Here is a 57,671-nt window from a genome sequence, read left to right as displayed (position 1 = left end):
CCAATGGGCATAGTCTGCAATTGTCGCGCTACAAAGTAACCAAAGAAATACTCAGTACTCCGATTGGAGAAATAGAAGCAATCGTACTGACCCGTCAGGAAGATAAAAACTCCAAACTTAAAAGGAAACTATGGCTTGCGCCGAGCAATCACATGTTGCCTGTTCGCATCGTTTCGGTAGAAGAAAATGGCCGGGAAATCGATAAAATAGTTACCGGAATTAATATTAGCTACAAAGCCGGCCGTCATTAATCCGATGCATCAGCGGATCAAACACACATCAGGAAACCCATGCAATTAACCCCTTTTCAGCTGGACGCAGCGGTAGTTGCGTTACGCACGATACTTCCTTTGGAATATCCCGCCGATGCAATTTTGCGGAATTTCTTCCGTGAAAATCCTATGCTCGGCGCACAAGACCGCGCATTTATTGCTGAGACAGTCTTTGGCATATTACGCCACCGTTTTTTTCTCGAAAACCTAACCAAACTCGTAACACCGCGCGCACTGGTTTTAGCGTATCTGGTTAAATTTCACGGCATGAATTTACGGGAATTAGCTGCGCTGATCAGTGAAACGGAAACCAAATGGTTATCGGAAATTAAAGCGATTCATATCGATGCATTACCACTTCCCGTTCAGGCAGAATTTCCTGAATGGCTGGTAGGGAAATTACAGCAGTTTATGCCGGATACAGATATTCTTGATCTAGGATTATCGTTACAAAAATCCGCACCCCTTGATCTCCGGGTGAACACAATCCTCGCCAAACGTTCCGAAGTACTTGATACGCTCAAACAGGAAGGCATCGAAGCACAGGAAACACCTTATTCTCCATGCGGTATTCGCCTTACCGGCAAGCCTGCAATCAACCGTCATACACTCTTCTTGTCTGGAAAAATAGAGGTACAAGACGAAGGCAGTCAAATACTTGGATACCTGTTGGCCCCAAAGCGGGGTGAAATGGTTGTCGATTTCTGCGCCGGCGCAGGCGGAAAATCACTGCTGCTGGGTGCTTTGATGAATTCCAAAGGACGTCTTTATGCGTTTGATATTTCTGAAAAACGATTGAGCAATCTGAAACCGCGCTTTAAGCGTTCAGGCCTATCGAATCTACATGCGCAACGCATCGCAAACGAAAATGATATTAAGATCAAACGATTGGCCGGAAAAATAGATCGAGTACTAGTAGATGCCCCTTGTAGCGGACTTGGAACATTGCGGCGCAATCCGGATTTAAAATGGCGTCAATCCCCGCAAAGCATCGAAGAACTCAAAACAAAACAAGCCGCTATTCTTGCAGCAGCAGCCGGCTTGCTCAAGCCAGGCGGCCGACTGGTGTATGCAACGTGCAGTTTTCTGCCAGAAGAAAACCAAACCATTATTCATGATTTTCTGGTTGCACACCCTCAATTTACCTTGTTAAACTGCACAGAATTATTGTCACAACAGAAAATACCACTGGATACCGGTGAGTTTTTGCAACTATCCCCTAAATTGCATCAAACTGATGGTTTCTTTGCCGCAGCTTTAACGCGCACTGTTGTCACACAACAATCGGAATAAAGAATCAAAACGTTTTCGAGGTAGCGATTATCGGGCAAGAACAGGCGACAAAACGCAGCTCATGCGTGATCAATAAGTATTTGAACCTGTCTTTAATACCGTAGCGGCAATGCAGAAGCTCTTCAACGACTTGTATTAAGCGACATTCGCTTTCTTTTTACTGCTCGACTGTAATAACACCGGCAAAATAATCAACACGCAAACCAGCGTTAGAAATAATCCGACTGTCAACAGCAATCCCATACCGGCGGTACCTTGGTGTGTGGAAAATACCAGACTGCCAAACCCCACCAGCGTTGTTAATGCACTATAGTAAATTGCGCGCGCTGTACTGGTATGCAATAAATTCTCGTACACCGCGCCGGTATTACGACTCCTGTGCACCATATGCAAGCTGCTGTCGATGCCAATACCCAGTAATAATGGTAAGGCGATAATATTGGCAAAATTGAACGGCAGGCCAAGCAAAACGGTGCAAGCGCCAGTGAACAAAGTCGCCAATAAAAGCGGTATTAGTACCAGCGCAGTAGCAGTGATACTTCTGAGCATTATCCATAACGCCAGGATGACACCCAGCAGCGCCAATGAGAAAGCATGTATAAACGCATCCACCACCGCTTCACCGGCTTCCAGACTAATAACCGGCGCACCGGTTGCACTGGGTACTACACTCTGAACCGCATGCACAAATCTACGTAGCGCATCATTGTCATCAATATTTTCCGATGGATAAACCGCGATGCGATAAGCATCATCGTGACTATGCCAGTGCGTACTGATCGTCGTCGGCAATGTTTCTTGCGTAAAGGGCTTTGCCTCGAGTGCTCGTTGCAGACGCTCGATAGACTCAGGCAGCAGACCGATCAGATCTTTGCTGAGAGTGCTTAATAATCGCTCCTCTGCCTGAACATTGTCTAGTGCATCTTTATCCAACCGTGCCAGCAAATCAGACAGTGAAGAACGCAATATGCGAGCAGAAGCTATTGCGGAATGATCTGGTTGCTCGGCTATAAACTGGGTTAATGCATGATTCAATTTTTCCAGTGCCATGCGTTGCTGCGCAACCGTATGGCGATTCGCCTGCTGAAATGCTGCCGGGGAAAAAGAAATCGGCCCAAGTGTGAGCGCCATTTCCTCAATCAAAAGACTCTTTTCTGCTTGTTCCTGTGGCACCAGATCAAGAATACTGATCACTTTATCAACTTCCGGCAAAGCCTTAAGGCGTTGCACTACGGATTCCGTCTCCTGAAATTGATCAACGAGTATATCGATATGCCAAGGTGAATCTTCCGTATTCTTTAACAATTCCTGAAAAGTCAGCACCGACTCCGCGTGCGGGTTATTCATATTCAGCAAATTATAATCAAATCTGATATGCGGTAATGTCACGGCAGAAACCAGAATAGCAATTGTTGTGAGCGCATATACCGATTTACGAAAGTGTCTGGGCAGATCCAAAATGCGGTTAATTGATGTAATGGAAGTGGGTGAACTTCCGATGCGCATTGGAAGAAATCTTTGCAAGGCAGGAATCAGTGTCATTGTAATCAAAAAGCTGATCATCATTCCTGTACCCGATATCAACCCCAGTTCTGCAACACCTCTGTAAGTCGTCGGCATGAATGCATAAAAACCGATTGCGGTCGTGATCGCACAGATCAACAATGATTGCCCCATATCTCCACCAGTTTTATACAAAGCCTCCGCAACGGATTGACTATGTTTCCTTAGTTCTTCATGCCGCAGCAAAAAATGAATGGCATAATCAACTCCGAGACCGATATATAACACAGCAAACGCGATGGAAATCAGATTCAAATATCCCACAGCAACAGTGGCAAATGCTGCTGTCAACAACAAGCCAAGAATCAGACTCAGTATTACTGTTAACATCGCTCCGGCAGATCGCAACGCAATGAACAACACACCGGCCACCATGACTAGCGCCAATAACCCGGCATCCTGCGCACCATGCATCGCACTATTCAGTTCGTCGTGAGCCAGCGCTACTTCACCGGTTATACGCAATTTCTCCGCGGCATCGGCGGTCAAACCCATATCTTGAGCGGCTGCACGAATTAACTTGATCGGTTCTTCAGCAGCAAATATTTGGGAATAATCAAGCTCCGGTTTGACTACAATGAATTCCTGGTAGCTTGCTTTTTGCGCTTCACCGCTCAATAGTACCTGCCATGATAATGCACGGGATTTACCAGCTAATTGCGCATCTATCGTTGCACTGACACCATTCATTACCGGTTCCAGCTCTAACGTGCGGCCAGCCCTTAATTCATCAATGGCTTCAGTGAGTATTGAAGAGAAAGTATATAGCGTAGGATTTTCCGCGATACGCGCAACCAAGGGCTGTGCCGTTGCCAAGTGATCGGTAATACGACCTAATTCCGGTATGCTCTTGAAAAAGAGACCATTCTGTTCAAAGAAAGGATCTCCACTCAAATAATAAGTATTCGGAAACTGAGTGTTATTTTGTTGCAGATAGGTAGCGATACGTTTTGCTGCGGCATGCGCCTGCTCCGGCGTGGGCGCATCCAATACCAGCAATAATGTGTCTTCGTATTGGGAAAATGATTGTTTATAGCGGATATGATTCGCACGAAAAGGAACATCCTCAGAGAGCATGTCTGTCGTGTCGGTGTGCACTCCAAGATTATTGACCGTATACACTGTACTCAATACAGTCAATACCAATACGAACAGAATGACTCCAATGGCATTCTGATAGCAAAATTCGGCCCACCGTGCAAAAATCCGATAGCTACGGCTATGTGCGCTGATTACGCTCAAAGAAATCCTTTAGGAGAAGATGCAGTCATCCTGCTGTCAATTCTGCCGGGCCAGGCTAATCTTTTCTTTCAGCAATTCAATCAACGCCTGGAAACCATCTCGCTGCATAATTGCGCGATACTCTCCGCGTTTGATGGCGAGATCGCTCACGCCATCAAATAAGATATTGACAATACGCCAGCGTCCCTCGGTTTGCTGTAGAACATAGTCAAAATTTACTGTACCGCCATCCGATTTAGTTAATTGGCTTCGCACCAGTGTTTGTTCGTGCGGTAAAGTCCGTTGCTCAATCACTTCGAACTGCTCTCCTTCATATTGATTGAATCGCCCCGCGTAGGTAGCGATACTCAATTGGCGAAATGTATCAATAACCAGGTTTTTTTGGTCTTTATCCAATTGCGACCAGTAAGTTGCGCCCAGTATCGTTTTAATGATCAACTCAAGGTCATGCGATTGCTCAATGACAGGCTCCAAGAATTTAAATCGCCCTTCATAACCCAGTTGCTCACTTTCACGCATTACCTGAAGTAAGGCAGACTGTAAGTTTTGTATCACCTGTTCCGGATTCTCAGATACTGAATCGGATTCGCTGAATACCGTAGAACTAGCTGACAACAGCCACATCCCTATTAGGCACCACGCCATTAATTTAATTGTTAATTTTACTTTCATATCGACGATCTTTCCAACAAGCACGCTCTCCACGCCAGTATCGTAGTGCGGATGTCCAAGTCATAGCAAGGTACAGTGTACCGATGATAGGCAATGCGAATCCCCAAAGTGGAGAACGTTGATAATAAATTAAAGTTGGCATATAGGTAATCAACATCGCCACCCATGCCAGTAAACTCACCATATAAATTTCTTCTTGCACAGATTGTAGCAAAAAGGCCAACGGTGCCGCCCAGAACATCGATATCATGATCAATGTACAGAGAGCAAGTAAAATGAACGAATACCTTAACTGCGTATAAGCCGTACGGGCCACCATTTCCCAGATAGGCTTTAATGCGTGGTAGCTGCGGTGGCTATGTGCCGCATGACTTAATCCTATCCAAGTGTGATAACCTGCGCGCTTGGTATGTGCCGCTAACGTGCAATCATCGATCAATGCATCATGCAAATTGGCAAAAGCACCCACTGTGCGCAATGCTTGTGTTTCCACCAAAATACATCCCCCCGCAGCTGCGGCAACTCGTGAAGTTGGCCTATTTGCTGGTCCAAAAGGATATAGCAACTTGAAGAAAAAAATAAACGCCGGCATGAGTAAGCGCTCTATGAAATTCTTCATGGAAGGTTCAGCCATCAATGAAATAAACGCGATATTTTCATTCTGCGCTTTTCGCCGCAACTCAGAAACAATCCCAGGTGCTAACTCAATATCAGCATCCAGTAACAGTGTATAAGGCGTCCTAACTGCCTTGAGTCCTTGCTCAAGCGCCCATAGCTTTCCACTCCATCCCGCAGGGGGTGCGCTACCGGATATGACCTGCACACCACACTGCTTAGCCTGCTGCGCCGTATTATCATCAGACTGGTCATCTATTACGATGATGCACGCGCCTTCCCCCTGCGCTTTCACACCATTCAGTGTATGTTGAATATAGGGGCCTTCATTGCGCGCGGGAATCAGTATTGTAATATCACTTAGCAAGGTATCAGAATTTTCAGAAATTCCAACTTCTACCTTTTCACGGGTACTCCAAGGGCGCCACGGAAGCAGTATTAATGACCACCAACATAAGACACCGAAAATAGACAGATATAATACGAATTCCATCATCATTCTACTTGCAGCAAATGCTATCAACCAGTACCGATACTCTGTATCTGCTTATTTGTTAACCAGTGTTACCGGTATATCAGATAGTTTCTTCGGCGTTTTGTTTTCTCCCACTGCCCATTTGGGAGTAGGCTCAGCCACCATCGGGCCTGTCGTTCTCGGTCCTTTTAGCGATGCAATCAGTGCTTTCCATGGATGTTGGAGTGTATCTTCAACTGCAGTTGCTTCATATCCACAATGCGCCATACATTGCGCACATTTCGGATTATTTGCCGTACCATACTTTTCCCACGGCGTATCATCAAGAAGTTCTTTGAAGGTTTTTGCATAACCCTCATCCGATAACAGGTAGCAAGGCTTTTGCCAGCCAAACACATTGCGTGTCGGATTACCCCATGGTGTACATTCATAATCCTGGTTTCCCGCCAGATAATCCAAATAAAGCGCTGAGTGGTTCAACCTCCATTTTCGCTTTAGTCGCTTACCTAATTCAAAAATGCCACGAAACAATACTTTTGTATCTTGGCTTTTGATAAAAACATCTTGCTGAGGTGCCTTTTCATAGCTAAACCCAGGAGCAATCGTTGCTGCCTCAACACCCAACTCCATCGCATAATCCAGAAACTCGGCAACATCCTTCGGTGTTTCGCCTTGAAACAACGTACAATTCACAGTAACTCTAAAACCTTTATCCAGAGCCAGCTTTATCGCTTCAACCGCACGATCAAAAACACCATCCTGACAAACCGATGCATCATGACGCTCTTTCATGCCATCCAAATGGATTGAGAACGTTAAATACGGTGATGGGGTATAATCATCAATCCTTTTCTTTAACAATAATGCGTTGGTACACAGGTAAACATATTTTTTGCGCTGAATGATGCCCGCAACAATCTGCGGCATCTCTTTATGCAGCAGTGGCTCACCGCCCGGAATTGATACCATCGGAGCACCGCACTCATCGACTGCCTGCATACACTCTTCATAAGAAAGGCGTTGATCAAGAACGTCTTCCGGATGTGCAATTTTTCCACACCCCGCACATGCGAGATTACAGCGAAACAAAGGCTCCAGCATGAGCACTAAGGGATATTTTTTTACTCCCTTTAGTTTTTGTTTGATTAGATAACTGCCAACTGCGATCTGTTGACGTAAAGGAACTCCCATGAGAAAACCTCCAAAAGTACTTCAAAAGCAAGTAATGACCTACACTACCAAGAATTATATAAATAGAACCTGTGATGTTGAAACCAACTAAAAGCTCATATAGATAGATAAATAAAAATCCAAATAAATTCAAATACCAAGAAAATAAAAGTTCACAATAAACAATATCCAAGACTGCCAACCTTTGTACATTTCCATAATTACCTGAATAAACTCTGAAACCGATTCTTATTTGTGCACTCAACTATAGAACATGCCTTCTTCTATAGCAAATTTTTTTAAATCACCTTAATACCTATAACCATCCGACAAATCGGATACATCATGTCCTTATAAGAGATTCTTATGTACAAGCAAATACACCAAGAACTGTAAGCTCCTGGCGTATTTAGAATACTGACAGACTATCTTTTATTATTAAAAATCAACATTTAGCGCACGCAACGTTCTTTTATTCAACTTACCTACTGGGATGTTACTCTGCTTTTGGAAGCTCTCAATAGCAGAAACTGTTTTAGCGCCACTGACACCATCCACAGGACCAGGATTAAGCCCTGCATTCACAAGCGCCTGCTGTACTTTACGCATAATTACAGGTGTGATTTTTACAACATCATCTCCATCATCAGCCATCTGTACTTGAGCGTCTTTGCTGGTTGCATCAGGCGTCTCAACAGCAAATTCTAAACTCTGTATAGTTTCAACTTCTTCAATTTTGGTAGCTGGTTCAATGGGAGTGGGCGCACTTGCTGCTGGTGCTGGTGCTGGTGCTGGTGCTGGTGCCGGTTCCGATGCCACTTCTTTGCTTCCTTCCTTATCAGGCAGCGGCTTTTTGTCGAAAATCGGCTTACATGCGAATAACAGCCCTGTTACTAATAAAAGAATAGTATAAGCCGCTAATGTACTGATCTTACTAGATTTCATTATTCCCCTCCATGAGTAAATAAATTTAAAAATCATTAATCGTGAAAAACACGTCGCAATGATAAAATGAAATACTTTCAATATCTTACCTAATTAGCCCTAGAAGCCATAGAAATACATTTGATTTTATTTGTAGTAGCATGGACTAACTAATGATGTTGCGATATGAACTATCACACTTTTCTGAAAATAACGCAATCTGAATAAGTTAATGATCACTCCAGCATCTCATAAAAAATACTTATTTCTAATTGGTTGCGGTCACAGCCACATTTCCATTATCAAGAAACTGGGCATATGTCCTCTTCCTGACACCAAAGTCACACTCATCAGCACTGATTCGCTCATACCTTATTCTGGAATGCTGCCAGGGTTAATTGCTGGCCACTATACTTTTGAAGACTGTCATATCGATTTACAGAAACTTTGTCAGCGGGCCGGTGTTCAGTTTGTTCACAGTGAAGTTCAACACATTGATCCGCTGACCAAGAGAATCTATTGCTATCAACATCCATCGCTGCAGTACGATTTGTTGTCGATTAATATCGGTTCTCAGCCAGCATTGAATGATATTAAAGGTGCCAATAAACATGGTTGCCCCATTAAACCATTTCAGCAATTTCTTGATTATTGGCAGCACTGGCTTAAAATAGCTCAGAGTATGAATACCAATGTATTACAGCGAATTGTAATGACTGGGGGCGGAGCTGCCAGTATTGAGGTATTGTTGGCAATGCATTACAAACTTCGCCATACCACATCTATTCATGCAAGCTTTACTTTAGTTTGCGCCAATCAAAACATCCTAAGTTCATTTAATGAACGCGTACAGGTGTTTTTCAAGCGCCACCTAAAAACTCTCGACATCACCATCATCAGCGGGAGACATGTCGCTGCCATCAATCAACATCAACTAACGCTGGATGATGGCACGATCCTGGATTATGATTTTTCTGCCTGGGCCACTCATGCCGGTGCGCAATTCTGGCCGGCAGAAAGTGGATTAAAGTGCGATAACAAAGGGTTTATTCAGATTGACCAATATCTCCGCAGCGTCTCACATCCAGACATATTTGCTGTGGGCGATATCGCTGCTTTCATGACACCCTTACCTAAAGCCGGTGTTTATGCAATTCGTCAAGGACCAGTACTGGCAAGCAATCTAGCTGCCACGCTTAAACAGCACCCGCTACTAGCTTTTAAACCGCAGAAACGTTTTCTGAGCTTATTAACGACAGGCGATCGTCATGCCATCGCCTCATGGGGCCCACTATTTGGACATGGAAAGTGGGTCTGGTGGTGGAAAAATTATATTGATCGCGCATTTGTGGTACGTTTTAATCAGAACCGAAGATAAGCAATGATCGTCAATATCAATTAGAAGCTACGTAATGCGACAATGGCAAAAAACCAATGCTTTAACTAATTGTTAGGATTAGAGACACTACTATTCCAGACGATACTCAATACTGGATGTTGGTGTCAGTATCAGAGGTTTGCTTTGCGAAACTCCGTTATCTGATGGCAGCACTGTTTCCAGAAATGGAATGGAAATTGTCGATCCGGTTTCTGTATGGGTAAATCCTGTGTTGCGTATCACCTTACTTAGGCTGAATGACGACGCTTGAGGATTGAATGCAAAGATTAAGGTATTTGTAATCGCTAATATCTTACTGGTACTGAAGGACGAAAACGCCCCTCTTCTGGCACTCAAGTCAGTAAACATCGAACTGACCACAATTATCAGCTCTTGCCCGCTAAAATAAGCTATTGCATCAATCGCCTCTAACAATTCAGGCAACGGAAATCCAGAATATCCAATAGCTGTCACGTTATCAATACACACGTTACGATCATTATTGACAATGCGAGGAATGCCGCCGGTTAGCCTCAATCGAAATATCCCACCACCAACATCTTCTATCACCTCAAATCTACTTTCGATTGGAATGCCGCTCGATGTAATGTCATTAATATCGATTGTATTCAGGCATATAAATCCGCTGTATGCAATAGAGGTTCCAAAGACATTGCCCTGAAACAGGAGAGAGAATATTGTGAACACCAATATCCGTAGCATTTTCATCGATTCACCATTTGTCATCCACATACCAAACTGTGCAGTTTTGCAAAGGTATCACCAACATATTGAATTTGTTCTTTTGTGTGAGCAGCGTTTACACTACACCGTACAAGTGATCTACCTTCTGGAGCAGCTGGAGGCAATATCAAATTGACATAAATATTATGTTCAAGCAAATTTTGCCAAAGCAAGAGTGCTTGTTGCGGTGTATCAAGCATGGCAGCAATGACCGGCCCAGGGTCCGGGCCGAGCGTATAACCGGCTTCTTTAAGCTGCGCATAGAGTTGCGTACAGTTACGCCACAGTTGCTTACGTAAATGGCTTCCTTTACGTAATAATTCCAATGCTGCACGAGTGGAAGCAATCGTTGCTGGCGATGGTGATGCGGTAAAAATATAAGGGTGGCTCACATAGCGCAACTGTTCAAGTTGCGGGTGATTACTGACACAATATCCACCGATACTACATAGGCTCTTGCTAAACGTGCCCGTAATAAAATCGACTTCTTGCAGTAATCCGGTTTTTTCTACCAGACCTTGTCCAGTTTCACCGAGTACCCCTAATGAATGAGCCTCATCAATAAGCAAAGTACCGCCATAGGTATTTTTTAATTTGACGATTTCAGCTAGCGGCGCTTGGTCGCCGAGCATACTGTATATGCCTTCAGCAATAATCAGCGTCGTTTCAACACGATCACCTAAGCGGCGCAAGCGTTTCTCCATATCAACCATATCATTGTGCTTGAAGCGAATGATATCCGCACCACTTAAAATACAACCGTCATAGATACTTGCATGAGAATCACCATCAATCAATACGGTATCGCCAGGACCTACCAGGCCTGAAATAGTGCCTAAGTTGGCTTGATAACCCGTAGTAAAGACAATACCGGAGCTACATTGATAAAAGTCAGCGAATTCTCTTTCCAATGCGCGATGGCCAAAATAACTGCCATTTGCCATCCGGGATCCCGTAGTACCGGTGCCTTCTTTATCAATTGCCTCATGTGCTGCACGAATACATTCAGGCGCGAAGGTCAATCCCAAATAATTGTTAGTGCCGAGCAGCAGTACACGACGATCACCAATCCGAGCTTCTGTAGCCGAATAAACTTCTTCTATCGGGATACCAAAAGCACCCACACCATCGGGCAAAAGTGCTTTTCTTGCAGCCGCGGCTGCGTCTAGTTTTTCAAGTAAATTCATTATGATGCTGATTTAATTTTGTGTACTAAGTCGGCCAGCTCGCGAACAGTTTGAATGTCTGTTAATGCATTAATAGGAATTGAGACATCGAAAGTATCTTCAATCTCCATAATTAGATTGAGTAGCTTAATGGAATCGATCGATAATTGACTAATCAGGTTTGTTTCGGAAGTAATCTGAACATTAGAATTCGTTAAACTACTTAGGCGATCACAGAGTAACATCATGATCTCATCGTAATTACTTTCAGTCATAGGTTTAATTCATCGCGGTTAAATTTTAGATTTAGATTACTTCAGATAATACATCTTGTAAACGGATACTCGGTCGCCACGCGGGAAGCGCATGGATTAGGGGAGTATTATCACATACCCAGTCGTTATGTTGTAACTCATTAACTTTTCCTGGGGTCAGCATGGGAGAATAATGAAATAGGCGGGCAATCCAAAGATTTGATGAAGCAATACCTCGGATAAGCAGATCCGGTATGACAACACAATGAACGGGGCTCTTCCATACTTGCTGCGCTATGGTAACTAGGCTTTGATAACTGTACCCTCCTGGTATACCGTCATCAAGCTCAAAAACCCCGTTGATAACTTTGTCGGACTCAAGCCAAGCCTGAATAGCTGCAACCAGATCATACACATGTATTAACCCGAATCGATTATGAATTTTTCCAACGACCGGCAATATTCCACGGCGCATCGCTTGAAAAAGTGGCTTTAACTCCTTATCGCCCGGACCATAAACAGCCGTAGGTCGAAATATTGTCCACTGCAACTGCCCTGAATATTCAATGAGTGCTTGCTCAGCCAAATATTTACTTTGAGCATACCATGATAATTCTGGCTGCCGTGCTGCCAAGGATGAAATTAACAAGAAGCGTGAGAATTGTGTTTGCTTAGCCTGAGTAAGCGCGCATAAAATATTTTTAGTACCTTCAATATTTGTATGCTCGAATTCTTGAAAGGAACTCCCTCTTACCGTTGCTGCACAGTGTATAACGAACGCTACACCATCAACTAAATGATGCAGCGCCGCTAAGTTATTGAGATCGCCTTGAATCCATTGAACAGATTCATCTGTTGAATAACGGCCAGTTCGCGTAAGTGCACGAACCGACCATCCATTCTGAATCAATTTCTGTATCAGCACATTGCCAATGAAGCCAGTAGCACCTGTTACGGCTACTAATTTTGGCATGCGCTTTATCTGTCACCTGATTCTACAAAAGACAATTGGCCTGTTGCCAAGCTTGTTCTTTGAATATAACCTTGTCGCGCTGCAAAGCGTGATAGCTTCCCAGATGAAGTCCGTGGCAAGGTATGCGGTGGAACCAATTCAACAACGCAATTGACTCCAAATGCCATATATACAAGTTGTTGCAATCTAACTGTCAGTGATTGCCGTTCCGTCACAGCTGTCAATCGGCACTCGATGACGAGTACGATAGTCGTTGTTCCATCTTCATCATTGACGCCGAATGCAGAAGCTTCTCGTGATCTGACTTCAGGTTGCTGCTCAGCCAGTTCTTCTATATCTTGTGCACGAATATTGCGACCATTAACAATAATGACATCGGTACGACGCCCGGTAATAAATAGATCCCCCTCAAGCAGGAATCCAATATCGCCGGTATCTAACCAGTTGCCGGATTTAAGCGCTTTGTTAGTTTCTTCGAGATTGTTATAGTATCCCGTCATCACGCTATCGCCATGCACCAGAACACTACCGACCATCATTTCTGACAATTGTTGGCCATCCTCATCGACTATCTTAACGATATGTCCAGGCAATGGACGCCCACAATTTACAAATTCGTTTTGCTTACGTCCCTCAGTCTGCAATCGGGCGGCCATTCTCTTATCGATCAGTGTCTTGCTATCTACTTGTATGCTTTTGCATCCTTCACCAATTTTTGAAAAAGTAACTGCCAGCGTTGATTCTGCAAGACCATAGCAAGGCAAGAAAGCATTTTCATCGAAACCAGCCGATGCAAATTTTTCTGCGAAGTTCCTCAAAGTTTCCGGCCGAATCATTTCGGCTCCAATACCAGCAGCCCGCCAGCAACTAAGATCCAATTCTTTCAGATCAGATTCTCTGACACGTAAAGTACAAAGCTTAAGACCAAACGGTTGACTAAATGCCACGGTACAACGATTGCGGCTAATCAAGCGCAGCCACTGCAAAGGCCGAATTGCAAAATCCCGTGTTGCCAAATAATCAACGGAGATTTGTGTAACCATCGGCGCCAAAACTAAACCAACCAATCCCATATCATGATAAAAAGGCAACCATGATGCAGAACGATCGCCAGGCCTTATTTCCAATCCATTCCTTACAATACCTTGCAAATTACACATCAAGGCTCGCTCGGTAATAACCACCCCTCTCGGAGTACGTGTACTACCCGATGTAAACTGCAAATAAGCAGTCTCGTCAGGATGATTAGGCTGTAATTCTATATCTCTAGCAGATAGCTCATTTAATTTCCCCGGTGTTCCCACCCACTGTATACCGGGTACCCCTTCCACAGCTTCTTCCAGGAAATTAATATAATCAATATTCGCCAGCGCAATACTCGCTTGACTGCTTTCAAGCATACCTCTTAATTGCTGAACATATATTGCATGACTGCCAAGATTGACCGGAATCGGCATCGCAAAAGGCACTAAACCAACATAGCGACATGCAAAAAACAACTCGACAAATTCTGGGGAAGTATCAGCAATGATTGCTACTCGACTTCCACGGGGCAAATCAAAACCAGATAAACGCTGAGCTAATGTACGAGCGTTCTGCCTAAGCATACTATAAGGCAGAATCGAACGTAGGTTACCTCTCGCGTCATAAAAATTATACCCTGTCGTACCCTCCGCCGCATATTCTAAAGCGCTCGTTAGGGTATCAAAACCCGCTAACCGCTGATCCAGTGTATTGAGCGTCGGTGTCGGTGTTAATTGTAATTCGCTTGAAGGTTGAGAATCAAACGCTTGCGTTAGCGGAGCGTTCAACTTGGTTATTGTCGAACTCAAGATCTTCCCCTCGAAGTAATAGTACTTGTCATCTTACTCTGCTGAGCAAGTAATTCTGGTTGAGCGTGCCAACTCTGATTATTAATCCGTAATAACGCACTTTTTGTTGGCTGGAAAATTTTCATTCAAACGCTTACCGCTGACATTGCTTAATAAATATAAGTGTGTCATATTTGACCACACCGCAGCTTATATAAGGTACTTTTTCCTGTCAAGGCAATATTAAATTGATGTTGCACAAAAACAACAGTCATTTTATTGAGCTATTCCCGGCTTATTCAAGCAAAAACCAAATTGTACTCGATAGCCTATCTAAAAAACACTTTTACACCGATTTCGTATTCCAAGAAATCCAATACGTCATGTTAAATATCCAATCTCTGATCTTTCTACAGGGCGGAACCCCATTACTTGAAAACAGCAATCTGCAGGTTTTTGCCAATCAGCGCGTTGGCCTGGTTGGTAAAAATGGTTGCGGCAAGTCCACCTTATTTCGTTTGATCCGTGGCGTAATTAAACCGGATAGCGGAGAAGTCAGCTTACAACCCGGAAAAACCATTGCTTTTGTTGAACAAGAGATTATTAATTCAGACCAACTTGCCATTGAGTTTGTGCTGGATGGCGATGTTGAGTTACGGCAGCTGGAGAAGATCTTGACGCAGGCCGAACATGATACCGCCTGGTTCGAAGCACAACAACGTTATGAAACCATCAATGGTTATATAGCTCGAGCACGGGCAGCGCAATTATTGAATGGACTGGGTTTTGCCAATCATGCATTGGAGCAACCTGTCAGCCATTTTTCTGGTGGCTGGCGCATGCGCTTAAGTTTGGCTCGCGCTCTGATGCATCGTGCTGATTTGTTGTTGCTGGACGAACCGACCAATCACCTGGATCTGGAAGCCATTCTCTGGCTGGAGCAATATCTGGCACGCTATCCGGGTAGCCTAATGGTAGTTTCACACGACAGAGAATTTCTCAATGCCTGCATTAATCGCATCGCGCATATCAATAATCGGCAAATTGATGACTATAGTGGCAATTATGATGATTTCGAGCGTGCGCGCGCTGAACGTCTCATGCAACACGCCCAGGCTTTTCAGCAACAACAGAGAAAGATCGCGCACATGGAGGACTTTGTACGTCGTTTTCGCGCCAAGGCGACCAAAGCCAAGCAAGCACAAAGTCGCATCAAGGCCTTGGAGCGCTTGACGCGTCTTGCACCGATGCATATCGAAGACGGGCATTTTGAATTGCAGATTGAAGCACCTGAACGCAGCCCTGATGTTTTATTGCGCGCGAAAGATATGAGCTTTGGCTATGATAACTGCCTGTTATTTCAACATGTGCACCTCATTTTGCAAGCAGGTGCTCGAATTGCCTTGCTAGGTCCGAATGGCGCAGGAAAATCCACATTGATAAAACTTCTGGTCGGAGAAGTCGAGCCCACCTCAGGCACATTGGAATGGACACCGAATATACGTATAGGCTACTTCGCACAGCATCAACTGGAAAATCTGGACGGCCATGCAACGCCTTTGCAACATATGGTGCAACTGGCACCTGCACAAACAGAACTGGATTTGCGAAAATTCCTGGGGCGATTCGGTCTGGGTGGTGATAGCGAAGATCGTCCGGTGGCCAGTTTTTCTGGAGGCGAGAAAAGCCGTCTGGCACTTGCCTTGTTGGCATGGAAAAAGCCACATTTGTTGTTATTGGATGAGCCGACCAACCATTTGGATTTGGATATGCGCGATGCCTTGACTTTGGCATTGGAAGCTTATAGTGGAGCGGTGGTACTGGTATCACATGATCGCAGCCTGATACGTGCCGTAGCCGATGAATTGTGGCTGGTAGCTGATGGCAAAGCACAATTGCTGGATGGCGATCTGGAAGATTATAAAGATTGGATAGAAACCCGTCGCTCTAATGAAGTTGCTGGATCACGGCCATCCTCACAAAAAGCGCAATCTAACACATCTGCCAAACCGAACAAAAAAATACTACTTTCCAAGCAAGCAAAACTTGAAGCTGCCTTAACGATTGTACAGAGGGAATTAACGGAAGCGAATCGCCGGCTAGCCGATCCGGCTACTTACGCCAACTGTTCCCGCGATGAAATTGATCAGCTGAGTACAATTCACGCAACACTCGAGAAAAAAGTAGCTGACCTGGAAGAAGACTGGCTGAAGCTGGAAGTAGCGCTGGAGGAATAAAAAATATAAGTTGGATCAATTGACTTGATCGAGTTTTGGCTAGTACCGCTCAATAGTCTTCTTAAACTTGCATGTTCATAATTTCTTGATAGGCTGTTACCAATTTATTTCGAACCTGTATCATTGATTGAAATGATACATTGGCTTTTTGCAGTGAAATCATTACTTCATGCAAATCGACATTGGACTCACCGCCGACAAATTGCATGCTTAGCTTATCCGCTGTTTGCTGTACATTATTGACCTGATCTACTGCGGATTTAAGTTTTTCGCTGAAATCCACACTCGCAATTTCATCAGCGCCCGATTGTTTTTTGACACCGGAAGCAAGCGCCGAAGTTGCTTGCAGTTGCTGCAGAATATTGTCAATTCCGGATTTATCCATCATCTACCCCCACATAATTAATTTTCAAGTATCACTCAGAAGCTCGGAAACTTAAAATAACTTTTATAAATCAGATTCATAAAAACATGACACACATTCACTAACTCATCATACGATATTGCTGCAACTTATAACGCAAAGTTCGTTCAGAGATTCCTAGCTTTTTTACGGCCAGTTTTCGGGAACCATTAACGGCTGCAAGCGTTTCCAGAATATGTTTACGTTCGAGCGTTTTCATATCGGTTGTAGGTGACTCCAGATCTCTCTCATCAACCTCTTGATCAAAAACCGCTTCCGGCAAGCTGATATGCTCAGCTTCGATTGTGTTATCCGTTGCCAGGATCATGGCACGCTGCATCACATTCTCCAACTCTCTGACATTGCCCGGCCAAGTATACTGAGTCAACTTATCGATCGCGGCCCGGGTCATCTTACAAAGTGGTTGCCCTGATCCGGCGACTGCCGTTTCAAGCACACGCTGCGCCAGGGGTTCAATATCCAAGGATCGTTCGCGCAGTGCCGGAATTTCTATTGGAAACACATTGAGCCGGTAATACAGATCCTCACGAAATTGATTACGCTTAACCATTGCCATCATGTCGCGATTCGAAGTCGCTAGAACTCGAATATCCAGTTTGATGGTCTTGTGTCCACCAACTCTTTCAACCTCCCTTTCCTGCAATACTCGCAATAATTTTGCTTGTAATTCCAAAGGCATTTCCGAAATTTCGTCCAGTAACAATGTACCGCCTTCCGCTTGCTCAAACTTCCCCGGCTGGGCTTGAGTCGCGCCGGTAAAAGCACCCTTCTCGTAACCAAACAGGGTGGCTTCCAGTAAATTCTCGGGAATAGCGGCACAATTAATGGCAACAAATGGCTTAGAAGAACGCAATGAATGGCGATGAATATAGCGTGCGATCACTTCCTTACCGCATCCGCTTTCACCCGTCAGCATCACCGTTGCGGGCGATCTCGCAACCCGTTTGGCAAGCGACAATAATGCGCGTGTCCGCGGATCCTTAGCAATTACTCGATCATCCTGCTCAGACTCAGACACTGAGTATTGTCTGATATGTGCCAGCAAGCTATCCGGGTCAAATGGCTTCAGTAAATAATCGCAAGCTCCAATGCGCATTGCAGTCACCGCTTTGTCGATTTCTCGATAAGCTGTCATCAATAACACTGGCAATTCCAGATCAAAAGCTTTAATTTTTTTTAACAGCGCCAATCCATCCATGGGTTTCATCTGTACATCGCTCACTACGATACCTACTTGATAGTCTTGCAATATCGTCATGGCGTCATGACCATTTGCTGCTGCAAGCACCTGATAACCAGCCAACTTCAAAGTAGCGCAAATCGCTTCCAATAAATCCTGATCATCCTCCACTACCAGAACAGGTAACGGTCTCATCGCATCAATCTCCTTTGTTCCTGGGCAAACACACCACAAATTCACTCCCTGTATCAGGCAATGAGTTAATCTGCACGGTACCGCCCATTGACTGAATCACCCCCCGCACAATGGCCAGACCTAAGCCAGTACCTTCTACACGTGTGGTAAAGAATGGCTCAAATAATCTCTCTTGCAATGCTGCATCAATACCGGGTCCATCATCATGCACACTTAAAACGATGTTTTCTCCTTCCACACACCCCGTTAAAATGATCCGGTCATTGGGTGCAGACACCTGCATTGCGTTCTCAAGTAAATTAATCATCGCTCCACACAGCGCTTGATGATTCGTCATCAGACATTCTGCCTGGCTATGGTCACGCACAATTAACTGCAAATTAAGCGGAATCAACTGAGGCTCAATGACTTGTTGCAATTCCGTTAACAAATCACTGACTAAAACTCTTTCGAGCTGCGTCGTCTCGCCTTTGACAAAACGCAACATATCTTTTGTTAAATGCTCCAAATGATGCAAACGTTCAACGGTTTTGGTGGCAAATTTTTGACGATCATCGGGAGTCAGTGCATCGCTGCCGAGGTGATTCGCATAGAGCAATGCAGTTGCAAGCGGTGTGCGCAACTGATGCGCAAGATTCGCTGCCATTTCACCCATAGCAGTCAAACGCTGATTCCGCCTTATCTTTTCCTGAACGACATAAGCTTCAGTAATATCATTTACCAACAAAATCCGCCTACCGGTTGAATCCAGCGCACTACTTTCGATACGGATGCGACGCTGCTCTGCTGTTTTCTGCTGTGTCACATACCACTCGTTAATAACCGCAGTTGGTGATAAGCGTTCTTGAACAACCTGATGCCATGTCAGCTCAAGTAATGGCTCTCCAAGCATAGTAAGCGCGGCCGGATTCACTTGCTCTATACATTCGTTTCCATTAAGCGCCAAAACGCCACCAGGCAACGCATTTAACAAGAAGCTTAATTGCCTGGATAAATCCTCTTTTGCAATCAGCTGTCTGTGCAATTCACCATTAGCAAGTGCAAGTTCTCGGGTTAACTGTGTTACCTGGTGTTGTAATTCCTGATACACACCTGAGAGCTGCTCAGATGCCTCATTAAACGCGGCAAACGCAAGCTGAAGCTGTTCCTGCTCTGCCAGAATTGTTCTGATTTCGCTGATTTTATTTGCTTGCACTGGTTTAAATGACAATTATTAAGAATTGCCGGTAGCTTACATTTATACCAGTCCTCTTCATGATCTGAATAAAGCGGACAAAGCTATTCTATTTAAGCATTCATATTGCGTAAATTTATCGATAATCATCGCATCAATAAAATTTTGTCCATGTAAAGCGGGTACATCCCAAACATTGATGCATTTAATTCGTGAGACCTCAGCAGGAGAATAGTACGTGGCAACAGTACCAAGTGAATCCAATACGACACCACCAGCTAAAACATTTAAACTGGAACAACTCAGCCAACTATCCAATCAAAAGAAATTGGGGTTGATCCTAGCTGCTGCAGCCGTCGTCGCCTTACTGGCAGGTGCTTTGATGTGGAGTCAGACGCCGGATTATCGTGTTCTCTATAGTAACGTATCGAATCAGGACGGTGCCGCCATCATCAGCTCCTTGCAGCAAATGAATGTCCCGTACAAATTTTCCGACAGCAGCGGCGCCATCTTAATTCCCGAAAAACAGATCCATGAAGTACGTCTACGCTTAGCGGGTCAAGGGTTGCCCAAAGGCGATCTACCAGGATTTGAATTAATGGAGAATCAGAAGTTTGGCTCCAGCCAATTTCTCGAACAGGTCAATTATCAACGCGCGTTAGAAGGTGAATTAGCACGCTCAGTTCAATCATTGTCAGCGGTGCAAAATGCACGCGTACACTTGGCAATTGCCAAACCCTCCGTATTCTCAAGAGAAAAACAACAACCCAGCGTTTCTGTACTACTCAATTTGTATCCAGGCAGGGTATTGAGCGTCGAACAAGTCAGTGCAATCGTACACTTGATGTCGAGCAGCGTACCCAATCTACCGACAAAAAATGTAACCGTGGTTGATCAAAATGGCAACCTACTCAGCACGCAGCATGAAAACAAACAGGATAAAGGATTTGACGCCAAGCAATTACAATACATCCAGGAGCTTGAAGAAAACTATATTCGTCGTATCGAAACCATACTGTCACCCATTACAGGTGCCTCCAATGTGCGCGCTCAGGTCACTGCAGATCTGGATTTCTCCCGTATCGAGCGTGCTGAAGAAATCTATCGACCAAACAATACTGAAGCGGATGCTGCCGCTATTCGCAGCCAACAAACTCTTGAAGCGACTTCCACAGGTTCAAAAATTGATGGAGGCATTCCCGGAGCACTGACGAACCGCCCTCCTGAGCCTGCTGCTGCGCCTATAGAAGCCGGTGGCGAAAACACAGAAGCGGGCGATAAAGCACCACCACCGTTACCGACTGATAAGAAAAAAGAATCTACGATCAATTATGAAGTGGACAAGACAGTACAACACACACAGCAATCCACTGGTGGTATCAAACGCCTCACTGCAGCAGTTGTCGTGAATTATCGCAAGAAAATCAATGAAAATGGTGAGATTGCCCATGAACCACTGACTGCCGAAGAAATCAAGGAAATCAATAGCCTTGTTAGAGAAGCCATGGGTTACAGCGAGAAACGCGGAGACTCGCTGACTGTAACCAATAGCTTGTTCACCGCTGAAAGTGAAACGATATTGGATGCTGCATTCTGGAAAGACCCCGATGTCATAATGCTGGCAAAAGACATTGGCAAGCAGCTGCTAATTGCAGCCATTGTTATGTTTTTCCTATTAAAAATCCTACGGCCATTCTTAAAAAGCTTAACTCAGCCTCCTCCTGCACTGCCAGAGAAAGTGGCTGGCGAAGCAACGTTAGATCAGTTGCCAGGACAGGTAGATGGAACCGCCGTTCAGGCAATCCAGCAATCCCTATTTGAGGAAAATCTTAAAAAAGCCAAACAACTGGCTATAGATGAGCCGGCCATTGTCGCCAACGTTGTTAAAGATTGGGTATCTAAAAATGGATGACGAAGGAATCAAAAAGAGCGCCATCTTGCTGATGACGTTGGGCGAACAAGAAGCGGCATCAGTCATTAAACTATTAGGTCCCAAGGAAGTGCAGAAACTGGGCGAAACAATGTCCAATTTGCAGAATATCTCACGCGCCGAAATTGAAGACATACTTAAAGAATTCTGCGATGAAGCGGAAGGAAGGACCACGCTAGGTCAGGATTCGGCCGATTATATTCGCAAGGTTCTAACCAATGCATTGGGTGATGAAAAAGCTGCCAATCTCATTGATCGCATCTTACATGGCGGCGACACCAGTGGTATTGAAGGATTGAAGTGGATGGATGGGCCATCGGTAGCCGAACTCATTAAGGATGAACACCCACAAATTATCGCAACCATCTTAGTTCACTTAGATCGCGATCAAGCCAGCGAGATATTAAGCTTATTCACCGAGCGATTGCGCAACGATACCTTATTACGTATTGCCACATTGGACAGTATTCAGCCGGATGCACTGCGCGAACTCAATGATGTGCTGACAAAGTTACTATCGGGCAGCAATAATATTCGCAAAACGGCTATGGGCGGAATACGTGCTGCGGCGGAAATTCTCAATTTCGTCCCAACCGCTCAAGAAACCAGCGTCATTGATAACATCAAGCAGTACGATGAAGAGCTGGCACAGAAAATCATGGATGAGATGTTCGTGTTCGATAATCTGATTGATATTGACGATCATGGTATCCAGTTGCTCCTCAGAGAAGTCCAGTCGGAATCTCTGATTATCGCTTTAAAAGGTGCGCAAGAAGAACTACGCAAGAAAATTTTCAAAAACATGTCGCAACGTGCTGCTGAAGCGCTGAGAGAAGATCTTGAAAGCAAAGGCCCGGTACGTGTATCTGAAGTCGAAGCCGAGCAAAAAGAAATTCTTAAGGTGCTCCGTCAACTGGCTGACGATGGGAAAGTCGTACTCGGCGGAAAAGGTGAAGACAATTTTGTTTAACAAATATAGCCCCTATTAAACTCATTCAATCAGCTTGAGTAGCTAAGTATTTTACCTAGTGACTATTGCAATAAAGGTTTACAAATGGCGACAAGCAGTTTCATTCCAAAAGCAGAACTCAATGCCTATCAACGATGGGAAATGAATTCTTTGGATGTACCCGATCCAATCCGGAAAGAACAAGATCAACAGCTCAAGACTAAAGACAATACCCTGGCAAACGAGCAGGATAAGGCCACCTTGCCAACTGAAGAAGAAATTGCAGCAATTCTTCAGCATGCAAAAAAAGAAGGCTATGCAGCAGGCTATCAAGAGGGAAACACAGCGGGGTACACAGAAGGTAGAAAAGCAGCCGAAATAGAGATCACAGCCGAAGTAGCCCGCCTCCAAGCGCTGCTATCCAATCTCGATCACGATCTGCATACAATGGATCAGCACGTTGCGGATGATTTATTGGATCTCGCCATAGCGCTTACCAAGAAAATGATTACCCAGGCATTACAGCTGAAGCCCGAACTCATCGTACCCATCGTACAGGAGGCGATTCGAAATCTGCCCAGTGCGATGCAACATCCGCGGCTTTATTTGCATCCCGACGATGCCAAAATAGTCCATATGCACTTGGACAGTCAGTTAGCGCAAGATAGCTGGTCTATCCGTGAAGATGAACAATTATCCAAAGGCGGCTGCCGCATCGAAGCCAATGGCAGCGAAATCGACGCAAGCCTGGAGATACGCTGGCACAGGGTATTATCAGCCATCGGTCAGAACGACAGCTGGTTGGAGAAAAATGACTAATATGAACCGCCATGAACAATGGGGCAGTTTCTTGAAAAATTGCACCCAGCTGATTACCCCCGCCAATCCACTGCTATCAAGCGGCACGATTACACGCGTTGCCGGGCTAGTGATGGAAGCGGTAGGACTTCGGCTGGCTGTTGGCAGTAGTTGCACTATACTCCTATCGAATGGCCATAGCGTTTCGGCAGAAGTCGTTGGATTTTCCGGAGATCGCCTATTTTTAATGCCATCCAACGATGTGTATGGATTATCTCCAGGCGCCAAAGTAGTCCCTACGGAATGTGCTGTTGATCCCATCAAGATCGGTAATTTTCAGCATCCCCGCAGGCGCGCAGCGGATCGCGCCAAACATATCAGCGTTGGCCCAGAACTACTGGGACGCGTGATAAACGGACTGGGTGAACCGCTGGATCGCCTTGGCCCCACGCGCGCGGAACACAGCGTACCGTTATACAGCCGCCCTTATAATCCATTGGAAAGAATTCCCGTCACTCAACCGCTTGACGTTGGAGTGCGTGCAATCAACACGCTGCTGACTGTTGGGCGGGGACAACGCATGGGATTGTTTGCCGGCAGCGGTGTGGGCAAAAGCGTATTGCTTGGCATGATGGCACGTTATACCAGTGCCGATGTAATCGTTGTGGGACTCATCGGTGAACGGGGACGTGAAGTTAAAGAATTTATAGAGCATATTCTCGGCGCAGAAGGACTTGCACGCTCGGTAGTTGTCGCAGCACCCGCAGACACTTCACCATTATTACGTTTGCAAGGTGCAGCGTATGCAACAGCCATCGCCGAATATTTTCGCGATAGCGGCAAACATGTTTTACTGATTATGGATTCACTGACTCGCTATGCCATGGCGCAACGGGAAATAGCTCTGGCTATCGGCGAGCCTCCGGCGACCAAAGGCTATCCACCTTCCGTATTTGCCAAACTACCACAACTGGTGGAACGCGCCGGTAACGGCAACCAAGAAAATGGATCGATTACAGCCTTTTATACGGTATTGACTGAAGGGGATGATCAGAACGATCCCATCGCCGATAGCGCTCGCGCCATTCTCGATGGACATATCGTACTATCGCGCCGATTAGCCGAAGCCGGCCATTACCCGGCAATTGATATCGAGGCTTCGATCAGCCGCATCATGACCAGTGTGGTACCACAAAAACAAATTGACATGGCCAGACAATTCAAGAGTCTATATTCGCGCTATCAACGCAGCCATGACTTGATCAGTGTGGGTGCGTATGTCGCCGGCACAGATCCGGAACTGGATCGGGCCATTAAGCTGTATCCCGCATTCGAAAAATTTTTAAATCAGAACATGTCGCAACAGGAGAATTTCGCCAATAGTCTTGAGAAACTGACCCAGTTATTTGATAGCAACGCAACCCGATAATCAGAAACAAACGCTCTTATGTCCACATCGTCATCGCTAAAACTACTTCTGGAGTTAGCGCAGCAGCAAACGGATGCGTCATCCAAAAAACTGGGGAAATTGAATTTTCAGCAACAGGAAGCAGAAAAGAAATTAAATTTGCTGTTGCAATATCGCCATAGTTACCAGGCGCACCTGCAGAATTCTATCGAAACAGGAATTGATCACATGGAATGGCTTAATTTCACTGCATTCATGAATAAGCTCGATGCCGCCATCACTGAACAGCGCCAAGCAGTTTTGCATGCCCAGAATAAACGGATTGCCGGAAGCAATGAATTTTTATTCCATCAGCGCAAACTCAAATCCTACGACACGCTGTCACAACGCCAGCAAACCGCAGAAAATCTGCGGCAATCAAAGTATGAACAAAAATTACAAGATGAATTTGCTTCGAATGCTTTCAACCGTCACTCATTTCCTAAGAACGACAACTAGGAATCTCTCACAATAGCCGAAACTGGCATAGAGATTGCATATACTAACTGGCAACAGCATCACACTTACTTGAGACCAAAAATTTATGCTAAATATGTCTGCCGCACTTCAAATCAAATCGTCCACTGGCAATCCAATACTGACTAGTAGTCCTGAGCCTAGCAATACACGAGAACCCGCGACAGAAAAATTTTCTAAAGTATTGAAACGCGAAGTGTCCGGAACAGACAGTAAACGAGAAACCAGCACCCCTGCCACGGCAACAGACAGCAAACGAAAAACAAGTACCCCTGCCACAGCATCAGACAGCAAGCGAGAAACAAGCACCTCTGCCACAACATCAGGCAGCAAACTAGAAACAAGCGCCTCTGCCACAACATCGGAGTCCTCAGAAAAAATAACCTTACCGACAGATGACGACACCGCTTCGGTTGCAGCAACGGACACATCCTGCGCACACAATCTGATCAGCAAGCTATTTTTTGAGGCTACAAATAGTACATATGCAGCAGATCAATTGTTACCCCCATTTGATCCAACAAACCCGGACATATTGACGGCAACACCGATCATACCGATGGCGTTATCCACATCACCTCAAAATTCATTCATTCCGCAAGATAGCAAACTGGCGACAAGCCCGGCACTGCTCGCTGGTCAAATGCTGCAACAAAAAATGGCGCAAGCTACTGCAGCTGAAAGTAATCTTACTTATGCACTGGATGACTTTTGGCAATCAGTGGGAGCGGCAGATTCTGCCATTGACGGCAAACTTTTACCATTCTCTTCAGAAATGAGCGATGCTATCCAGGCCACTACAGGAGAAACTATATTTTCAGTATCCAATGAGTCTGTTTCTACACAGCTACTGGGCTTAAGCAACACTGCAACTACCACTCCCCTCAATACAACACCGCAGAATGTTCAAGTCGATCTTCCAGTAGGCCAACCCAAATGGGGTAACGAGTTTGCACAAAAAATTATCTGGTTAACTTCACAACAAAACCAGGTAGCTGAAATCCATTTAAACCCAGCTCACCTAGGTCCTGTTGAAGTGATGCTCAGCATTACGCAAGATCAAGCCACTGCACAATTCTTATCTCCGCATTTAGCAGTACGTGAAGCCATTGAAGCAGCCTTGCCAAGATTAAGAGAAATGATGGCTGAAAATGGCATTCAATTGGGTAATGTCATGGTAGGCGCCGAATCATTCCAACAAGAAAATAAACAACAGCAAGCGTATAGCCCAACAGAGAATACCTCTCATTCTGCCAGCACAAGAACGGAGGCTATTGGTCAAATTGAAACAGCCGTTTCGTCTAGCAGACACAATGGTATGGTCAACACTTATGCGTGATCATTTAAATGAACAACAGTGCTAGATTCTTAATTTACTCTCGTACTTGAAAATAGCGACCTAATTTCATTGCTATTTGTCACATCAGTTTACTGTTCCGTCTAAGATAATTGAGCTCATCCAATAAGGAGTTGAGCAAAATGTCAAAAACTATTGAAGCACCCTCTGGAACAGATGGAAAAAAGAACAAGAAAAGCCTGATAATCATAATCTTGATAGCAATTATCGCTATCGGCGCGGGTGCCGGCGGCACATGGTATGCGATGAAGATGTTAGGTGACGGAGAATCAGAACCTGAGAAACCCAAGGAAAAGCCGACTACATTTGTAGATCTTGATACTTTTACGGTTAATCTTCAGCCGGAAGAAAACGTTCAATATTTGCAGGTTGGGCTCACAGCAAAAACCAGAGAAACTCCTGTCGTCGCTGAGATCAAGAAACAAATGCCAGAAATCCGCAATCGCATCTTAATGCTGCTTTCCAGTAAAAAAGCTGCAGATGTTGCTGGTATTGAAGGAAAGCAACAACTCAGCCAGCAGATTGTGGATGAAATCAAACGATCCTTAGGTCCAGTAGAACTGCAAGAAGATGTACTGGAAGTATTATTTACATCATTCGTGATTCAGTAAATCTCAAATGGCTGAAGACTTTCTCTCACAAGACGAGGTTGACGCACTTCTCAAAGGCGCCACTGGCGAAAGCGATGAAGCGCAGAATGAAGAAGAAAAAGGGGGCGTTCGAGCCTATAACATTGCTACGCAAGAACGCATTGTTCGTGGACGGATGCCTACGTATGAAATTATCAATGAACGGTTTGCACGCTCATTGCGTATCGGTTTATTCAACTTCATGCGTCGCTCAGTGGATATTTCAGTGAGTCCCGTTAAGGTCATCAAGTTCAGTGAGTTCGTACGCAATCTGGTGGTGCCAACCAATCTGAACATGGTTCATATGAAACCACTTCGAGGTACCGCGTTATTCGTTCTTGATCCCAATCTGATTTTTCTGATTGTAGATAATTTGTTTGGCGGCGATGGCCGGTATCACACCCGCGTTGAAGGCAGAGACTTTACTCAAACCGAACAACGCATTATTCAGCGCTTGCTCAATGTGGTATTTGAAGATTACGAAAAATCATGGAAATCGGTTTATCCCGTTAAATTCGAGTATATCCGCTCCGAGATGAATCCGCAGTTTGCGACGATCGCCACTCCCAATGAAGTAGTCGTTACGGTTACTTTCGATATTGATATGGGCAACAAAGGCGGCGCATTACATGTCTGCATTCCATACTCCATGATCGAACCCATCCGGGATACTCTATACAGCTCCTTGCAGGGTGACCATCTGGAGATTGATAAACGCTGGATCAAGTTGCTGTCACAACAGGTACAAGGCGCAGAAGTAGAGTTGATTGCCAACTTTGGGCATACGAAAGTCACCTTTGATCAAATTCTCAGCATGCAAGCAGGAGATATCATCCCGCTAGACATTCCTAAAACTGTTACCGCACATGTCGACGGCATACCCGTTATGGATTGTCACTATGGCACCATAAATGGGCAGTATGCCCTTAGGGTCAATGCAATGATCTCCTCGTCAGAAACCGAATAATCCATTGGAGACTAATATGTCAGAATCCACAGCAAGTAATCAGACCGACACCGACGATTGGGCCGCCGCGATGGCTGAACAAGCAGCATCCACTCAAAACGACTCGACCGAAAAAGAAACAGAAGTTGATGATTGGGCCGCCGCGATGGCCGAGCAAACAGCATCGACTGATACAGTAAAAAGCAGCAATACGATGCCTGGTGCACAAACGGCTTCAGTATTCGAAGAATTCTCAAAAGATAACACGATGCGCAATACCCGTCATGATATCGACATGATTCTCGATATCCCCGTGCAACTGACGGTTGAGTTAGGTCGCACTAAGATTGCCATCAAGAATTTACTGCAATTGGCACAAGGCTCGGTTGTTGAACTGGATGGTATGGCTGGCGAACCGATGGACGTACTGGTCAACGGCTGCTTGATTGCCCAAGGTGAAGTGGTGGTCGTCAATGATAAGTTCGGCATCCGCTTGACGGATATCATCACCCCCAGCGAACGCATTCGTAAACTTAATCGCTAGAGTCGTCTATGTTAAATCGTTATTGGATACTTTTAGGTTGGATGCTCCCACTTCATGCCCTTGCTGAAACGGCAAAACCTAGCTATGTACCTCCTCCTTCCGTGGTATCCACTGAAAGTACACTGCAAATGATGGGTGGATTAATACTGGTGTTGGCAGTCATAGCGGGGATTACATGGCTTCTCAAACGCTTTGCACTCATTCCTACTACCGCCACAGGCACACTTAAAGTGGTTGCGGCAACCGGAGTAGGCCAAAGAGAACGGGTGGTGGTCGTTGAAATTGACAATACTTGGTTAGTCCTTGGTGTGGCACCGGGTCGCGTCAACAAGCTGCATACAATGGACAAGCCCGCACTTGGTACTACCGATAAAGCGCAAAATAGCCCGCACACTGAGGCTTTTGCTGTGCAACTTAACGAGAGTATTCAGAAAAACAATGCCTAACAATCGCACACCCGCCATTCGGAACACTAGATTGAGCGCGCTCAAGATACTATTTTTTCTGGCCAGCTGCATCGCGCTACCGGCATTTGCACAAAAATCCGGTTTTCCAGCATTCACCAGTTCACCCGGCGCGGGTGGCAGTACAACGTATGCGTTGAACTTACAGACATTACTGTTGCTGACTTCACTGACATTTTTACCTGCAATAGTACTCATGATGTCAAGTTTCACACGTATCATTATCGTCTTGTCATTGCTTAGACTGGCGTTAGGCACGCAATCCTCCCCACCTAATCAGGTATTACTCGGATTGGCGTTATTTCTGACCTTTTTTATCATGTCACCGGTTATTGATCGGGTTTACAAAGAAGCTTATATACCTTTTTCTGAAGACAAAATAAGCATCATGGAAGCGGCGGATAAAGCCAGTGTGCCGTTAAAATCATTTATGCTGCACCAAACCCGGGAAACAGATTTAGCGCTATTCGTGCAAATCTCAGGCAGCGAGGAAATCGAAAGCCGCGACAATGTACCGTTGAAGATACTGGTTCCCGCGTATATCACCAGTGAACTAAAAACTGCATTCCAGATTGGTTTTGTGATATTTATCCCATTCTTAATCATTGACTTGGTTGTATCCAGTGTATTGATGGCCATGGGTATGATGATGCTGTCACCGATGATCATTTCACTGCCCTTTAAATTAATGCTTTTTGTTTTGGTCGATGGCTGGCATCTCATCATCGGCTCACTGACACAAAGCTTCTACACCTGAAAGGAAGCTCATTATGACTCCAGAAAGTGCAATGACAATCGGTCGGCAAGCGCTTGAAATCACATTCATGGTTTCCGCTCCTCTGTTGCTCTCAGCTTTGGCAACCGGTTTATTAGTCAGTATTTTCCAAGCCGCGACGCAGATCAATGAAATGACCTTGTCATTCATACCCAAATTATTAGTCATGTTTCTGGTCATGGTACTGGCCGGACCTTGGATGATCAATCTGATGACGGATTATATGCAGCGCCTGTTTACCAGCATCCCTTGGCTGGCAATTGGTTAATATTGTCATTCATAACAATAGCTTATCCGTTGATGTTGCGATCAATTCGAAACGCGCCAAATAACTGAATACTCAGCATCATGATCAGTATCACTACCGCAGAGCTCAATACATTGCTGGCAACCTTCATCTGGCCACTCAGCAGAATTCTGGCATTGATAGCATCAGCCCCTATCTTGGGCAACCCAAGTATCCCGATCAGGGTGAAACTGGGATTGGCATTGATGATCACCATTCTGGTCGCACCTACCGTTGAGAAATCATTACCACAAATTGATCCGTCCACAGGTATAGGCTTAATCATCCTGCTGCAGCAAATACTGATTGGTGTTGCGATTGGATTTGTCATGCGTATTGTTTTTGTTGCAGTAGAAATGGCCGGCGAGCTCATTGGCTTACAAATGGGGCTTGGTTTTGCAATTTTCTTTGATCCGCAAAACTCCGGTCAGATAGACATTATTGGTCGCTTCCTGGGCATCATTGCCAGTTTGGCATTTTTGGCAATTGACGGTCATCTAATGATGATCGCCCTGATTTCGCAAAGTTTTAGCACATTACCGGTTAGCCCTGACGGCGTCACAGAGGCCACATTCACCACACTTGCAAATTGGGGAAGTGAGATTTTCAAATCCGGTCTGCAATTATCGTTGCCCGTTTTAACCGCACTGCTTATCACCAATCTTGCTTTGGGCATTCTGACACGCGCCGCGCCGCAATTAAATATCTTTGCAGTAGGTTTTCCGTTGACACTTTCCATCGGTCTTCTCGTGCTGGCACTCAGTATGCCTTTTTACGCACCGATTCTGGAGCATCTCGTGCATGACAGTTTACGTTTGATGATGGGAATTCTTAATGTCAGCAAAATCAATATGCCATGACTCTGTTTTTAAAACTACTATGGCCATTAATAGGTAAACAGATGCGATTTCCCCCGCTTTTTCAACATAAGCCTTTTATCCAAAAGTTGTTACAGTATCCACTCAGTTACCAAGCTATTTTTAGCATAATCAGTTCAAGTACTCGTTAGTTTGATTAATAACTATGACCTTTAAGTCGCGCTTACTCAGTTCACTACGCAAAATTTCATCGTCGGAATCTCACGATGATAAGGAAATAGTCGCGTTGAATAGTGAACCACAATCCAGCGATGCATTTGACGCTGACCAGCAATCTTCGCTCATCCATGATCTCAAGCAGCAACTTGAAAATGCTTATCGCGACCGTCTGAGTGCAGAAGATCAGGCTATTAAGGAAGCGCAGAAACGCATTGAAGCAGAAAGCATTGCACGCGTAGCAGCTGAAGCAAGAGCAAGAGCTGAAGCCAATGCGAGAATTGCAGCCGAAACTAGAATTCAGGCTGAAACAGCTGCAACCGAGCAAGCTCGGGCTCGAGCAAAAGCGGAAACACTTGCAATTCAAGAAGCCCATGCTCGCTATGAACTGGAAATCAAAACCAAGCAACTCGCAGACGAAAAATACAAAGCGGAAAAAGCTTTAAGTGCACTATTGGAAGCCCAACTTAAAGCCGAGGCTTCTATCGTCGAGAAAACGCAAAAACGTGTTGAACAAGAAGCTGCTGCTCTAGACCAGGCTCATGCCACTGCATTGAAAGAACATGAAGCAGCTGAAGCGGCCATACGCAGCGCCAAACTAGCCGAAGAAGCTCGACTGATTGCATTGGCCGCAATTACAGTCGAAACCAATGCACTGATGCTCACGCAGGCAAAAATTCAAGAATCGCAAAGAATCATTGCCTTGGCTAAAGCACGTGAAGAGACTGAGAAACAAGTGCTGGAAGAAACACAAACCCGCTCCCAATTAGAAGCACAAGCCTTGACACAAGCTACCCGGCGCCTGGATATCGAAATACAAGCAAAAGCGGCGGAAGACGATAGAATGCAGGTTGAAATCGCTGCTGTACAAGCCGCAATGGAAAAAGCCGAAGCTGAAACGATAGCTGCCGAACAAGCAAGAAAAAGAGCGGAATTGGATGCTCAGGCAACTATCGCGGCACGAGACAGAGCAGACGCTGAACAGGTCGCCATGAAAGTCGCAGAATCCATCATTGCCAAAGAAAATGCAGCTGCCGATGCCATCAAAACCCGTCTTATCGCGGAATCCGAATTGCTTGAAGAAGTAAATCAACGCATGCAAATCGAGGCCGAGGCATCAATTGCTGCTGAAGCAGCTTTATGCGCCGAAAAAGAAGCTACACTTATCGCTAACGACAGGAAAAAAACTGAAAGTACTGCGACAAAAGAATATCAAAAACGCGCCAAAGCAGAAGAAAAAGCCATTAAGGAAGCGGAAACACGAACAGAGGCTGAAGTAGCCGCCAAGAATGCTGCCAAAAATAGAGCGGATGCAGAAATACGATTAAAAACTACAGCAGAAGCAAAAGCGCAGATGGATACGCTCACCGCACAAGAAACAAACGCTAAAGCCGAATTGGAAAAACGTTTATTAGAAGATGCGGAAATTCGCGCCAAGGCAATGATTGATGCAAAGCAAGCTGTGGCCGAGCGTCTTGAAATCGAGCAAAAAATTACCGGCTTGGCAATAACCAGAGCACAAGCTAAAATAATTGCCACCAACAAGGCTAAAGCCCAGCTTGAAGCAGAAAAAGCAGCGACCAAAATCGCTTTAGAAAAAGCCAGAACTGAATCAGCGGCGCTCGTCGCCATGCAGGAACGTTTGGCACTGGAATCTAAAGCACTAGAAGCTGCTACAGAGCGCGAAGCCGTTGAAGTCATGGCAAAAGAAGCGCTATTTGCGCGTTCTCAGGCTGACAAGGAAGCAACCGCCGCGGCCGCTGCAAGAATACGCGCTGAAATTGCCGCCGCAACACACTCCCGTAATAGAGCTGTCGCAGGTACTAAGTATTAGTTCTTAAAAAACAAGATTGAATGCTTAACTTCTCACCCCTGATTTCAATAAAGATTGTTTGTAATTTGTTATATTCATGCACACATTCTCTACAGTCCATTCAATATTTTTCCTTGACACTTTAAACAATCCACAGTTTAGATAAGATGTAAATGTTGTTTTGAATATATTTGCACAACTTCCATCAAAAAACACAACTTATTGATAAACAACATCTAAATTAGGTGTCAAATAATTAATCAACCTAAGAAAAATCCTTAGAAATATACAAGTTAGCGGCTCAAACACAAACGTTATTCACAAAGTTATCCACAGAAATTGTGGATAATGATAAAAATCTTATGACAAATAAGATGATACGTCGATCTCCTGTAATCCAGTTTATGAGTTGTGTGATGTGATTTCTAAGAAATACAGTTAAAATGACCCTCCACCGAATAACACCTTGTGCCCATGACCCTCGTATATTTCGACCACAACGCCACCACCCGTACTGATGATGCGGTGCTGGCAGCCATGCTGCCGTTTTTTCAGCAGGAATTCGGCAATGCATCCAGCCGCCATACTTATGGTATAACCGCCCGACGGGCAATTGATAAAGCGCGCAAACAAGTCGCTGATGCGGTGGGCGTGCAGCCGGTGCAGGTAATTTTCACCAGCGGCGGCTCGGAAGCCAATAACCTGTTTATTCGCGGTGCAGCGGATAGTTTGAAGCCGACGAATATTTTTATCAGCGCCATTGAGCACCCTTGCGTTCTGAAACCGGCACAAGCATTGACACGTCGCAGTTGTGATCAATGGGCAATGCAACAATTAGCCGTCAATCCATCAGGGCAAATTGATTTGAATGCTGCCGGCAATGCCATGCGCGAACATAAACCGGGTTTGGTTTCCGTCATGCTCGCCAATAATGAAACCGGTGTCATTCAGGATGTCGCCGGTATTGCTGACATGGCGCGATCGCACGGCGCTTATGTGCATACCGACGCCATCCAAGGGCTGGGGAAAATTCCGGTGGACTTTACGTCGCTTAAGGTACATGCCATGACGTTATCCGCGCACAAGATCTATGGCCCGAAAGGCGCGGCAGCTTTAATCGTGGACAAACGGTTGTTATTAAAACCGCTGATTTACGGTGGCGGACATGAAAACGGACTACGTTCCGGTACCGAGAATGTACCTGCGATTGTCGGCTTTGGCGCGGCCTGTGAGTTAGCGCAAACACGCATGACGGAAACAGCACGGCATGTCGCGCAATTGCGCGATCATCTGGAAAAGGAATTGGTTGCAATGGGCGCGGTAATTTTTGGCGCGAGTGCCGCGCGCATACCGAACACCTGTTATTTTGCGTTGCCGGACATTGAAGGCGATACCTTGGTGGTTAAACTGGACAAAGCCGGCTTTGCCGTCGCTGCGGGTGCCGCCTGTTCCAGCGTGAATCCGGGGCAAAGCCATGTGCTGGCTGCCATGCAAGTTGATCCGATGCTAGCGCGTGGTGCCGTGCGCGTCAGCCTGGGCGGCAACAACACCTTGGCGCAAGTCGAGGATTTCTTACGCGTAACGCAACACATTGTCACAGCATTGAAGCAAATCAGCAGTCTTTCCAGCTAAAACCAATCCACTCATGACGAAAAACACCAACACCACACCGCTCAAAGCCATCATTCTCAGTGCCGGACAAGGACGGCGGCTGCTACCATTGACCGAAAGTACACCCAAATGCTTGTTGCCGGTTTCTGATAAACCCGTACTGGCATGGCAAATTGATGCGCTGCTTGCAGCTGGTATCGAAGAAATTACGATTGTTGCAGGTTTCCAGGTAAATCTTATCGAAACGCTGTTACAACAGCAATACGCCAATCATCCCGCAATCAAAATACTGTTCAACCCTTTTTATGAAGTAGCGGATAATCTTGCCAGCTGCTGGATCGCACGCACTATGATGGACGGTGATTTTCTGCTGCTAAACGGCGATACCGTGATCGAATCCGCGCTGCTGAATAAGGTCTTGAATTCGGAATCCGCGCCCATTACACTCAGCGTGGATTATAAAAACGTTTATGATGCCGACGATATGAAAGTGCAACTGGACACGGATGGATGGGTACAGCAGGTCAGTAAAATCGTGCCGCCGCATCAGGTTGACGCGGAATCGATCGGCCTGATTTACTTTCGTGAACAAGGCCCGCAAATTTTCAGGAAAGCCGTGGAATCGGCACTGCGCCATCCGGCGGAATTAAAATCGTGGTATCTGTCGATTATTGATACACTGGCAAAGCAACACCTGGTCAATTCCTGTTCAGTCAAAGACTATCGCTGGTGTGAAATTGATTTTATTGAAGACTTGGCAAAAGCCGGCATGATTTTTAGTGACTCATCCCATCATGAATAAACCTGCGGCATCCCCGGAACCTCACAGCTTGAATGCCACCATGCGCAAATTTGGTGCGCCACAGACGATTATCCGGCAGTACCAATATTGGTCTGTGATGCTGCGCCCGGCGCAAGTGACGCTTGGTGCGCTGGTCTTGGCCGCCCACGAACCCGCCCAAGCCTTCTCAGAACTGAGTCTGGCAAGTTTTATCGAACTGCACGACATTACCCGGCATATTGAAGCGACGTTAGCGAAGGCCTTTCAAAACGACAAAATCAACTATTTGATGTTGATGATGGTTGATCCGGATGTGCATTTCCACGTGCTGCCGCGTTATGCGCAACCCAAGCAGTTTGCCGGTTTGGAATTCGTCGATGCGGGCTGGCCGGCCATGCCTAATTTGAGTCAAATCAATAAAACTGATGCGGCGATTAATGAGCACATTATGAATCACATTCAATCTTGCTGGTCTTAAGTAAAACAATGCGAGACAATACGTGACCGAAGAAAAACCACCTTACGTCAAAGAATTCCCGTTGCGGGAAGCTCATCATCTGGTACGCGACCTGATGACACCGAATCCGTGGATCTATTGGACTGATTTTTTGTTTCACATCACGCTGGGCTGGGCGGCCTTTTTCACGGCATTGTTCTCCCCGCCGTTTTCCCTGTGGCAGCTGGCGGGATTTATAGTCGCGGTACTGGCTCTGTATCGTTCGGCTATTTTTGTGCATGAATTAGCGCACTTAAAAAAAGGCACATTCAAAAACTTCCGACTGGCATGGAACGCCCTGTGCGGTATTCCGTTCATGATTCCGTCGTTTACTTATGATGGTGTGCATAATGACCATCACAAGCCGGATGTCTACGGCACCAATGCGGACGGCGAATATCTTCCCTTTGCAACACGCAGGCCTGCAGAAATGGTGGTTTATGTACTATTGTCTTTCCTCATACCCATTTTTCTGTTCATGCGATTCGTCGTGCTGACACCACTATCTTATTTGATTCCGCCGCTGCGCAAGATTGTCTGGGAACGCGCCTCGTCACTGACGATAGATCCTACTTACCGGCGCGCTGAAAATGCTATCCGCAACGATCTCAACTGGCACCAACAGGAAATCGCCGCCTGCCTGTTTGGCACAAGCATCATCGCTTTGGTCGTGCTGGGCGTGTTTCCTTATTCACTATTGGTGCTCTGGTACCTGATTGCAGTGACCGTTTTCATCCTCAACTCACTTCGCACGCTGGCTGCCCACGCCTATCGCAATCCCGGCGAGCACAAAATGACGCTGGCGGAACAATATCTGGATTCCATCAACATACCGGGCAATTTCCTCATCACACCGCTCTGGGCGCCGGTTGGGTTGCGTTACCACGCCACACATCATCTGTTCATGAGCATGCCCTATCATAATTTGGGTAAAGCGCAGCGTCGTCTGGTGAATGGCTTGACGGACAATACCCAATATCTGAAAACGCTACGCAACGGATTATGGGATGCGCTGACACACATCTGGCGCGAATCCTCTAAAGCTGCCAGCACTTCTGAACAGCACAACAACTAATGCTGAAAGCCATCCCATCGGCAGAACATCCCCAGCATAGCATCACAAAGCTTGTTTTATTGCGGCATGGACAAAGCATCTGGAATCGCGACAAGAAATTCACCGGCTGGAGCGATGTCCCGTTGAGCCCCAAAGGTGAGAAGGAAGCGGAACAAGCCGCGTATTTACTGAAGCAGGCAGGTTTCACGTTCGATCTATGCTTTTGCTCCACATTGCAGCGCGCCAGAACCACGGCACAGATCGTATTGTCCGCCATGCCTTTGAATATACCGGTAGTTGAGAGCTGGCGTTTGAATGAGCGTCATTATGGCGCACTGGAAGGCATGGAACGCTGGCCGGCCATCAAAAAATTCGGTATCTGGCCTATCCTGGGTTGTCAGATCAAGTTTGACGCAACCCCTCCCCATCTGACGACTGAAGATCCGCGTTTTCCCGGCAATCAATCCGGTTATGCCGGTATTGATAAAAATGAACTGCCGACCGGAGAGAGCATACAGAAAACCCTCGCGCGCGTCAGACCCTATTGGCAGGAAACCATACAGCCGGAAATACAACAAGGAAAGCACGTGCTCATCATTTCCCACCGAAACACCCTGCGCGTCCTGATGATGCTGTTGGATCAGCTCGCCCCCACACAAGTCATGCAATTAAAACTCGCTACCGGCCGGCCATTGGTATACGAATTGGATCAGCAACTCAGCTCCGTCCGGCATTATTACGTAGATGATCTGAAATAGCCTGCTCTGATTCAGCATGACAATCCTTTATAGTTTTGCGCCCGTTGCAGGCAATCATGCAAAAATTCTGATTCTCGGCAGCATGCCAGGCGCAGCCTCGCTGACCGTCAACCAGTATTACGCGCATTCCCGCAATGCCTTCTGGCCGATCATCGCACAACTGCTGCAAATCCACTCGGATGCACCCTACGAGGAAAAAATAGCAACACTGAAAGCGTCGTCCATCGCGCTTTGGGATGTGCTCAAATCCTGCAAACGCTCAGGCAGTCTGGACTCCAGCATCGAAACAGATACCCAGATCAGCAACGATTTTGAATCTTTTTTCGCCGCGCATAACAAAATTACGCATGTATTCTTTAACGGTGGAAAAGCGGAAGCCTGCTTTAAACGCTATGTGTTACCGAAAAATGACTTGCACTGGTTGAAACTTGTGCGGTTACCTTCAACCAGCCCGGCCAACGCGCGACTGTCATTGGATGACAAATGCAGAATCTGGCATGAGGCGATTCGCTTGGCGTTAAAATAACCGAATTGTTATATAGCGAATTATTTAGAGCTTCCCTAGTGATCTAAATCAATGGATTTATTCGGCAGCACATTTCATACTAAAAGTTAATTTGTATACGAGTACCAATAGCATTGGCATACTCTTTACCGCGAGAAGGTGTCGCAGATTGATCTGATTCCACTCGGATATAGTTCGTTATGACGCGCACATTTTCGCTCAAGTGCCAGTTTAACCCAATGGTTATATTACTTTTATCGTAATCCAATACACTTACACCTTTTGTGACATTGTTTTCGGCATAACGTACCGCGATTTCCCAAGCGCCAATATTATATCCTCCGCTAGATTTTCTTATGGGATTAATAGAACCAAAGATACCGTTCATTGAAATGTAGTTGCGTACTTCTCCGGTTAAAATCCAAACGCCTTGCACATACCAAGAATCATATTCAACTTTCGGAATTCCTTGTTCTGCATTCTTAAAGTTTCGCAAATATTCAAATTGCGCTGTAAAAGATCCTTTTCTTAGCGCAACTTCGGTTCCTACAAGCTGATTATAAAAACTTAAATTCTCAGAAGAACTGAAACGTGCTGCTTCCGCATTGGAAGTTCCGGCACCAGCTACTTCTGCTGGCGAAACTATTCCGAGCTGATCCCGATAAGCACTGGAAATTCCTAAATGAAGAATGGTGTCATCATTACGTATGGGAGTGTATGTGAATCGAGAACTCGCTCCCCAGTTATTGTGGAAATGAAAACCCTCAGTTATTCTACCGCCAAAAACACCCAGTCCGTAGGACCATGAATCACCGTGAGTATTTGCTAAAATCCCTAAGTGCATTGGCGGTAGAAGAGATGTCATTATAGAGCGTTCTAAGAATGGTATTTCTTGAGAGCTTGTATTCCATTCAAGACCAACTTTTTCCTGTTGGTTCCCCAATGTCAGACGTGTCTTGGGAATGCCTAGATAGCCTATATAAAAATACTGAAAACCACCAAGATTCAATGGACGAACCGCAACATCATACATGGCCATAATTTGCCAATTCTTGAGAAAAAGCATGTCTAATATCAATCGAGAACGACGAACACCTGATTCTTCATCAAGGATTGCTTTATTCGTATTCAAAGAAATACCATCAAATTGAAGTAACGCTCCAAATTTAGCTTGAAAATTCTTATCTGGTGTGGAGAAAAAAATGCCAGAGTCAAATCTGGAATCTAGGATATATTTTTTCGATTCCAACTCCTTTCCCGGTTTCTCCTCAAAATCCGGTTTCGCCGCATAAGGCGGTTTTTCCGCAAAAATATATTGCGCATATCCGAGAAAAAAAATTGAACCAACAAATACAACCAGAAAATACTTCATAACTATGCTATCTAGTTAGTTCGTATGCAGTGATGAAATAAAACCAAGCGATACTTGATCAATTTTCAACTCGCTTTGTTCTGCCTGACACACTGATTTTATGGAATCTGAGGTTTCGTAAAATAAAGAGACTAATCGTCCCGGGTTTTCTGGAAATAAGATGATTTGAGAAGAGGAGATGAGTCGGTACAGTTTCATGTTATTGGTGCCGGGAGGGGGAATCGAACCCCCATGAAGTCGCCTTCGCGGGATTTTGAGTCCCGTGCGTCTACCAATTCCGCCATCCCGGCTAGATTATCTGTTGATATTTGTTCCGCAGAAGGCGCAATTATCACTGAAAACCGCTAGCACAGCAAGCTGCATGGGCGGAAACATGTTGCGACGGTATAATAGTCGGCATGAAAACTCAGGATTTTGATTTTTACCTGCCCGCCGAACTGATCGCGCAACTCCCCGCCGAGCAGCGTACCGGTAGTCGTTTGCTTTATCTGGATAGTGTCAATGATTGCTGGCAGGATACGCTGTTTTCCGATCTGCCAAGTTATTTGCGTGCCGGAGATGTCATGGTGTTTAACGACACGCACGTGATCAAGGCTCGCTTGTTTGGCAAAAAAGACAGTGGGGGCAAAGTGGAAGTCATGGTAGAGCGAGTGCTGGATGACCACCATGTGTTAGCGGCTATTCGTGCGAGTCATGCACCTAAACCGGAGGCAAAGTTGCTGTTGGCTGGCGCAATTCCAGTGACTGTGGTCGCGCGCGAGCAGGAATTTTATACGCTACATTTTGAGCATGAAAAGACCGTCACGGAATTACTGGCGTGTTATGGTCAATTACCACTGCCTCCCTATATTACCCGACCGGCTACTGTTGCTGACGAAGCGCGTTATCAAACGGTCTACGCCAAGAATTCAGGGGCTGTTGCGGCGCCGACTGCCGGATTGCACTTCGATGTCGGCATGATGGAGCGGTTACGTGCCATGGGCATTATCATTGCTTACGTCACTTTACATGTCGGCGCAGGCACATTTCAGCCGGTACGGACTGAGAATATCACCGATCACGCCATGCATAGCGAAACCTACCACATACCGCAGGCCACTGTTGATGCAATCCGCCAGGCTAAAATGGCGGGCGGGCGCATTCTCGCCGTAGGCACAACATCATTGCGTGCGCTGGAAGCTTGTGTAGCGCTGCATCAGGGACAATTAGTTGCGGGTTTTGGAGATACGCGGATTTTTATTACGCCGGGCTATCGCTTCCAGGTTGTCGAGCGCTTATTAACCAACTTTCATTTACCTTGCTCGACATTGCTGATGCTGGTTTCAGCGTTTGCCGGTATGGAAAATATTCAGCGCGCTTATCACCACGCCGTGGCAGAACGCTATCGTTTTTTTAGTTATGGGGATGCCATGCTTATTGAGAGGAAGTCATGAAGTTTCAATTACATTCCACCGATAGTGCCGCTCGCCGCGGCACGTTGACTTTGGCTCACGGCACGGTCGAAACGCCGGTTTTCATGCCGGTGGGTACTTATGGCGCGGTTAAAAGCATGTCCCCAGCCGCACTGCAAGCAACGAACGCACAAATCATTTTGGGCAATACCTTTCACCTGTGGTTGCGGCCCGGGCTGGAAGTCATCCAGGCGCATGGCGGATTGCACAATTTCATGGGTTGGCGCGGACCGATATTAACCGACTCAGGCGGATTTCAGGTATATAGTTTGGGAGCGTTACGCAAAATCACCGAACAAGGTGTGCAATTCAAGTCGCCGGTGAATGGCGATAACTGTTTTTTGTCGCCGGAAGAATCAATGCACATTCAACGTACGCTCAATTCCGATATCGTGATGATATTTGATGAATGCACGCCCTATCCGGCGGATGAAACCGTTACCCGCACTTCCATGGAACTCAGCCTCCGATGGGCAGAACGATCCAAACTGGCGCACGGCGATAATGCCAATGCGTTGTTCGGTATTGTGCAGGGCGGTATGTATGAACATCTACGCAACCAATCGTTTGCCGGTTTAGCCCAAATCGGTTTTGACGGCTATGCCATCGGCGGACTCTCCGTCGGAGAACCCAAGGCTGACATGCAGCGTATCCTCAAACATACCGCGCCACTGTTGCCTGCGGATAAGCCGCGTTACTTGATGGGAGTGGGCACACCGGCAGATATTGTCAACGCAGTAGCGCAGGGGATTGACATGTTTGATTGTGTACTGCCGACACGCAATGCCCGCAACGGATGGCTGTATACACGCCATGGCATTATCAAATTGCGCAATAGTCAGTACCGCCTGGATACATCGCCACCCGATGAACAATGCGGCTGCTATACTTGCCGACATTTCAGCCGCGCTTATTTGCATCACTTGCAGCGCATCAACGAAATGCTCGGTGCGCAATTGAACACTGTGCATAATCTGTTCTATTACCAGCAACTGATGGCGGAAATTCGCATCGCCATAGAAAACCAGCAATTTGAAGAATATGCACAAGAATTTCAGGCATAAGCGGTCATCATGCTAATATGTGCTTTTTTTGATCAACGTTTCCGGAGAATTCTATGCTGATTAGTGACGCATTTGCTCAAGCTGCTGCGCCGGCGCAAGCTGGCCAAGAATGGTTGAGTCTATTACCGATGGTCGGAATACTCGTTATTTTTTATTTTCTGCTGATCCGCCCACAATCAAAACGCGCCAAAGAACATAAACAAATGGTGGAAGCACTGCAACGCGGTGACGAAGTGATCACTAACGGCGGCATATTGGGCTTGGTCGTTAATGTCAGTGAAGGTTATGTTATTGTTGAAATTGCATCGGGTGTAGAAATCACGTTACAAAGATCCTCAGTGCAGACCTTATTGCCTAAAGGAACACTGAAGAGCATTGAACCCAAAGGTGGAAAAACACCTAAAACCAAAATAGCAAAAACAACTGCTGCAGAAGGCAATTCAGCCGAAAGTGTCAGCGAAGCTTCAGAAAACAAAGATGCTGAAACCGAGAAAGCTGTCGAAAAGAAATAACCGTTCATGACACAAAGAAAAATTGCTATCGCCAGCATCTATCTTGCATGCTTTCTCACCCCCTATTATCTAATACCTAACTGATCTCATGAATCGCTACGCACTTTGGCAATACCTGATTATTGTGGTTTCGCTTGTTCTTGGACTGCTGTATACCCTACCCAATTTTTATGGCGAATCACCCGCAGTGCAGATCTCTCCATTGCGCACTTCCATGAATGCTGACAGCGCCTTGCTGCAGCGCGTCGAAGATGCATTGAAACAGGCCGATATCGCAACGAATGGCATCCTGTTGGAAGGAAACAGCATCAAAGCACGCTTTGCTGATACTGATGTACAAATCAAAGCGAAAGACCTGCTTGAATCAACTTTGGGTAATGATTATGTCGTTGCACTGAATCTATTGCCCAATTCTCCTGCATGGTTGAGCAATCTTGGCGCGTTGCCGATGTACCTGGGGCTTGATTTACGTGGCGGCGTGCATTTCATGCTGGAAGTGGATATGGATGGTGCGCTTGAGAAGTCACTGGATCGCTACAGCGCTGATATTCGCAATACGTTACGTGAACAAAAAATTTCCTATGCGGGACTTGAGAAACAAGGCAAAAAACTGATCCTGAAGTTTCGCGATAGTGAATCGCGCACAAAAGCACAAGCTGAGTTGAAATCAAATTACCCTGATCTCGGTTTCAGTGAAGAACAAGTCGATAACCGGTTTCACCTTGTGACTGTGATCAAGCCTGAAGCCCAAACACGCATGCAGGATTCAGCCGTGATGCAAAATATCACGACATTGCGCAATCGTGTAAACGAATTAGGTGTAGCTGAACCGATCATTCAGAAAGCCGGGGGGGATCGTGTCATTGTGCAATTGCCCGGTGTACAGGATACCGCCAAGGCCAAAGACATACTGGGACGAACCGCCACACTGGAAATACGCATGGTCGATGATGAGCGCGATCTTGATGCCGCGATGCGCGGCAAAGTGCCATTTGGTACCGAGCTTTATACGGAGCGTGGTGGTAGTCCGCTATTGGTTAAAAAACAGGTATTACTGACCGGTGAACGGATTACCGATGCCCAACCGGGTTTCGATAAAGATAATCAGCCGGCAGTGCATATCAATCTGGATGGCAGCGGCTCACGTATTTTCAAGCAATTGACGCGCGATAATGTCGGTAAACGAATGGCGATTCTTTTGATTGAAAAAAATAAAGCTGAAGTCGTTACTGCGCCGGTTATTCGTGAAGAAATAGGCGGCGGACGCGTGCAGATCAGCGGCCGCATGACCAATATAGAAGCGCGCGATGTGGCATTATTACTGCGTGCCGGCGCACTGGCTGCTCCCATGGGCATCATTGAAGAGCGCACAGTCGGTCCGAGCTTGGGTGCTGAGAATATTGCCCGAGGCTTTAATTCTACACTTTATGGATTTTTGGCTGTGGCCATCTTCGTCATGGTTTATTACACGGCGTTTGGTGCTATCTCAGTCATTGCCCTCGCTCTCAACGTATTACTGTTGGTGGGTCTATTATCTATTATACAAGCCACACTGACATTGCCTGGAATGGCTGCACTGGCACTGACTGTGGGCATGGCTATTGACGCGAATGTCCTGATTAATGAACGTATCCGAGATGAGTTGCGTGGGGGAGCTTCTCCGCAACTCGCTATTCACACTGGTTTTGAGCGCGCCTTTGGTACCATTGTGGATTCCAACATTACCACCTTAATTGCTGGCATTGCTCTGTTTGCTTTTGGCTCAGGCCCAGTTAAAGGATTTGCGGTAGTACTTTGCCTGGGTATTCTGACTTCAGTATTCACCGCAACTTTTGTAGCCAGAGGCATGGTAAACCTGGTATATGGTAGCCGTCGCAAGCTGGATCGCGTTCCTATTGGACAAGTATGGACACCCAAGCAAAGTCCGGTTATCGATAAAATCGTATCCGACAATGATGATATTAAGGCCGAGACTATAAAAAAAACTAAAGGGCCGATAAAAGAAGAAAATAGTGAGTCAGAGACTGTTGATTCAGTCAAAGCCGAAATCGACACAAGCCATCAGGCTGATAGCAACGCTCCGGTTAAACCCGATGAGAAGATTGTTGGTAAAGCAAAAAGTAAGCGCAAGTCATCGAGTGTTAAACAATCCAAGTAGTCAATAATCGGTTAATAAGGGCCTAACTATGGAATTTTTTAGATTTAATCGTGATATTCCTTTCATGAGCTGGAGACGGTCAGGAGCCGTCATTTCAATCGCAACATTTATTCTTTCTATTTTCTTTATTGCCACCAAAGGACTAAATTTTAATGTGGACTTCACAGGTGGAACTGTTCTGGAAGTCAGTTATAGTCAAACAGCTGATCTCGAGAAAGTAAGAAGTGTGCTGGCTAATCTCGAGATGTCTGATGCCAGCGTGCAAAACTTTGGTACTTCCCGGGATGTGTTGATACGGTTACCCATCAAACCGGAGACTTCCAGTGCACAGCTGTCTGAAGTCGTTCTGGACGCGCTTAGGCAAGCTGATCCTTCAGTAGAAATGAAACGTGTGGAATTTGTCGGCCCGCAGGTTGGTGAGGAATTACTTGAAAATGGCGCGCTAGCCTTGTTATTCGTTTCACTGGGCATAGTCGCTTACTTGGCCATACGGTTCGAGTGGAAATTTGGCGTAGCGGGCATCATCGCGAATTTGCACGATGTCGTTATCATCGTCGGTTGTTTTGCATTTTTTCAATGGGAATTCTCATTGACCGTATTAGCCGCTATATTGGCCATATTGGGTTATTCTGTTAATGAATCCGTAATTATTTTTGACCGTATTCGAGAAAATTTCCGCAAAATGCGGGGAGCATCGGTGACACGGGTAATCGATAATGCCATCACGCGGACTATGTCGCGTACAGTCATTACCCATGGCTGTACTCAAATGGTTGTGATCGCGATGCTGCTATTTGGTGGTGAGGTGCTGCACTATTTTGCATTGGCACTAACGATCGGGATTTTGTTTGGCATTTACTCTTCCATTATGGTTGGCAGCTCGATTATTATGCTATTGGGTGTGAAACGAGAGGATCTTGTTAGACTAGAGAAGAAACCGCTCGAGAATGACGGCGCTGTCGTGTAACCAAGTATCGCCAATTACCGAATACCTTTTCAGATTAGAAACCCAAACAAGATGTGCGGGTTTCGGTCTATCGTTTTATTTCACATGAAGTTTTTTCGTTATCCACAAATCCTGTGGATAAGTTTGTGAATAACCGTTTGGTATATGCAACTAATCTATGTATTTCTAAGGGCTTACTTAGGTTGCTTAAAAAGCTGACACTTTAATTATGTGTCACTTATCAGTCAGTTATATCCTACTCGCGGTTCGTTGGATGATTGATTGAGATAATTTTCACAATCTTCCTAGATTGTGGATTATTTGCAATGTCAAGTGAAAAATATAGGAATAATGTTCACTTCTGAGTGATTAAAGTAATTCCTGATTTTTTATAAATGCGAACGATGTGAGCTGTCTATAAATTGAAGGACCATCGGATGGGTAATCGAATTAAGCATTACGAAAACGCGAGTGTTTAACGATCAGAATCGTAATGAGCGGCAATACAAAACCAATGATGGTGACGGTAATCAATAAGTGTCCCAGCTCACTGTAATCCGCCGGTATTGTCACCTCACCGACAGCATCCTTTACTTCACGCTTCACTTCATACACTTGATTCAGATACTTGGTTCCCAATTGCGAAGCCGATAAAGCCAAATTGGTAAAAGACGCCATGACCGCAAAAAAGGTGGCTTTGAGTTTTTCTGGGGCGGAATTCGCAATCCAAGCCAACATCGGAATCATGGCAATCTGGCCCAACGGTGATTCCAACGCGGTGTCGATCAACACGATGAAACGCGCATCGACCACACCACCCGTCATTGCGGCGGTCCATTCATGCAGGCCGAAGTACATGCCGATGATGGGAAACGACAAGAAGGTGCCCACAATGGTCAGAAAACCGATGATATACGCAATGGAACGCTCCGCCATGAAGCGACGAAAAATGAACATGCCGAATAGCGTCAATATCGCACCCACTAAGGACAATATCGCGAGAAATTGTTGATCAAAGCCCAATGTGTCGATCATCCACCAAGTAGAACCGGCGCCAGGCCCGGGAATCGCACGAAAAACGAATATCAGCACGGCCGTACCGACCAGCACGTTGCGCGCGTCAGGCTCAAGTTCATCGGTCAGTCGCCACATCAGAAATACGACAATAGCCATGGAGATCCCGAAAACAATCTCTTCTCCACCCGATATACGGCTTACGCCGACACCCAATGATATGACCGTAAAAACCAATCCGCCACCCAGAATCCACCAGTTAATCGCAGGTGATTCTGCGTGCATGCCGAGCAATGTATCGACTTCTTGTCGGCTGTACCCCTGTGCCAAAAAACGCTTGCGTTCACGCCGCTGCAACCAGGCGGCAAAGACCACACCAAAAATCGATATGAGCGGAATAATCAAAGCCAGCTCATAGACCAGCAAATACACCGCTTCTTTCTCAGCTTCCGGCAATGTTCCCGCGTCACGCAATAAAAAAACATTGGCCACGGACACCAGCACCCCGCCGCCGATGATGGCAACACGTCCCAAAGTTTGCATGGTGACATGCATGAGTTTGCGTTTTTCCGTATCCAGCTTCTGGCCATCCTCGTCGACACGCGGTACTGCTTCAACGGTCATCGCATCCGCCACCACATCTTGCAACACATAACCGATCGGCGCGAGCAGGGCTGATAGCACATACCAAGTTTCAATCGATGCCATAGCTGCCATCGCTTCGGTATGTCCAAGCAATCCGATCATGATGAGTAAGCTCAACATGATCAAACTGGCACCCAAATACACCATCAGACCTTTCCAGCGCCATACCAGATCAACCAGATGACCCAATGGCATTTTTAGCGCCCACGGCAACATCATCCAGAATCCCAGCATTGCCAGAAATTCGGCGGAAAGCCCCAGCTTTTCTTTGACGTAGAACGTGCCCACAATGCCCGTCAGACCAGAAATACCTGCGGCGACATAAACCATAAGTGGTGGCAGATAAGACAGTCGCATTTCCCGCCCTAATGCAAGAATATTGGCGCTAAACCACTGAGCAATCACGGATAGAAATCCGTTGGATAGTAGTAGATTCTTCATCATTAATTCACGCCATCTCCAACAAAACGCTCGCAATTATTCAAATTATCAATTAGTTGATTCAAAGTTGGATTGCTCACTTCTGCCTGGGACGCACGCCCACTTTAATCGGAATGAATTTTTCCTGCTTACTGCGAATCACGGTCACTGTTACTGTGTCTCCGGGCGGTAATGCCGCCACCAAATTCAACAGCTCCGATGAGCTTTTAACCGGCTTGCCTTCCACAGCAATCAAGATATCGCCAGGTTTGATACCTGCTTGATCTGCCGGGCCATCTTTAAGCACACCGGCGATCAGAGACCCCGTTAAATTGTCCATACCGAATGACTCGGCCAGATCCTGCGTCATATCCTGCATACTGACACCCAGCCAACCGCGGATCACGCTGCCGGACTGAATGATTTGCTCCATAATCTGTTTGGCCACATGGGTGGGAATGGCAAAACCAATGCCCAGTGAACCGCCGGTACGAGAATAAATTGCCGTATTGATGCCAATCAAGTTGCCTGATGTATCCGTCAATGCACCACCGGAATTACCCGGATTAACCGCTGCATCGGTTTGAATGAAATTTTCAAAGGTATTGATTCCCACCCGGCTTCTACTCAGCGCACTCACTATTCCCATAGTAACACTTTGCCCGACGCCAAACGGATTGCCGACTGCCAGCACAACGTCGCCGACTTTAACTTGTTGTGATTGACCAAACGTAATCGCCGGCAGATCATCTAACTTAACTTTCAACACCGCCAAGTCGGACTCAGGATCCGAGCCGATCATGGTGGCTTTGGCTTTCCTGCCATCGACCAATGCCACCTCCACTTCATCTGCCGCTTCTATCACATGATGATTCGTCAATATATAACCATTCGGACTGACAATGACACCGGAACCCAAACTTGATGTGCGTCGCGGCCGCATTTCAGGCTGCTCGCCAAAGAATTTGCGCAATGCGGGATCGTTCAACAGCGGATTCGAAGGTTCGCTGATTTCCTTGCTGGTAAATATATTAACCACCGAGGGCATGGCGACTTCAGCCGCCTTGGCATAACTGTCGGGCCTTTCGGTGTCGACCGCCGGCGCAACTTCCTTAACCGTCACGATTTCCCCGCGCGGCTTCCAGGGCAATAATTCCGGCCGCAATGTGGAAATTACAAAAAAAATAGCCAGCAATACTGTCGCAGTTTGTGCAAAAATCAACCAAAGTCTGTACATGAAAACGTTTTACTCCCCAATTAGAATGGCTGCGGTAATATCACTTATTGAATAGCCTAGAATCAAAGGAAAGATCTATGCATCGAGATGAACTTGAGAACCATCTAAATCAATTACTGGAAATATCCCGCTTTCATGATTATTGCCCAAATGGCTTACAAGTGGAAGGGCATCATACCATTCACACCCTCGTCAGTGGTGTCACCGCCTCACTTGATCTGCTGCAAGCGGCAATAACGGCCAAGGCGGATGCCATTCTGGTTCATCATGGTTATTTCTGGCGCGGCGAAGATATGCGCATCACCGGTATAAAAAGCCGTCGTATTGCGTTGCTAATGACCCATGCCATCAATTTATTTGCCTATCACCTGCCGCTCGATGTGCATCCGCAGTTTGGTAATAATGCGTTGCTAGGAAAAAAATTGGGACTGGTTGAAACAGGCCGTTTTGGCGACCAGGATATTGTCGTTCAGGGAGAATTCACCCAAGCAACCACACTGGGCGCATTGGGTGAAAAAATATCACGGACTTTGTTACGCAAACCCATGATGATCGGTGATCGAAACAAAAGCATTTGCCGCATTGCGTGGTGTACCGGTGCTGCGCAAAGCTATTTTGAAGCAGCGATCCGACAAGGGGTTGACGCATTTATTACCGGTGAAATCTCAGAACAATCGGTACACGCTGCGCGTGAATCCGGTGTTGCATTCATCGCTGCGGGGCATCACGCCACCGAACGCTACGGCGTACAAGCACTGGGAGATCACATTGCACAAAAATTCGGCATCCGGCACCAGTTTATCGATATCGACAACCCAGTGTGATGTCATGGTTCAACATTGACGCTACACGATATAATGACAGGCAGATGCTATTTTAGTCTTTGTCCTCATCATCCTTCTTTTTCTTACCCGCGAACATGGTCCACCAGATAATAAAAAACAATAAAACCAATACCACTGCCGCTTCAACTGCAAGTAACCACATAATTTAAGATTGCCGTAAAATTAAAAAATTAAGCTGCCACTTTAACCAATATTCAATGAAAAACCAATTAAGTTTTATTCTGATCATTCTGATTTCGCTGCTAACCGCATGTTCTACCGGCACAATCAGCCCCACGCCGGCACCCGATCAACCCGCTGAAACCGTCACGCCGCCACCGCCTGAAAAATCGACCAAGAAATCAATCCATAAACGTGCACAATGGTCTGCTCTGACCGATTGGGCAAATGATGATCTGTTACCCGCGTGGCAGGCTTTCTTGAAAAGCTGCACGGTTTTGAGCAAGCAAACGCTGTGGCAGAAAACCTGCGGAGCCGCCGCATCGTTGCAAAAACCCACCAACGCAGCATTGAGAAATTTCTTTGAAACCTACCTCATTCCTTACCAGGTCATCAATATCGATAACTCTGAAGAAGGATTGATTACAGGGTATTACGAACCCTTGCTCAAAGGCAGCCGTAAACCTTCAAAACGCTATCGTCACCCGATTTATGCCGCCCCCAATGAACTTCTGACCATCGATCTGAGCGCAGCCTATCCGGAACTGAAAGATCTGCGTTTACGGGGCCGCTTGAATGGACGCAAGATTGTCCCCTATTATACTCGTGCAGAAATCATGAATAACCCGAGCATACTGAATGGTTATGAATTCTTGTGGGTAGAAGACGAAGTGGAATTGTTTTTCCTGCATGTTCAAGGATCAGGGCGAATCGTTTTCGATAATGGCGAAGTGATGAAAATCGGTTTCGCCGATCAAAATGGCCACCCATACAACTCGATTGGCAAAGTATTGGTGCAGCGCGGTGAATTGGCCCTGGAACAAGCATCGATGCAGGGAATCAAGCAATGGGGCCAGAAAAACCCAACCAAGCTGCCCGAATTACTGCAACAAAACGCGCGCTACGTATTTTTCCGTGAATTACCCGCCGACTTGTCGGGACCCATCGGTGCCATGGGTGTGCCGCTGACGGCTGGCAGAAGTATCGCCATCGACCCACTGTCAATCCCGCAAGGCGCGCCGGTATTCCTGGCAACCACCTGGCCCAACACTCACAAACCGCTCAATCGTCTGATGGTGGCACAGGATGTCGGCAGTGCCATCAAAGGCGGAGTACGCGCCGATTTCTTTTGGGGATTCGGTCAGGAAGCCGGCAGCCAGGCAGGCAAAATGAAGCAATCCGGAAAAATGTGGATACTGATGCCGCACGACTATGCGGCGCCTGATTGATGCGACAATAAAATGGCCTGTTGCAAGAATGCAGCAGGCCATTTAAAACTAGACAGGAAAGCTTATATGAAAGCGCAATCCAGAAACATCTGCAGTCATCAAGAATCAAGTCACTGATCCGCTTTTCACGTCAAAAAAACTTCAGAATATCTAGACGTTTCTCAAGAGACTTTGTCTGCTTGGTGTTGTGTGGGGTTACAACACTCCATTTATAAAAGTTGGCCACTTAGTTAAATATCGGAAAAACTCGCTAGATGCTTTTCTTGATCAGCGTACTCATGGCGCAGAGATGCGACCAATGCCAACGAAAGAAAACACCCTGCGTTCGATAGCCTAAGCTTATATCTTTTCTACTATCACTGATGTTAAGCATTTTGTTTTCTGCGATATATCATAAGCCTGATCAAACCTAAACCAGCCAGCAGCATCATGTAGGTTTCGGGTTCGGGGATGGGAGGAGGAGGAGGAGGAGGGGGAGGAGGGGGCGGCGGTATAATAACTGGCGGCGGAATAAATATAGGACTAGGGGTAAATACAGTATCGAGGGTATACGACAGCAAGAATGGTTCAAAAATACCATGACTATTTACCCCGGTTCCGGCGATCTGCCCATTGTTGTTAATGTCTGCGACAGAAATACTAGTCCATCCCGCATTGACGACTACATCCAATAGTGAAAGATCGGTGATACCACCATGGCTATAGAGAAAGGCATGCCAGTCACCATCAGCTGTCTCAGCCGTCCCCACTGCCTCTCCAGAATTATTGATGCCCTGGGCGCTGCTTTCTGATCCACCTAAAGTGCCTAGCTCGATCATATCGGTGCCATCGGGACCCGTAATGAATGCACGGAAATCTCCACTGGTAGAGTTCACAAACGCTCCTCCCACTTGTCCGTTGTCATTGATATCAGAAGCAAAGGCTTGTGATCCATCCAAGGTAGCTAAATAGGTCATTCCTATCCCGTCAGGACCTGTGATAAAAGCGCGAAAAGCGTAGTCATTTATTCCCACCACCTGCCCAGAATTATTAATAGCAAGAGCTTGACTGTAATCCGCCCCTTCCAGAGTACCCAAATCGGTTATACCAACACCGTTAGAGCCCGTGATGAAGGCGTGTTCTCCCACGTCATTCAGGGTATCAGAGCTTCCTACCACTTGCCCGGAATTGTTGATACCATAGGGTAGGGTTTGAGATCCACCAAAGGTACCCAATTCGGTTATGCCGATGCCATTACTGCCTGTTATGAAAGCATGACCTTCAGCCCATCCCACTACCTGCCCGGAATTGTTGATATCAGAAGCAATGCTATAGTTTGTTCCTCCGCTCACCAACGTGTGCAGATCAGTCATACCTACCCCGTTAGGTCCCGTCATAAAAGCATGTTGTTCATCATTGAGGATTCCGGAACTTCCCACCACCTGTCCGGAATCGTTGAGACCCGCGACTTCACTGTATGACCCACCAAAATTGCCCAAACCCATAATTGACCAATTAGCATTTGCCGCCACAGGCATTGACAGCGCCACTGCAATCAAAACCCTTTTTAATAATTTATTCATATTTTCCTCAGATATTTGTTTAATCTCTAAGAAAATGTGCCCAGCTCAAAAGAAATGACCTCGCTTGCTTGGACAATTTTTCGGATATTTTAAGTAGAAATCTTGTGTTAATGCTCGCCCTGTTTTTTGCATTGCAAGCAGGTTATCGAAGTAGAGCTCATTTGGTTTTTTTCGTCAAGTACTTATCACCCTTGATCGCAGCCATTGCCCTTTGACCTTGAATCCCGCTGCATGATTCCTTCTCGTCCTTCTCATACTCTCGCTCCTCTTCTGCCATCTATTACATGACCTGGGTTGAGCAAGATTACCACTTATCCGACTGTTCTAATTTTGCGAGGATTACTTCTATAAAAAAGCCTGCTGAGTTTATTCAGCAGGCTTTTTCGAACTGGCGCAGTGTAGAATTTTATTTCTTAGCTTTCCCCTTTGTATCCGAGTCACTTGCACTGCTTAGCTTTTCTTCGATGACAGCAGCGGGAATCATGCCGCCGACCACCGAACCATCGGCAAAAATCAATGTGGGTGTTCCCGATACTTTGTTTTCACGGCCTGATTTCACCAGAGCCTCCAGCGGCGTTTCGCAATCCTTACCGGTAGGTGCGACACCTTTCAACATAAAATCATCCCACGCCTTGATTTGATTGCTGGAGCACCAGATTTTCTTGGATAGCTCCATTGATCCATTGAGCACCGGGTACAACAAGGTATAAATGGTCACATTGGTAATATTCACCAGTTCTTTTTCCAATTGCTTGCAGTACGGACAATTAGGATCGGTAAAAATCGCCACCTGACGTGTGCCGTCCCCCTTCACGATCTTGATCGCCGATTGCAGCGGCAAGGAATCCAGCGAAACGCGACGTGCCGCCTTGATCTCTTGAATGCGTTCATTGGTTACACTGGTGCGGTTTTTGGTATCAACGATATGACCAAAGAAGAAATAGCTGACTTTGTCGTCGGTATAAAACAATTCTTCGCCTACAATCACCTCATACAACCCCAAATAAGGCGTTTTCTTCACGCTATCAATTTTATGACCTTCGAAATGCGGTTGAACAGCCTTTCTCACCGTTTCCTCGTCTGCCCACGCTGCTGCAGAAAAAAAACTTAAGACCAGGATTGTAATGAAAAACCTCAAGCGTATCGCCATGACGACTCCAGTTTAAAAAATAAAATTTAATTCAACGCGTGCTGCATCAATCGATTCTTAATCAATGGCAAGTGATTGGTTACTTCAAGCCCCAGATTGCGCAAGCGGGCGAGTGTCGGATTTGAATTGTTGAATAATTTTTGCAAACCATCCGTTACGAGTTCCAATGCCAGAATATCTTCTTTTCGCGCCAATTCATAACGCCGCAACAACATAAAATCACCACAGTCCGTTTGCATGCCGCGTGCATTGAGGATTGCCGCAAGTTCTCGCGTATCGCGCAAACCCAAATTGACCCCCTGACCGGCAAGCGGATGAATACCGTGCGCTGCATCACCGATCAACACCAAGCGTGGCTTAACCAATTGATTCACATGCACGAAATTTAATGGAAAACCCACCGGCGGCGTTATCAGTTGCAGTGCGTCCAAGGCATAGGAAGAGGCTTCTTCCACGCACCGGCAAAGTTCTTCCGCCGGTAAATTACGCAGCACATCCGCATGCTGCTCCGTGGTAGACCACACCATCGACACCCGCCTGTCCGGTAGCGGCAACAACGCCAGCACGCCATCCCGCCTAAACCACTGATAAGCGATATGACGATGCGATAATTCCGCGCTAAAATTGGCGACCACGCCAATCTGGTGGTACGCACGCCGCGATTCCTCGATATCCGCTTGCTTGCGCACCCAGGAATTCACGCCATCCGCACCCACCACCAGTGACGCTTCAAGCCGGCTTCCATCTTCCAACTGCACTTCGACACATGATTCCTGCCATGCCAACGAAACGCATTTTGCAGGACAGAGGATTTGTATATTTTCGTTGGAAGATTTGAGCGCTTCCCAGACTGCTGCTTGCAACTGGCGGTTTTCAGCGATAAAAGCCAACTCGGACAGGCCAATCTCATACGCGCTGAAATTAATATGCGCGCTATTGTCATCGCCGAACACCGCCATTTCATAAACCGGCGCCACACGCTCGTCAGCCAATCGCTGCCAGATTCCCAGGCTTTGCAAGAAAACCGCACTCCCAGGACTTATCGCATACACTCGGCTATCCCAACTTGCATCTTGCGGCAATGGCGCAGCCTCATGCGGCTCTATCAATGCTATTTTCAGGCCGCTATCTTTCAGTGCAGCTACCAAGCTTGCACCAACGAGTCCGCCGCCGATCACGATAATATCGAATTTCATGAGGCTGATTATACAGCCGCTTTGTAATGGACGGGTAATACAAACTGCATCCCTCCGTGAATATGCTGCTTGATTCATTGTATGATGAACCGGATAATCCGGGTGTTCTTGCTTAATAAGTATTCATTCTGAGCACCCATTCAGCGCACCAACAAGCATCGCCCAATCCCATGAATACACGCATAAACCCTTGTCAATTCACATTTTTGATCTTGACAAGCCATCCCCCCAAAGGCAAAATGCTGCCTCTTGCGATATAGCGCATGGCGAATTAGCTCAGTGGTTAGAGCAGCGGAATCATAATCCGTTGGTCCCCAGTTCGAATCTGGGATTCGCTACCAATAAAAACAGAGGATTAGCTTAAAATGCTAATCCTTTTTTATTCCCCGTGCCACATTACAAAAAACAACGCGCAATAAAAAAGCCCGCATCCAAAGAATGCCGGGCGATTTTTAAGTTTAGTTGTTGCCGAACTAATTGTGCTGAGATTGACTATCGTCCTGTTTATTATCAGGATGATTAGGTTTATTTCCAGAGTGGATTACTTTGATTTTAACCTCTAAATCATCCATTCTTCTATCCGCTGCTTTATTACATGTCTTTAAGGCTTCAAAATCTTTCGCCTTTTGTATGCAGTCAATCCGCCCTTCCGATATATGTATTCTTTCTTTTGCATTTGCAATCTCACGATTTCTTTCAGTTATGAAGTTAGGATCCTGATCAGTAGCAGCCATTATCGGTGAAGAAAAGATTAGGCATGCCGCCAGTATCGCTAATAAAAAATTAAATAGTTTCATTTTCATTTTTTCCTTATATTAAGTTTACTTATTCGTTTACCTACTTGCCTGAGATATCAATACTGCCCATTTTTTTCAAACTCATCTGTACACTACCGAACATTGCTTTAATTTTGATTGCAAGATAGATATAAAAACACCATACGAACGAACGGACTCTAAAAGCTAATGAGCAGTATCCTAGGTCGATTCTCCTATTTAATTTCTTTCTATAAGAAAGTAGGATTGCTAAAACCATAAGAATGAGTTTCATCGATTTTCTTAATAAACAATTAAAATTTAAAAAGCTAAAATATGAAAAAAACTACTCAAGTTCTGCTTTGCTGCATAACCGCATCGTTTCTAATTTCATCAGCAGCTGCGGATGATCAGGCCAAAAAGGCAGATATTGCAAAAGAAAAAGCTGAGATTCTGGAAGAGAAAGCTGCGTCTGAAGGAAGCAAAACACCCCCTTCTCCCGCCCAGTTAATTACAAAACCACAAGTTCAGGCCGTCGATCCAACAGGCGATGAGCCTATGGAAGATGCGATTACTTGCCTTGCGCGCACTATTTACTGGGAAGCAAGGGGGATGAGCATTACAGGAATGGAAGTAGTAGCAAACGTTGTGATGAATCGAGTGGGTCATGAGGGATTTCCCGAAACTGTATGTGGCGTAGTTAAACAAGGTCAAGAGAAAGGTGCTTGTCAATTTTCGTGGTGGTGTGACGGTCGTCCGGACGATGCAAAAGAAGATGAGTCCTATGCGACTGCCAAGGATATAACCCGAAAGGCTCTAAATCGTCAGCTCAAAGACAGAACAAATGGCGCCTTATATTTTCACCATCGAGAAGTAACCCCGTCTTGGTCTAAAGAGTATATGAAGACGGTTCAAGTTGAAGAATTTCTTTTCTATAAACCAGCTGCCGGAAAAGCTAAGTAGGCAAATTATTTACCGATCAGCAAACATTGCTGACAGCTGCTTCAGATTGTGAGGGTTCAATATTTTGGCATGCTGATAATAAAAAAACCAGCACCGGAAGAGCGCTGGCGTAAGAGGAGTAAGAGTAAGAAGTTAAAACAACCATCCGACTATGCATTGATGCACTGGTTGATGCGGTTATAGAATCAAAGAAGGGAGAGTTGATTCACTCTTTAAGAGTGATTGGGTCTTCATTGGTTCCCCTCAATTTTGATTTCTTGGTTGTCTTCTGTGGACAACCCTCTGTCTGGAGTTTGGGTTTCAATCCTCGCCCGGCTTTAGGGCCGGGCGCTACGACCTACAACGCTGGTATCTAACTGAGTACCAGCGTTTCAATCCTTGAGGTATGCTGATTTTCATGGAGTCTGAAGTTTCATAAAATGAAGACATGAAATGGAGGATGAAAATGGAATTACCCCGCACACAATATAGCCAGGAATTTTGGAAGGAATCAGTTAAGTTTTTCAAAGAAAGTGGATTGACTCTGGTTGAAACTGCAAAACGTCTGTCATTACCCAAGGGGACACTCAAGAACTGG

Annotated in this window: 53 protein-coding genes and 2 tRNA genes (1 of these 55 running past the window's edge); 33 read left to right on the top strand and 22 right to left on the bottom strand. The window is 45.9% G+C overall.

Annotation, left to right across the window (positions count from 1 at the left end; all coding sequences use genetic code 11):
- Both C8R34_RS01770 and C8R34_RS01765 read left to right on the top strand, forming a co-directional pair.
- Positions 1 to 251 carry the 3' end of a DUF3108 domain-containing protein gene (locus C8R34_RS01770; protein WP_110337240.1) on the top strand. 469 nt of this gene lie to the left of the window's left edge, so 251 of the gene's 720 nt are visible here — the last part of the coding sequence; its start codon lies off the left edge, out of view; it ends in the stop codon at positions 249 to 251.
- A 39-nt stretch (positions 252 to 290) separates the two neighbouring features.
- Positions 291 to 1,565 carry an RsmB/NOP family class I SAM-dependent RNA methyltransferase gene (locus tag C8R34_RS01765; RefSeq protein WP_110337238.1) on the top strand — a complete coding sequence of 425 codons (1,275 nt, stop codon included), beginning with the start codon at positions 291 to 293 and terminating at the stop codon, positions 1,563 to 1,565.
- A 135-nt stretch (positions 1,566 to 1,700) separates the two neighbouring features.
- Here the strand turns inward: C8R34_RS01765 and C8R34_RS01760 are convergent, their stop codons facing one another.
- The 5 genes from C8R34_RS01760 to C8R34_RS01740 form a co-directional block, all read right to left on the bottom strand.
- A complete protein-coding gene (locus C8R34_RS01760; protein WP_258364310.1) occupies positions 1,701 to 4,370 on the bottom strand; it encodes an MMPL family transporter in 2,670 nt (889 codons plus the stop codon).
- A gap of 36 nt (positions 4,371 to 4,406) precedes the next feature.
- On the bottom strand, positions 4,407 to 5,042 hold the full coding sequence (locus C8R34_RS01755) for an ABC transporter substrate-binding protein (RefSeq protein ID WP_258364309.1): 636 nt from the start codon (positions 5,040 to 5,042) through the stop codon (positions 4,407 to 4,409).
- Positions 5,020 to 6,156, bottom strand: a complete 1,137-nt coding sequence (locus C8R34_RS01750) for a glycosyltransferase (RefSeq protein WP_258364308.1) — start codon at positions 6,154 to 6,156, stop codon at positions 5,020 to 5,022. Before C8R34_RS01750 ends, C8R34_RS01755 begins: the two co-directional genes overlap by 23 nt.
- A 48-nt stretch (positions 6,157 to 6,204) precedes the next feature.
- Complete coding sequence (hpnH, locus tag C8R34_RS01745; RefSeq protein WP_110337234.1) at positions 6,205 to 7,323, bottom strand: adenosyl-hopene transferase HpnH; 1,119 nt, start codon at positions 7,321 to 7,323, stop codon at positions 6,205 to 6,207.
- A 417-nt stretch (positions 7,324 to 7,740) separates the two neighbouring features.
- On the bottom strand, positions 7,741 to 8,247 hold the full coding sequence (locus tag C8R34_RS01740) for a peptidoglycan-binding protein (protein WP_110337232.1): 507 nt from the start codon (positions 8,245 to 8,247) through the stop codon (positions 7,741 to 7,743).
- 211 nt (positions 8,248 to 8,458) lie between these two features.
- Between C8R34_RS01740 and C8R34_RS01735 the strand changes: the two genes are divergently transcribed.
- Positions 8,459 to 9,604, top strand: coding sequence for an FAD-dependent oxidoreductase (locus C8R34_RS01735; RefSeq protein WP_110337230.1), 1,146 nt, complete (start codon positions 8,459 to 8,461; stop codon positions 9,602 to 9,604).
- A gap of 90 nt (positions 9,605 to 9,694) precedes the next feature.
- Here C8R34_RS01735 and C8R34_RS01730 read toward each other — a convergent pair whose 3' ends face one another.
- From C8R34_RS01730 to C8R34_RS01710, 5 genes are all read right to left on the bottom strand, one after another.
- Positions 9,695 to 10,351: a hypothetical protein gene (locus tag C8R34_RS01730; RefSeq protein ID WP_258364307.1), complete on the bottom strand. Its 657-nt coding sequence runs from the start codon at positions 10,349 to 10,351 to the stop codon at positions 9,695 to 9,697.
- Entirely contained in the window at positions 10,348 to 11,535 is a 1,188-nt protein-coding gene (locus C8R34_RS01725; protein ID WP_110337228.1) for an aminotransferase class I/II-fold pyridoxal phosphate-dependent enzyme, read from the bottom strand. The genes C8R34_RS01730 and C8R34_RS01725 overlap by 4 nt, the downstream gene beginning before the upstream one ends.
- Positions 11,535 to 11,759 (bottom strand): acyl carrier protein, encoded by a 225-nt coding sequence (locus C8R34_RS01720; protein WP_258364321.1) that lies wholly within the window; start codon positions 11,757 to 11,759, stop codon positions 11,535 to 11,537. Before C8R34_RS01720 ends, C8R34_RS01725 begins: the two co-directional genes overlap by 1 nt.
- 61 nt (positions 11,760 to 11,820) lie before the next feature.
- Positions 11,821 to 12,741, bottom strand: a complete 921-nt coding sequence (locus C8R34_RS01715) for an NAD(P)-dependent oxidoreductase (protein WP_110337225.1) — start codon at positions 12,739 to 12,741, stop codon at positions 11,821 to 11,823.
- Between the two features lie 5 nt (positions 12,742 to 12,746).
- Positions 12,747 to 14,573 carry a fatty acyl-AMP ligase gene (locus C8R34_RS01710; protein WP_110337223.1) on the bottom strand — a complete coding sequence of 609 codons (1,827 nt, stop codon included), beginning with the start codon at positions 14,571 to 14,573 and terminating at the stop codon, positions 12,747 to 12,749.
- Between the two features lie 362 nt (positions 14,574 to 14,935).
- Here C8R34_RS01710 and abc-f point away from each other — a divergent pair, with 362 nt between their 5' ends.
- The gene (gene abc-f, locus C8R34_RS01705) at positions 14,936 to 16,789 is read left to right on the top strand and encodes a ribosomal protection-like ABC-F family protein (protein WP_110337458.1); all 1,854 of its coding nucleotides are present in this window, start codon (positions 14,936 to 14,938) and stop codon (positions 16,787 to 16,789) included.
- A 61-nt stretch (positions 16,790 to 16,850) separates the two neighbouring features.
- Here the strand turns inward: abc-f and fliE are convergent, their stop codons facing one another.
- From fliE to C8R34_RS01690, 3 genes are all read right to left on the bottom strand, one after another.
- A complete protein-coding gene (gene fliE, locus C8R34_RS01700; protein WP_110337456.1) occupies positions 16,851 to 17,174 on the bottom strand; it encodes a flagellar hook-basal body complex protein FliE in 324 nt (107 codons plus the stop codon).
- A 100-nt stretch (positions 17,175 to 17,274) separates the two neighbouring features.
- The gene (locus C8R34_RS01695; protein ID WP_110337221.1) at positions 17,275 to 18,588 is read right to left on the bottom strand and encodes a sigma-54 dependent transcriptional regulator; all 1,314 of its coding nucleotides are present in this window, start codon (positions 18,586 to 18,588) and stop codon (positions 17,275 to 17,277) included.
- Positions 18,589 to 18,592: 4 nt separating this feature from the next.
- The gene (locus tag C8R34_RS01690) at positions 18,593 to 19,798 is read right to left on the bottom strand and encodes a PAS domain-containing sensor histidine kinase (protein ID WP_258364306.1); all 1,206 of its coding nucleotides are present in this window, start codon (positions 19,796 to 19,798) and stop codon (positions 18,593 to 18,595) included.
- Positions 19,799 to 20,000: 202 nt separating this feature from the next.
- Between C8R34_RS01690 and fliF the strand changes: the two genes are divergently transcribed.
- The 5 genes from fliF (at position 20,001) to fliJ (ending at position 25,345) form a co-directional block, all read left to right on the top strand.
- Positions 20,001 to 21,674, top strand: coding sequence for a flagellar basal-body MS-ring/collar protein FliF (fliF, locus tag C8R34_RS01685; RefSeq protein ID WP_110337219.1), 1,674 nt, complete (start codon positions 20,001 to 20,003; stop codon positions 21,672 to 21,674).
- Positions 21,667 to 22,662, top strand: coding sequence for a flagellar motor switch protein FliG (gene fliG, locus C8R34_RS01680; RefSeq protein ID WP_110337217.1), 996 nt, complete (start codon positions 21,667 to 21,669; stop codon positions 22,660 to 22,662). Before fliF ends, fliG begins: the two co-directional genes overlap by 8 nt.
- 84 nt (positions 22,663 to 22,746) lie before the next feature.
- On the top strand, positions 22,747 to 23,460 hold the full coding sequence (locus tag C8R34_RS01675) for a flagellar assembly protein FliH (RefSeq protein ID WP_110337215.1): 714 nt from the start codon (positions 22,747 to 22,749) through the stop codon (positions 23,458 to 23,460).
- A gap of 1 nt (position 23,461) precedes the next feature.
- The gene (gene fliI / locus C8R34_RS01670) at positions 23,462 to 24,868 is read left to right on the top strand and encodes a flagellar protein export ATPase FliI (RefSeq protein ID WP_110337213.1); all 1,407 of its coding nucleotides are present in this window, start codon (positions 23,462 to 23,464) and stop codon (positions 24,866 to 24,868) included.
- 18 nt (positions 24,869 to 24,886) lie between these two features.
- Positions 24,887 to 25,345: a flagellar export protein FliJ gene (gene fliJ / locus C8R34_RS01665; RefSeq protein WP_110337211.1), complete on the top strand. Its 459-nt coding sequence runs from the start codon at positions 24,887 to 24,889 to the stop codon at positions 25,343 to 25,345.
- A 108-nt stretch (positions 25,346 to 25,453) separates the two neighbouring features.
- Here fliJ and C8R34_RS16360 read toward each other — a convergent pair whose 3' ends face one another.
- On the bottom strand, positions 25,454 to 25,792 hold the full coding sequence (locus C8R34_RS16360; protein ID WP_165872495.1) for a hypothetical protein: 339 nt from the start codon (positions 25,790 to 25,792) through the stop codon (positions 25,454 to 25,456).
- A gap of 70 nt (positions 25,793 to 25,862) precedes the next feature.
- On the opposite strand from C8R34_RS16360, the gene C8R34_RS01660 reads away from it, so the two are divergent.
- From C8R34_RS01660 to C8R34_RS01590, 15 genes are all read left to right on the top strand, one after another.
- Positions 25,863 to 26,702, top strand: coding sequence for a flagellar hook-length control protein FliK (locus tag C8R34_RS01660; protein ID WP_165872496.1), 840 nt, complete (start codon positions 25,863 to 25,865; stop codon positions 26,700 to 26,702).
- Positions 26,703 to 26,842: 140 nt separating this feature from the next.
- Entirely contained in the window at positions 26,843 to 27,331 is a 489-nt protein-coding gene (fliL, locus tag C8R34_RS01655) for a flagellar basal body-associated protein FliL (protein WP_110337207.1), read from the top strand.
- Positions 27,332 to 27,338: 7 nt separating this feature from the next.
- Complete coding sequence (fliM, locus tag C8R34_RS01650) at positions 27,339 to 28,316, top strand: flagellar motor switch protein FliM (protein ID WP_110337205.1); 978 nt, start codon at positions 27,339 to 27,341, stop codon at positions 28,314 to 28,316.
- Positions 28,317 to 28,332: 16 nt separating this feature from the next.
- Entirely contained in the window at positions 28,333 to 28,839 is a 507-nt protein-coding gene (fliN, locus tag C8R34_RS01645; RefSeq protein WP_110337203.1) for a flagellar motor switch protein FliN, read from the top strand.
- Between the two features lie 8 nt (positions 28,840 to 28,847).
- Positions 28,848 to 29,285: a flagellar biosynthetic protein FliO gene (gene fliO / locus C8R34_RS01640; protein WP_110337201.1), complete on the top strand. Its 438-nt coding sequence runs from the start codon at positions 28,848 to 28,850 to the stop codon at positions 29,283 to 29,285.
- Positions 29,278 to 30,060, top strand: a complete 783-nt coding sequence (fliP, locus tag C8R34_RS01635; protein WP_110337199.1) for a flagellar type III secretion system pore protein FliP — start codon at positions 29,278 to 29,280, stop codon at positions 30,058 to 30,060. Before fliO ends, fliP begins: the two co-directional genes overlap by 8 nt.
- 13 nt (positions 30,061 to 30,073) lie before the next feature.
- The gene (gene fliQ / locus C8R34_RS01630) at positions 30,074 to 30,346 is read left to right on the top strand and encodes a flagellar biosynthesis protein FliQ (protein ID WP_110337197.1); all 273 of its coding nucleotides are present in this window, start codon (positions 30,074 to 30,076) and stop codon (positions 30,344 to 30,346) included.
- 80 nt (positions 30,347 to 30,426) lie between these two features.
- Positions 30,427 to 31,224, top strand: a complete 798-nt coding sequence (gene fliR / locus C8R34_RS01625; protein WP_110337195.1) for a flagellar biosynthetic protein FliR — start codon at positions 30,427 to 30,429, stop codon at positions 31,222 to 31,224.
- 163 nt (positions 31,225 to 31,387) lie between these two features.
- Positions 31,388 to 33,232: a hypothetical protein gene (locus tag C8R34_RS01620; protein ID WP_110337193.1), complete on the top strand. Its 1,845-nt coding sequence runs from the start codon at positions 31,388 to 31,390 to the stop codon at positions 33,230 to 33,232.
- A 453-nt stretch (positions 33,233 to 33,685) separates the two neighbouring features.
- Positions 33,686 to 34,843, top strand: coding sequence for a cysteine desulfurase family protein (locus C8R34_RS01615; RefSeq protein WP_110337191.1), 1,158 nt, complete (start codon positions 33,686 to 33,688; stop codon positions 34,841 to 34,843).
- Positions 34,844 to 34,856: 13 nt separating this feature from the next.
- Positions 34,857 to 35,624, top strand: a complete 768-nt coding sequence (locus tag C8R34_RS01610) for a sugar phosphate nucleotidyltransferase (RefSeq protein ID WP_110337189.1) — start codon at positions 34,857 to 34,859, stop codon at positions 35,622 to 35,624.
- Positions 35,617 to 36,081, top strand: coding sequence for an HIT family protein (locus tag C8R34_RS01605; protein ID WP_110337187.1), 465 nt, complete (start codon positions 35,617 to 35,619; stop codon positions 36,079 to 36,081). The genes C8R34_RS01610 and C8R34_RS01605 overlap by 8 nt, the downstream gene beginning before the upstream one ends.
- Positions 36,082 to 36,103: 22 nt before the next feature.
- Positions 36,104 to 37,174 (top strand): fatty acid desaturase, encoded by a 1,071-nt coding sequence (locus C8R34_RS01600; RefSeq protein WP_110337185.1) that lies wholly within the window; start codon positions 36,104 to 36,106, stop codon positions 37,172 to 37,174.
- Complete coding sequence (locus C8R34_RS01595) at positions 37,174 to 37,911, top strand: 2,3-diphosphoglycerate-dependent phosphoglycerate mutase (protein WP_110337183.1); 738 nt, start codon at positions 37,174 to 37,176, stop codon at positions 37,909 to 37,911. Before C8R34_RS01600 ends, C8R34_RS01595 begins: the two co-directional genes overlap by 1 nt.
- 16 nt (positions 37,912 to 37,927) lie before the next feature.
- Positions 37,928 to 38,437: a DNA-deoxyinosine glycosylase gene (locus C8R34_RS01590; protein WP_110337181.1), complete on the top strand. Its 510-nt coding sequence runs from the start codon at positions 37,928 to 37,930 to the stop codon at positions 38,435 to 38,437.
- A gap of 79 nt (positions 38,438 to 38,516) precedes the next feature.
- On the opposite strand, the gene C8R34_RS01585 is transcribed toward C8R34_RS01590, so the two are convergent.
- Together C8R34_RS01585 and C8R34_RS01580 are read right to left on the bottom strand one after the other, a co-directional pair.
- Positions 38,517 to 39,788: an OprO/OprP family phosphate-selective porin gene (locus tag C8R34_RS01585; protein ID WP_110337179.1), complete on the bottom strand. Its 1,272-nt coding sequence runs from the start codon at positions 39,786 to 39,788 to the stop codon at positions 38,517 to 38,519.
- Positions 39,789 to 39,991: 203 nt separating this feature from the next.
- Positions 39,992 to 40,078: transfer RNA gene (locus C8R34_RS01580), tRNA-Leu, on the bottom strand.
- A 108-nt stretch (positions 40,079 to 40,186) separates the two neighbouring features.
- On the opposite strand from C8R34_RS01580, the gene queA reads away from it, so the two are divergent.
- The 5 genes from queA (at position 40,187) to secF (ending at position 45,940) form a co-directional block, all read left to right on the top strand.
- A complete protein-coding gene (queA, locus tag C8R34_RS01575) occupies positions 40,187 to 41,221 on the top strand; it encodes a tRNA preQ1(34) S-adenosylmethionine ribosyltransferase-isomerase QueA (RefSeq protein WP_110337177.1) in 1,035 nt (344 codons plus the stop codon).
- On the top strand, positions 41,218 to 42,303 hold the full coding sequence (gene tgt, locus C8R34_RS01570; RefSeq protein ID WP_110337175.1) for a tRNA guanosine(34) transglycosylase Tgt: 1,086 nt from the start codon (positions 41,218 to 41,220) through the stop codon (positions 42,301 to 42,303). The genes queA and tgt overlap by 4 nt, the downstream gene beginning before the upstream one ends.
- A 53-nt stretch (positions 42,304 to 42,356) precedes the next feature.
- Entirely contained in the window at positions 42,357 to 42,815 is a 459-nt protein-coding gene (gene yajC, locus C8R34_RS01565) for a preprotein translocase subunit YajC (protein WP_110337173.1), read from the top strand.
- Between the two features lie 88 nt (positions 42,816 to 42,903).
- The gene (gene secD, locus C8R34_RS01560; protein WP_110337171.1) at positions 42,904 to 44,973 is read left to right on the top strand and encodes a protein translocase subunit SecD; all 2,070 of its coding nucleotides are present in this window, start codon (positions 42,904 to 42,906) and stop codon (positions 44,971 to 44,973) included.
- A gap of 28 nt (positions 44,974 to 45,001) precedes the next feature.
- The gene (gene secF, locus C8R34_RS01555; protein ID WP_110337169.1) at positions 45,002 to 45,940 is read left to right on the top strand and encodes a protein translocase subunit SecF; all 939 of its coding nucleotides are present in this window, start codon (positions 45,002 to 45,004) and stop codon (positions 45,938 to 45,940) included.
- Between the two features lie 429 nt (positions 45,941 to 46,369).
- On the opposite strand, the gene C8R34_RS01550 is transcribed toward secF, so the two are convergent.
- Complete coding sequence (locus tag C8R34_RS01550; protein ID WP_110337452.1) at positions 46,370 to 48,019, bottom strand: hypothetical protein; 1,650 nt, start codon at positions 48,017 to 48,019, stop codon at positions 46,370 to 46,372.
- A 76-nt stretch (positions 48,020 to 48,095) separates the two neighbouring features.
- Entirely contained in the window at positions 48,096 to 49,235 is a 1,140-nt protein-coding gene (locus C8R34_RS01545; RefSeq protein ID WP_110337167.1) for a Do family serine endopeptidase, read from the bottom strand.
- Between the two features lie 77 nt (positions 49,236 to 49,312).
- Between C8R34_RS01545 and C8R34_RS01540 the strand changes: the two genes are divergently transcribed.
- Both C8R34_RS01540 and C8R34_RS01535 read left to right on the top strand, forming a co-directional pair.
- Positions 49,313 to 50,059, top strand: coding sequence for a Nif3-like dinuclear metal center hexameric protein (locus C8R34_RS01540; RefSeq protein WP_110337165.1), 747 nt, complete (start codon positions 49,313 to 49,315; stop codon positions 50,057 to 50,059).
- A gap of 218 nt (positions 50,060 to 50,277) precedes the next feature.
- On the top strand, positions 50,278 to 51,468 hold the full coding sequence (locus C8R34_RS01535; protein WP_110337163.1) for a murein transglycosylase A: 1,191 nt from the start codon (positions 50,278 to 50,280) through the stop codon (positions 51,466 to 51,468).
- Positions 51,469 to 51,833: 365 nt separating this feature from the next.
- On the opposite strand, the gene C8R34_RS01525 is transcribed toward C8R34_RS01535, so the two are convergent.
- The 3 genes from C8R34_RS01525 to C8R34_RS01515 form a co-directional block, all read right to left on the bottom strand.
- A complete protein-coding gene (locus tag C8R34_RS01525; RefSeq protein WP_110337161.1) occupies positions 51,834 to 53,030 on the bottom strand; it encodes an HAF repeat-containing PEP-CTERM protein in 1,197 nt (398 codons plus the stop codon).
- A gap of 406 nt (positions 53,031 to 53,436) precedes the next feature.
- Positions 53,437 to 54,180, bottom strand: coding sequence for a DsbC family protein (locus tag C8R34_RS01520; protein WP_110337159.1), 744 nt, complete (start codon positions 54,178 to 54,180; stop codon positions 53,437 to 53,439).
- A 26-nt stretch (positions 54,181 to 54,206) separates the two neighbouring features.
- The gene (locus C8R34_RS01515) at positions 54,207 to 55,376 is read right to left on the bottom strand and encodes a UbiH/UbiF family hydroxylase (RefSeq protein WP_110337450.1); all 1,170 of its coding nucleotides are present in this window, start codon (positions 55,374 to 55,376) and stop codon (positions 54,207 to 54,209) included.
- A 265-nt stretch (positions 55,377 to 55,641) separates the two neighbouring features.
- Between C8R34_RS01515 and C8R34_RS01510 the strand changes: the two genes are divergently transcribed.
- A tRNA-Met gene (locus C8R34_RS01510) sits at positions 55,642 to 55,717 on the top strand.
- 132 nt (positions 55,718 to 55,849) lie between these two features.
- On the opposite strand, the gene C8R34_RS01505 is transcribed toward C8R34_RS01510, so the two are convergent.
- Entirely contained in the window at positions 55,850 to 56,179 is a 330-nt protein-coding gene (locus C8R34_RS01505; RefSeq protein ID WP_132467047.1) for a hypothetical protein, read from the bottom strand.
- Between the two features lie 288 nt (positions 56,180 to 56,467).
- On the opposite strand from C8R34_RS01505, the gene C8R34_RS01495 reads away from it, so the two are divergent.
- Positions 56,468 to 57,094: a cell wall hydrolase gene (locus C8R34_RS01495; RefSeq protein ID WP_110337154.1), complete on the top strand. Its 627-nt coding sequence runs from the start codon at positions 56,468 to 56,470 to the stop codon at positions 57,092 to 57,094.
- Positions 57,095 to 57,671: the final 577 nt, after the last annotated feature.

It is taken from the genome of Nitrosomonas sp. Nm84 (assembly GCF_003201565.1).
Lineage (GTDB): Bacteria > Pseudomonadota > Gammaproteobacteria > Burkholderiales > Nitrosomonadaceae > Nitrosomonas.
The sequence above is the reverse complement of the archived record's forward strand: the minus strand, read 5'-3'. Positions and strand labels throughout refer to the sequence as shown.

What these genes read in the sequence shown, in the direction of transcription:
- C8R34_RS01595 (WP_110337183.1), top strand. Translation starts at nt 37,174, where the DNA reads ATGCTGAAAGCCATCCCATCGGCAGAACATCCCCAGCATAGCATCACA.
- C8R34_RS01715 (WP_110337225.1), bottom strand. Translation starts at nt 12,741, where the DNA reads ATGCCAAAATTAGTAGCCGTAACAGGTGCTACTGGCTTCATTGGCAAT.
- C8R34_RS01515 (WP_110337450.1), bottom strand. Translation starts at nt 55,376, where the DNA reads ATGAAATTCGATATTATCGTGATCGGCGGCGGACTCGTTGGTGCAAGC.
- C8R34_RS01610 (WP_110337189.1), top strand. Translation starts at nt 34,857, where the DNA reads ATGACGAAAAACACCAACACCACACCGCTCAAAGCCATCATTCTCAGT.
- C8R34_RS01750 (WP_258364308.1), bottom strand. Translation starts at nt 6,156, where the DNA reads ATGATGATGGAATTCGTATTATATCTGTCTATTTTCGGTGTCTTATGT.
- abc-f (WP_110337458.1), top strand. Translation starts at nt 14,936, where the DNA reads ATGTTAAATATCCAATCTCTGATCTTTCTACAGGGCGGAACCCCATTA.
- queA (WP_110337177.1), top strand. Translation starts at nt 40,187, where the DNA reads ATGAAAACTCAGGATTTTGATTTTTACCTGCCCGCCGAACTGATCGCG.
- C8R34_RS01535 (WP_110337163.1), top strand. Translation starts at nt 50,278, where the DNA reads ATGAAAAACCAATTAAGTTTTATTCTGATCATTCTGATTTCGCTGCTA.
- C8R34_RS01620 (WP_110337193.1), top strand. Translation starts at nt 31,388, where the DNA reads ATGACCTTTAAGTCGCGCTTACTCAGTTCACTACGCAAAATTTCATCG.
- C8R34_RS01545 (WP_110337167.1), bottom strand. Translation starts at nt 49,235, where the DNA reads ATGTACAGACTTTGGTTGATTTTTGCACAAACTGCGACAGTATTGCTG.
- C8R34_RS01615 (WP_110337191.1), top strand. Translation starts at nt 33,686, where the DNA reads ATGACCCTCGTATATTTCGACCACAACGCCACCACCCGTACTGATGAT.
- C8R34_RS01550 (WP_110337452.1), bottom strand. Translation starts at nt 48,019, where the DNA reads ATGAAGAATCTACTACTATCCAACGGATTTCTATCCGTGATTGCTCAG.
- fliI (WP_110337213.1), top strand. Translation starts at nt 23,462, where the DNA reads ATGAACCGCCATGAACAATGGGGCAGTTTCTTGAAAAATTGCACCCAG.
- fliL (WP_110337207.1), top strand. Translation starts at nt 26,843, where the DNA reads ATGTCAAAAACTATTGAAGCACCCTCTGGAACAGATGGAAAAAAGAAC.
- C8R34_RS01605 (WP_110337187.1), top strand. Translation starts at nt 35,617, where the DNA reads ATGAATAAACCTGCGGCATCCCCGGAACCTCACAGCTTGAATGCCACC.
- C8R34_RS01720 (WP_258364321.1), bottom strand. Translation starts at nt 11,759, where the DNA reads ATGTTACTCTGTGATCGCCTAAGTAGTTTAACGAATTCTAATGTTCAG.
- tgt (WP_110337175.1), top strand. Translation starts at nt 41,218, where the DNA reads ATGAAGTTTCAATTACATTCCACCGATAGTGCCGCTCGCCGCGGCACG.
- C8R34_RS01590 (WP_110337181.1), top strand. Translation starts at nt 37,928, where the DNA reads ATGACAATCCTTTATAGTTTTGCGCCCGTTGCAGGCAATCATGCAAAA.
- C8R34_RS01725 (WP_110337228.1), bottom strand. Translation starts at nt 11,535, where the DNA reads ATGAATTTACTTGAAAAACTAGACGCAGCCGCGGCTGCAAGAAAAGCA.
- C8R34_RS01675 (WP_110337215.1), top strand. Translation starts at nt 22,747, where the DNA reads ATGGCGACAAGCAGTTTCATTCCAAAAGCAGAACTCAATGCCTATCAA.
- C8R34_RS01495 (WP_110337154.1), top strand. Translation starts at nt 56,468, where the DNA reads ATGAAAAAAACTACTCAAGTTCTGCTTTGCTGCATAACCGCATCGTTT.
- fliN (WP_110337203.1), top strand. Translation starts at nt 28,333, where the DNA reads ATGTCAGAATCCACAGCAAGTAATCAGACCGACACCGACGATTGGGCC.
- C8R34_RS01755 (WP_258364309.1), bottom strand. Translation starts at nt 5,042, where the DNA reads ATGAAAGTAAAATTAACAATTAAATTAATGGCGTGGTGCCTAATAGGG.
- C8R34_RS01765 (WP_110337238.1), top strand. Translation starts at nt 291, where the DNA reads ATGCAATTAACCCCTTTTCAGCTGGACGCAGCGGTAGTTGCGTTACGC.
- fliQ (WP_110337197.1), top strand. Translation starts at nt 30,074, where the DNA reads ATGACTCCAGAAAGTGCAATGACAATCGGTCGGCAAGCGCTTGAAATC.
- C8R34_RS01695 (WP_110337221.1), bottom strand. Translation starts at nt 18,588, where the DNA reads ATGAGACCGTTACCTGTTCTGGTAGTGGAGGATGATCAGGATTTATTG.
- C8R34_RS01585 (WP_110337179.1), bottom strand. Translation starts at nt 39,788, where the DNA reads ATGAAGTATTTTCTGGTTGTATTTGTTGGTTCAATTTTTTTTCTCGGA.
- C8R34_RS01540 (WP_110337165.1), top strand. Translation starts at nt 49,313, where the DNA reads ATGCATCGAGATGAACTTGAGAACCATCTAAATCAATTACTGGAAATA.
- fliJ (WP_110337211.1), top strand. Translation starts at nt 24,887, where the DNA reads ATGTCCACATCGTCATCGCTAAAACTACTTCTGGAGTTAGCGCAGCAG.
- fliM (WP_110337205.1), top strand. Translation starts at nt 27,339, where the DNA reads ATGGCTGAAGACTTTCTCTCACAAGACGAGGTTGACGCACTTCTCAAA.
- fliP (WP_110337199.1), top strand. Translation starts at nt 29,278, where the DNA reads ATGCCTAACAATCGCACACCCGCCATTCGGAACACTAGATTGAGCGCG.
- C8R34_RS01730 (WP_258364307.1), bottom strand. Translation starts at nt 10,351, where the DNA reads ATGACAAATGGTGAATCGATGAAAATGCTACGGATATTGGTGTTCACA.
- C8R34_RS01740 (WP_110337232.1), bottom strand. Translation starts at nt 8,247, where the DNA reads ATGAAATCTAGTAAGATCAGTACATTAGCGGCTTATACTATTCTTTTA.
- fliE (WP_110337456.1), bottom strand. Translation starts at nt 17,174, where the DNA reads ATGGATAAATCCGGAATTGACAATATTCTGCAGCAACTGCAAGCAACT.
- secF (WP_110337169.1), top strand. Translation starts at nt 45,002, where the DNA reads ATGGAATTTTTTAGATTTAATCGTGATATTCCTTTCATGAGCTGGAGA.
- yajC (WP_110337173.1), top strand. Translation starts at nt 42,357, where the DNA reads ATGCTGATTAGTGACGCATTTGCTCAAGCTGCTGCGCCGGCGCAAGCT.
- fliO (WP_110337201.1), top strand. Translation starts at nt 28,848, where the DNA reads ATGTTAAATCGTTATTGGATACTTTTAGGTTGGATGCTCCCACTTCAT.
- fliG (WP_110337217.1), top strand. Translation starts at nt 21,667, where the DNA reads ATGGATGACGAAGGAATCAAAAAGAGCGCCATCTTGCTGATGACGTTG.
- C8R34_RS01735 (WP_110337230.1), top strand. Translation starts at nt 8,459, where the DNA reads ATGATCACTCCAGCATCTCATAAAAAATACTTATTTCTAATTGGTTGC.
- hpnH (WP_110337234.1), bottom strand. Translation starts at nt 7,323, where the DNA reads ATGGGAGTTCCTTTACGTCAACAGATCGCAGTTGGCAGTTATCTAATC.
- C8R34_RS01505 (WP_132467047.1), bottom strand. Translation starts at nt 56,179, where the DNA reads ATGAAAATGAAACTATTTAATTTTTTATTAGCGATACTGGCGGCATGC.
- secD (WP_110337171.1), top strand. Translation starts at nt 42,904, where the DNA reads ATGAATCGCTACGCACTTTGGCAATACCTGATTATTGTGGTTTCGCTT.
- C8R34_RS01520 (WP_110337159.1), bottom strand. Translation starts at nt 54,180, where the DNA reads ATGGCGATACGCTTGAGGTTTTTCATTACAATCCTGGTCTTAAGTTTT.
- C8R34_RS01525 (WP_110337161.1), bottom strand. Translation starts at nt 53,030, where the DNA reads ATGAATAAATTATTAAAAAGGGTTTTGATTGCAGTGGCGCTGTCAATG.
- fliR (WP_110337195.1), top strand. Translation starts at nt 30,427, where the DNA reads ATGATCAGTATCACTACCGCAGAGCTCAATACATTGCTGGCAACCTTC.